33 protein-coding genes are annotated in these 43,106 nt (G+C 46.4%); 25 read left to right on the top strand and 8 right to left on the bottom strand.

Annotated elements, in window-relative coordinates; all coding sequences use genetic code 11:
* The 7 genes from Q0R37_RS06060 to alr all read right to left on the bottom strand — a co-directional run.
* Nucleotides 1–496, bottom strand: a 496-nt coding sequence (locus Q0R37_RS06060; protein ID WP_294752456.1) for a hypothetical protein, incomplete at its 3' end; no start/stop codon positions are given.
* Nucleotides 497–559: 63 nt separating this feature from the next.
* Entirely contained in the window at nt 560–1,489 is a 930-nt protein-coding gene (locus Q0R37_RS06055; RefSeq protein WP_294752455.1) for a hypothetical protein, read from the bottom strand.
* Complete coding sequence (locus Q0R37_RS06050; RefSeq protein WP_294752453.1) at nt 1,486–2,043, bottom strand: sigma-70 family RNA polymerase sigma factor; 558 nt, start codon at nt 2,041–2,043, stop codon at nt 1,486–1,488. The genes Q0R37_RS06055 and Q0R37_RS06050 overlap by 4 nt, the downstream gene beginning before the upstream one ends.
* Before the next feature lie 368 nt (nt 2,044–2,411).
* Entirely contained in the window at nt 2,412–3,479 is a 1,068-nt protein-coding gene (locus Q0R37_RS06045; protein WP_294752451.1) for a branched-chain amino acid aminotransferase, read from the bottom strand.
* A gap of 33 nt (nt 3,480–3,512) precedes the next feature.
* A complete protein-coding gene (locus Q0R37_RS06040; RefSeq protein ID WP_294752449.1) occupies nt 3,513–3,644 on the bottom strand; it encodes a hypothetical protein in 132 nt (43 codons plus the stop codon).
* A gap of 128 nt (nt 3,645–3,772) precedes the next feature.
* Entirely contained in the window at nt 3,773–4,387 is a 615-nt protein-coding gene (locus Q0R37_RS06035) for a TIGR04100 family radical SAM protein (RefSeq protein WP_294752447.1), read from the bottom strand.
* Between the two features lie 98 nt (nt 4,388–4,485).
* Nucleotides 4,486–5,622, bottom strand: coding sequence for an alanine racemase (alr, locus tag Q0R37_RS06030; RefSeq protein ID WP_294752445.1), 1,137 nt, complete (start codon nt 5,620–5,622; stop codon nt 4,486–4,488).
* 139 nt (nt 5,623–5,761) lie between these two features.
* On the opposite strand from alr, the gene Q0R37_RS06025 reads away from it, so the two are divergent.
* The 9 genes from Q0R37_RS06025 (at nt 5,762) to Q0R37_RS05985 (ending at nt 14,786) form a co-directional block, all read left to right on the top strand.
* Entirely contained in the window at nt 5,762–6,457 is a 696-nt protein-coding gene (locus tag Q0R37_RS06025) for an SLOG family protein (RefSeq protein WP_294752443.1), read from the top strand.
* A gap of 505 nt (nt 6,458–6,962) precedes the next feature.
* A complete protein-coding gene (locus Q0R37_RS06020; protein WP_294752442.1) occupies nt 6,963–7,832 on the top strand; it encodes an LCP family protein in 870 nt (289 codons plus the stop codon).
* On the top strand, nt 7,832–8,596 hold the full coding sequence (locus Q0R37_RS06015; RefSeq protein ID WP_294752440.1) for a TatD family hydrolase: 765 nt from the start codon (nt 7,832–7,834) through the stop codon (nt 8,594–8,596). The genes Q0R37_RS06020 and Q0R37_RS06015 overlap by 1 nt, the downstream gene beginning before the upstream one ends.
* 17 nt (nt 8,597–8,613) lie before the next feature.
* Nucleotides 8,614–9,372, top strand: coding sequence for a protein phosphatase 2C domain-containing protein (locus tag Q0R37_RS06010; RefSeq protein ID WP_294752438.1), 759 nt, complete (start codon nt 8,614–8,616; stop codon nt 9,370–9,372).
* A gap of 460 nt (nt 9,373–9,832) precedes the next feature.
* The gene (gene serC, locus Q0R37_RS06005) at nt 9,833–10,918 is read left to right on the top strand and encodes a 3-phosphoserine/phosphohydroxythreonine transaminase (RefSeq protein ID WP_294752436.1); all 1,086 of its coding nucleotides are present in this window, start codon (nt 9,833–9,835) and stop codon (nt 10,916–10,918) included.
* 140 nt (nt 10,919–11,058) lie between these two features.
* Complete coding sequence (locus tag Q0R37_RS06000; RefSeq protein ID WP_294752434.1) at nt 11,059–12,219, top strand: phosphoglycerate dehydrogenase; 1,161 nt, start codon at nt 11,059–11,061, stop codon at nt 12,217–12,219.
* A gap of 283 nt (nt 12,220–12,502) precedes the next feature.
* Complete coding sequence (locus Q0R37_RS05995) at nt 12,503–13,273, top strand: hypothetical protein (RefSeq protein WP_294752432.1); 771 nt, start codon at nt 12,503–12,505, stop codon at nt 13,271–13,273.
* A 145-nt stretch (nt 13,274–13,418) separates the two neighbouring features.
* Nucleotides 13,419–14,072, top strand: coding sequence for a hypothetical protein (locus Q0R37_RS05990; RefSeq protein ID WP_294752430.1), 654 nt, complete (start codon nt 13,419–13,421; stop codon nt 14,070–14,072).
* An 18-nt stretch (nt 14,073–14,090) separates the two neighbouring features.
* On the top strand, nt 14,091–14,786 hold the full coding sequence (locus Q0R37_RS05985; protein WP_294752428.1) for a hypothetical protein: 696 nt from the start codon (nt 14,091–14,093) through the stop codon (nt 14,784–14,786).
* Between the two features lie 63 nt (nt 14,787–14,849).
* Here Q0R37_RS05985 and Q0R37_RS05980 read toward each other — a convergent pair whose 3' ends face one another.
* Nucleotides 14,850–15,080 (bottom strand): HPr family phosphocarrier protein, encoded by a 231-nt coding sequence (locus tag Q0R37_RS05980; RefSeq protein ID WP_294752427.1) that lies wholly within the window; start codon nt 15,078–15,080, stop codon nt 14,850–14,852.
* A gap of 266 nt (nt 15,081–15,346) precedes the next feature.
* Here Q0R37_RS05980 and mtaB point away from each other — a divergent pair, with 266 nt between their 5' ends.
* The 16 genes from mtaB to Q0R37_RS05900 all read left to right on the top strand — a co-directional run.
* Complete coding sequence (gene mtaB / locus Q0R37_RS05975) at nt 15,347–16,660, top strand: tRNA (N(6)-L-threonylcarbamoyladenosine(37)-C(2))-methylthiotransferase MtaB (RefSeq protein ID WP_294752425.1); 1,314 nt, start codon at nt 15,347–15,349, stop codon at nt 16,658–16,660.
* A 165-nt stretch (nt 16,661–16,825) separates the two neighbouring features.
* Nucleotides 16,826–20,530: a phosphoribosylformylglycinamidine synthase gene (locus Q0R37_RS05970; RefSeq protein ID WP_294752424.1), complete on the top strand. Its 3,705-nt coding sequence runs from the start codon at nt 16,826–16,828 to the stop codon at nt 20,528–20,530.
* Between the two features lie 368 nt (nt 20,531–20,898).
* Nucleotides 20,899–24,153: a leucine-rich repeat protein gene (locus Q0R37_RS05965; protein WP_294752422.1), complete on the top strand. Its 3,255-nt coding sequence runs from the start codon at nt 20,899–20,901 to the stop codon at nt 24,151–24,153.
* A gap of 137 nt (nt 24,154–24,290) precedes the next feature.
* The gene (locus Q0R37_RS05960) at nt 24,291–28,418 is read left to right on the top strand and encodes a leucine-rich repeat protein (RefSeq protein ID WP_294752420.1); all 4,128 of its coding nucleotides are present in this window, start codon (nt 24,291–24,293) and stop codon (nt 28,416–28,418) included.
* Between the two features lie 281 nt (nt 28,419–28,699).
* Entirely contained in the window at nt 28,700–30,154 is a 1,455-nt protein-coding gene (gene glgA, locus Q0R37_RS05955; RefSeq protein WP_294752418.1) for a glycogen synthase GlgA, read from the top strand.
* A gap of 192 nt (nt 30,155–30,346) precedes the next feature.
* Nucleotides 30,347–31,012, top strand: a complete 666-nt coding sequence (locus Q0R37_RS05950) for an HAD family phosphatase (RefSeq protein ID WP_294752417.1) — start codon at nt 30,347–30,349, stop codon at nt 31,010–31,012.
* Nucleotides 31,009–31,254, top strand: coding sequence for a hypothetical protein (locus Q0R37_RS05945; protein WP_294752415.1), 246 nt, complete (start codon nt 31,009–31,011; stop codon nt 31,252–31,254). The genes Q0R37_RS05950 and Q0R37_RS05945 overlap by 4 nt, the downstream gene beginning before the upstream one ends.
* 219 nt (nt 31,255–31,473) lie before the next feature.
* Nucleotides 31,474–32,832 (top strand): Trk system potassium transporter TrkA, encoded by a 1,359-nt coding sequence (gene trkA, locus Q0R37_RS05940; protein WP_294752413.1) that lies wholly within the window; start codon nt 31,474–31,476, stop codon nt 32,830–32,832.
* A gap of 19 nt (nt 32,833–32,851) precedes the next feature.
* Entirely contained in the window at nt 32,852–34,288 is a 1,437-nt protein-coding gene (locus Q0R37_RS05935; protein ID WP_294752411.1) for a TrkH family potassium uptake protein, read from the top strand.
* Nucleotides 34,289–34,347: 59 nt separating this feature from the next.
* Nucleotides 34,348–35,370: a leucine-rich repeat protein gene (locus tag Q0R37_RS05930; RefSeq protein WP_294752410.1), complete on the top strand. Its 1,023-nt coding sequence runs from the start codon at nt 34,348–34,350 to the stop codon at nt 35,368–35,370.
* A gap of 48 nt (nt 35,371–35,418) precedes the next feature.
* On the top strand, nt 35,419–38,082 hold the full coding sequence (locus tag Q0R37_RS05925; protein ID WP_294752408.1) for a leucine-rich repeat protein: 2,664 nt from the start codon (nt 35,419–35,421) through the stop codon (nt 38,080–38,082).
* A gap of 172 nt (nt 38,083–38,254) precedes the next feature.
* On the top strand, nt 38,255–38,671 hold the full coding sequence (gene rpsL / locus Q0R37_RS05920; protein WP_294752406.1) for a 30S ribosomal protein S12: 417 nt from the start codon (nt 38,255–38,257) through the stop codon (nt 38,669–38,671).
* 230 nt (nt 38,672–38,901) lie between these two features.
* The gene (rpsG, locus tag Q0R37_RS05915) at nt 38,902–39,372 is read left to right on the top strand and encodes a 30S ribosomal protein S7 (RefSeq protein ID WP_009983569.1); all 471 of its coding nucleotides are present in this window, start codon (nt 38,902–38,904) and stop codon (nt 39,370–39,372) included.
* 24 nt (nt 39,373–39,396) lie between these two features.
* Nucleotides 39,397–41,475, top strand: a complete 2,079-nt coding sequence (fusA, locus tag Q0R37_RS05910; protein ID WP_294752404.1) for an elongation factor G — start codon at nt 39,397–39,399, stop codon at nt 41,473–41,475.
* Between the two features lie 168 nt (nt 41,476–41,643).
* Nucleotides 41,644–42,843, top strand: coding sequence for an elongation factor Tu (gene tuf, locus Q0R37_RS05905; protein WP_294752403.1), 1,200 nt, complete (start codon nt 41,644–41,646; stop codon nt 42,841–42,843).
* A 128-nt stretch (nt 42,844–42,971) separates the two neighbouring features.
* A partial coding sequence (locus Q0R37_RS05900) for an ATP-binding cassette domain-containing protein (RefSeq protein WP_294752458.1) occupies nt 42,972–43,106 on the top strand: 135 nt, incomplete at its 3' end.

The raw sequence follows: 43,106 nt of genomic DNA, 5'->3' as shown, positions 1-43,106 counted from the left end.
TTTCGCCATCTTTCAAGCCCTTGATCATGAAGCCGACTTCTGCACCTACATTAGCGATTTCTATGTTGCCTTCGCCTTCATGCTCATAGGTGAGCTTCTCATCCTTAGAATTTTCTACTGGCACAGGCTCATCATCAATATCAGAGATCTCAAATACAATATCGAAGCTCTGTCCATCGGAAGATTTTGCTGTAAGAGTGGTTGTTCCTGCTTTCAGGCAAGATACCGTAACCTGTGTGTTGTCCTCATAGATGATCTTGGCGATGTCGCTGTCTGAGAGACTATACTCGATGCTTTCGCCATCTTTCAAGCCCTTGATCATGAAGCCGACTTCTGCACCTACATTAGCAATTTCTACATTGCCTTCACCTTCATGCTCATATGATAAATATGATTCAATAGGTTCATAAGCCATTGTTGTTATCGGAATTGTCGCAAATGATGTCATACCCAATGTTAGGGCAGTAATTAATGTTAACATTTTCTTTTTTTTCATAATAAGACCTCCTTTTTTACCATTGCTTATTGTTCGGATGGCAAACTACTTAAAATACATATTTTAATATTGCAATATAGGATCAGGATAAATTATTATTATGACCTCAAAGCTCTGACCATCAGATGACTTTGCGGTTAAGATCGTTTTACCTTCTTTCGAACAAAATATGGTGACCTGTTTGTTATCGGAGTATGCGATTTGTGCGACTTCTTCATCTGAAAGACTGTATGTTACAGATTCACCGTCTTTCAATCCTGTGATTATGAAGCCGATTTCAGCTCCGATATTAGCTTCTTCTGTAAAAGTATCTCCATCACCTTCATGTTCAAAGCTGAATTTACTTTCTTCTTTTGTTTGTGTTGTAGTGCTTGTAGTTTGTACTCCTGTATTAGTAGCTTGTAATGTTGTAGTTGTTTTTGAAGTAGTAGTTGATTCCGTTTTAGAAATAGGCAATGTTGTTTCATTATTTGACTCAGTAATGTTTTCTTCTGTCGTAATGGCCGTTGTTTCCGTTGTTGTCTGATGTTCACTCGTTGTTTCTGTTGAATAAACTGCTGTAGATAAAGATGTAGTGCTTTTATTCGTATATGTTGTTGATGTATTTGTTTCTTTGGCTTCGGTAACAATTGGATTCTCAGATTCTCTCTGACTTCGAGTCGGAACAAATGGATCATCAGGTGATATGCTTGATTTTGGATTAAAATAACTGATTATAAGCGGCAATCCGATCACAATGGCCAAACACGCTGCAACAGTGGCTATATACCCTGAAAAATGAATATGCTTTGTTCCTATCTTGGAAGGTGGAACTGAGTTATTATCATCGTCTGTTTCCTCTGGCTGGTACGGATCTGCAAGCCCAGGCAAGTCAGAGCTATTGGTGTCGGAGGGAGCTTTTGTTTTATTATCTGCAAACTCTTCATCAAAGCAAGTTTTTACAAGTTCTTCAGGAATATCGCCAAGTGCTTTCATAAGATCCATTGCATTCATAACAATCCCTCCTTTTCAAGATAATCCTTTAGCTGTTGCCTTAATCGCATTAATTTCATTTTTACAGCTCCGATACTCATATCATATTTCTGTGCAATAGCTTTAACAGAATCTGACATATAATATCTCTGTAGAAAAATGCGCTTAGACTCAGGCGGAAGAGTTTGAAGCCATGCTGTGAGTGCTGCGGTCATTTCTCTCTGCTCTATTTCACTTTCAACTTGTTCCTTCGCAGGGATAATCTCAGATATTTCGTCCAAAGCAGTAGAAAACTGAGTACCGCCGCGTTTCAGCCTATGAGCTTTTTCATATTTATTGATTGCTGTTCTGCGTACAAGTGCCGCAAGATATGCTGGAAGATGATTAGGACAATTCGGGGGGATTGAATTCCAAACATCTAACAACATATCATTTACGCATTCCTCTGCTTCTTGATGATTCCCAGTCATACGATAAGCAATCTGATAGCAGAGTGCACCATATTGTTCCTTAATTGTTTGCAGAACTTTCTCATCTCGCTGATTTAGCAGCTTAACAATTAATTCATCATGCATCGCTTCACCCCCTCTACTTAATAAGTCCGTGTTTTTTAGGTTTGGTAACGCTAATTTTTTTTTATTTTTTAGTATAACATAAAAAGTTGAAAAATTCAATATAAAAAAACAGCGGCACTTGCTTAAATGCCACTGTTTTGTCCTATTTCGGTTTGGTTATTCATTTGTTCCGCTAACGGAAGCGGGCTAATGCGCGTCCCTACACGCACGTGTAATTTCGGGCGGATAATATCCGCCCCTACTACTTTCTGATTTCTGCTTACTACTTACTCAAATCAAAATTCAGCAAAGCTGAATTTTGATTTATAGACGTTTACCGATAAAAAAGGCGCTTCCGTTTCGTAAGCGCCTTTAATAACTGATATTTATTATTCAACAGGAACGATCCAGTTGAACTTATCCTCGATCTTGCCCCACTGGATACCTGTCATTGTATCGTAGAGCATCTGTGAGATCTTGCCGATCTTGTTGCCGTTGATCTCCATTACCTTGTCGTTCCACTTAAGGTGACCTACAGGTGAGATAACAGCAGCAGTACCTGTACCGAATACCTCGTCAAGCTTGCCTGCGTCGTAAGCGTCAGCGATCTCCTGAATGTCGATACGTCTTTCCTCAACTGTGAGGCCCTTGCTCTTGCATACTTCAATAGCGGACTTTCTTGTGATACCCGGGAGGATAGAGCCCTGAAGCATAGGTGTTACTACCTTTCCGTCGATAACGAAGAAGATGTTCATAGCGCCTACTTCCTCTATGTACTTTTGCTCAACACCGTCGAGCCAGAGTACCTGTGAGTAGTTCTGCTTGTGAGCCTCGTCCTGTCCGATAAGTGAAGCAGCGTAGTTGCCGCCTGTCTTTGCGAAGCCCATACCGCCTCTTACAGCGCGGACATACTTGCTCTCAACGTAGATATTTACAGGGTTGAGACCGCTCTCATAATAAGCGCCCGAAGGTGAAAGAATGATTATGAAGAGGTACTGAGCGCCGGGCTTAACGCCGAGGAACGGATCAACTGCGATAATGAACGGACGGATATAGAGTGACTCGCCTTCCTTTGAAGGTACCCAGTCCTTTTCTACCTTGAGGAGCTCAAGGAGACACTTCATTGCAAGATCCTCGGGAAGCTCGGGGATAACAAGTCTTTCGTTTGACTTGTTGAGTCTCTTGAAGTTTTCCTGCGGACGGAAGAGCTGTACCTTGCCGTCAGCTGTTCTGTAAGCCTTTAAGCCCTCGAATACTTCCTGTCCGTAGTGGAGACACATAGCGGCAGGTGAGAGCTCGATAGGAGCATAGGGCTTGATCTCGGGATCGTGCCAGCCCTGTCCCTCGTCGTAGGGCATAACGAGCATATAGTCTGTGAAGATGTGACCGAAGCCGAGCTTGTCGCCGGGCTGTGGCTTAGCCTTGAGGCTTGCAGCCTTTGTGAATTTGATTTCCATATTATTCAACCTTCTTTTTATAATATTGACCTGTTAATCCGTGACCGAGAAATAATTCTTCTCGTAAATGCGCTTGCAGACGAAAACAGTCACCGCAGCCGCTGTAAGAGCGAGAACTGAGGTAGAGATCGAAGCCGCAAGTATTATCTTACCTTTTTTACTCATAGAAATTACTCCTTATCTCAGATTAGAGAAATCCTTCAATAAATAATTATACCATATTTCAGCATGATTTTCCATAGTATAACTGCATAAATACTGCACAAAATGGACTGTTGGAATATGTGCAGTTTTTAGTCGTCGTAGGTCCTCACGCGGAGATGAGCTCCGAGCTTTTCGGCAAGCTTACGGGAAGCTTCTATCTGCTCCTGAGGGATAACATCGACTACGGACATTATTACCTCTGCTCTGCCGACTTTTACGCAGTCCTTTGTGAACTTCTGGAGAGCCTCGAAAGCGTTGTCGAACTTAGGGCGTGTTACAGCCATATAGTCCTCCTTAGTGGGAGCATTGAGACTTATTGAAACGATGTCCAGCTCGTAGCAGAGCTCCTTTGCTATGCTCCTGCCGTGGATAAGGTCGCCGAGACCGTTGGTATTTATACGCAGTACAGGACATTTCTCCCTGCTGCGGAGATAAGCGGCGGTTTCAAGGACGGCGTCAAGGCGCTCTGTAGGCTCGCCGTAGCCGCAGAACACTATCTCGCGGTACTTTTTGATATCGCGCTTGTTAAGGTCGGCGGTTATTTCCTCCATTGAGGGCTCGTGCTCCAGCCAGAGCGGGTCGGAGCCGTAAGCGCCGTCGGCGTGGTTGCGTATGCAGAAGGTGCAGGCGCAGGGACATTTATTTGTAAGGTTGAGGTAGAGATTATCGCCTACCTCATACGATATAGTCATTGCTTTTGTCATATGTTTATCCTCCTTTGATTTAAGTGAGTAGATAGTAGTGAGTAGTAAGTAGTATTATGCAGTGAAGCTGCTTCTACTCTCTGCTTTCTACTCAATGCTCACTCAATATAGATACGGGGTACGCGCTTTGAGATACCGCATACCACTTCGTATCCGATAGTGCCGTAGACCTGCGCGAGGTCGTCGGCGGTGATGCGGTCATTTCCGTCAGTGCCGATAAGAGTAACAATATCGCCTGACTTTGCCTCAGGAACGTCGGAAACGTCCATCATCAGCTGGTCCATGCAGACTCTGCCTACTATCTTACAGCGCTTTCCGTGGACGAGTATCTCGCCCTTTGAGCTGAGCAGACGGGAATATCCGTCGGCATAGCCGATAGTGACAGTAGCGATACGCATTTCGCGGTCGGCAACGAATGTACGGCCGTAGCTTATGCAGTCGCCCGCTCTGACGGTCTTTACATGGGAGATAACGGCTTTGAGCTCCATAAGAGGTTCGAGACCCTCGGGGATATCAAGGCTCACATCGGGGTGCAGACCGTAGAGTATGATACCTGCGCGGGAAAGAGTGCTCCGAGAACTGTTCCTGTAGCAGGTGGCTGCACTGTTCATGAAGTGCAGGTGTCTGAGCTTTATGCCGTGCTTTACAAGTACGTCATAGGTATCGGTGATGAACTTCTCCTGCCTGTCGGTATATGCGATATTATCCGGGTCATCGCTGTCCGCAACGGCAAAGTGAGTATATATGCCCTCAACGGAGAGCTTTTCTATCTTCATCATGGCTTCTATCTCGGCAGCACACTCCTCGGGAGTATCATGCTTGAGACCAATTCTTCCCATGCCCGTATCTATTTTTATGTGGCAGCGGATAGGCTCGGCGCTGTTCTTTACGAGCTCGAGAGCATATTCCGTGGAGACAACGCCCTGTATTATATTGTACATGGCTATCTCGTGAGCGTACTCTGGGGGAGTATATCCGAGGATAAGTATTTCCGCCTGAGGCGCAAACTTCCTTACTGCTATCGCTTCGTCGAGATTGGATACCGCAAAGTACCTGATACCGCACTGCCCGGCAAGACAGCGGACAACGTGCTCGTCACCGTGACCGTAGGCGTCAGCCTTTACCACAGCCATTATTTCGGTATCGGGGGAGTTGAGCCCCTTTATTATCTCCACATTTTTTCTGAGCTTCGGCAGTGATACCTCTGCCCATGCTCTTTTCAGATACGGCTTCATTCCGTTATCCTTCCTTTCTGATATATATAACTCTATGCAAAATTAAAATTTAATTACAAGTCAAAAAAACGTCTTGAAATAAAATATGATGTATGTTATAATTTTCATGTATGATATTTTCGGGAAAGCGAGGTGTGCCATGCTTTTCTCACTTGATTCGGGAGTACCTGTGCTTCCGTCGGAAGAAGCGGAAATAGACTCTGCAAACGCGGTCTGCTTTACAGGGCACCGTGAAACAGGGATCGTTCCGTACAGGAAGGACCCGATATACAGCAGCATTACCCTGCGTACCGTTCAGCTCATGCTGTGCAGATACATAGATATGGCTGTGGAAAGCGGCTACAGGAGCTTTATAAGCGGACTTGCTGTGGGTACCGACCTCTGGGCTGCAAAGTATGTCCTTGCGAAAAAACGCTCGGACAGCAGTATACGCCTCATAGGCGTCATGCCGTTCCTGCGCCATGCGGAGCGCTTCAGCCAGCGTTACAAGGAGCTGCTTGCCGAGGCGGAGCAGGGCTGCGACCTTCTGCTCACCACCAATACCGATCCTGATGTGGTCTACGGAAAAAGCGGCGAGAATACTTCGCCCGAGGTATACAAGGTCCGCAATTACTTCATGGCGGACAATGCCTCTGCCGTGATCTCATACTTCAACGAGGGCTCGTTCAAATCGGGCACATATCAGACGCTGAACTATGCAGTCCGCAAAGGACTTAAGATACGCCGCTTCGGACTTGATGACGTGTATGCGGTCATTGACGAATGCGGTCCCGATATAGAAAGCATACGCCGCAAGCTGGTGTTTATGGACAACGTCTTTGAAGAGCCTTACTGATAAATGTCAGCTCAACAATAATTATAACACACTATTTTTTATAAATCAACAACAGTGTGAATATATCTTGATTATTTATTTGCGATGTTGAAAAGTCAGAGTCCTTCGGCAGCAAGATATCAACATCAGAAACGTCCCGATACTTCGGGAAATGCCGCCAATCTCAAGGCTAGCACAGCAGGAATTTGCCTGTATATCGTTGTTTTGACGGCGTGGAGCATGGGATCCGACATGAACGGGTGTTCTTTTTCAACAGGCTGTTGAATTGTGTGTTTAAACATCAATCGGCAATTCATTCATGTTGAAAATGTGGAAAACTCTGTGGACAACCGCAACTCAGCCATTTGTTTTTAAACTATAGCCGTGGGAAAAATTTTTTATTCATTTCATGGCGGATATTTTTCAGACTTGTGTTATACGATAAGTTGATATTACTGATATTATAATAAAAAACAAGAGAATGATAATGATCTGACGATCAAAAAACATGAAAGGAGCCGAAAAAATGGCTAAAAAAACAGGACACGTAGCAGTACCTTTTCTCCTTACTATCTTCATAGGTCTCATCTTCGTAGGCGGCGGCGCCCTTGCCGCATGGAAGTACTGGGGACTTGGACAGCGTGAGAAGCCCTCTGAGCCCATACCGCGTACAGACGGTGTTGTAACGAGCAAGGACAACCATACTATGCTGCTCATACTTGAAACCTCAAACGAGCTATGTCCGCCTACATTTATGCTGATGCGCTCAATGCCTGTAAAGGAGCAGGTATACCTCATAGGCATACCGTCAAACTCCATATCCCTCGTTGACAATGATCAGATGGGCATACTCGAGAAGTATACGTCACAGGGCTGCAGCGGTGCGGTGGAATACGTGGAAAAGGTCTTTGACATAAAGATAGATAAATACATGAAGTTCACAGATGACGCATTCAAAAAGGCCTGCGACATCTTCGGCGGTGTTTCTTTCCCTGTGAATGCGGATATTGCAGGCTTCAAGAACGACGGAAGCTCACAGTTCCTCAACAGCGATCAGGCGCTCACCTTCGTTACCTACACTATGTTCAATGACGGCGAGAGCGAAAGAGCTTTCACAGCCGCTTCCGTAGTGGCTTCCATGATGAATCAGACTGACGGTCAGTACATTTCGGATACTCTTGACAACAGCTTCAATTCCATCATAAATCTGACGGAGTCAAATGTGACCGCTTCCGACTATAAGGATATCAAGCCTGCCATAAAGTACCTTTTCGAGCACGGAAATGCATTTGCCATGGCGATATCCCTCAACGGTACGGATTCGAGCGAGGACTTTATACCAAGCACAAACTTTATAAAGAGCCTTAAGGAACAGTATTTCTCGGAGCAGGAATAATGAATATATTCGATACCCATGCACATTATGCGGACAGCGCCTTTGACGGGGACAGGGAACAGGTGCTTGCGGAGCTCCCCGACAAGGGAGTAAAGCTTGTTATGCTGGCAGCCTCGAGTATTGAGGATTCCCGCGAGAACGCGCTGCTCGCAGAAAAATACGACTATATCTACGCAGCTGCGGGAGTTCACCCCGAAAGCGTCGATGAAACTCCTGCGGATTACATTGACACCCTTAAGAAGATAATAGCCTCAGAGCCGAAAATAAAGGCGGTGGGGGAGATAGGTCTCGACTATCACTATGAGGGTTTTGACCGCGAAAAGCAGATACGCTTCTTTCGTGAGCAGCTGGCTCTTGCAAAGGAGCTTGATATGCCTGTGATAGTTCACAGCCGCAATGCCGCCGAGGACACCGTGGAGATACTTAAGGAGTATCGTCCGAAGGGCGTTGTACATTGCTTCAGCGGCTCTGCCGAAACTGCAAAGGAAATAATAAAAACAGGTATGTATATTGGCTTTACAGGCGTACTTACCTTCAAAAATGCAAAAAAAGCACTGAAAGCTCTTGAAGCTGTGCCGCTTGACAGGCTTCTCATGGAGACGGACTGCCCTTATATGGCGCCCGAGCCCTTCAGAGGAAAACGCTGTGACAGCTCCATGATACCCTGTACAGCAGCTAAGGCGGCAGAAGTAAAGGGCGTTGATGTCGAGGAGCTTCTTGACATCACCTGCCGCAACGGTATGGAAATGTACGGTATAATATAAAGAGAGGAGGAGACCTGATGTATTATTGCTGCGGAGTGACAGACAAGGGCATGATGTCCCATAATGAGGACGCACTGCTCATAAACGGCAGCGTTATAGATTCGGGCTCTTCCGAGCAGACGCTGAAAGAGCCTTTTCTGGCGGCGGTCTCCGATGGAGTATCGGGAGAGCGCTCGGGAGAACTGGCTTCCAAAATGTGTCTGGAGCTTCTGAGGGACAAGGGCTTCTCCGACGGTGACGACCTTGAGGAAAAGCTGCTTTCGGTACATCACGGGCTTGCGGAGTACAGCGAATCCGACCCCGAGACTCATAATATGCAGGCTACGGTCTGCGGTATTGCTGTTGACGGAAAGAACAGCATATACACATTCAATGTGGGAGATTCGCGGCTTTACCGCTACAGAGGCGGACGCATCAAGCAGATATCCCGCGACCAGTCACTTGTACAGCTGCTCATAGACGAGGGAGCTATCACTACCGAGGAGCGCAGGACCCACGTTCACAGGAATATCATATTCCCTGTGCTTGGCAATGTAAAGTCAGAGCCAAAGATAGATATAGCGGAGCTTCCCGAGGGAATGGAGTACGGCGACCTGCTTCTGCTCTGTACTGACGGACTTTCGGACTATGTTTCGGTACTCGATATGGAGGAGATACTGGAAATGCCGAAAAGTCTGAAAACAAGGCTGCATCTTCTTGTGGACAAGGCTCTTGCCAGCGGAAGCAAGGATAATATCACTGCGATAGCGGTGGTATGCTGCGAAAAAGACGGTTGAAGAACGGCTGTGAGCCGTTCTTTTTTTATGGTTAGGGAGAATATCTATGGAAGTAAAACGATTTGAACCTGAGAAAGACTTGCCTTTATTGAACCTGTGAGCATGAGAGAAAAAACAGACACAAGAGCATCGGTGCGATACTTAAATGCAGGGAGAAGGGCGCTGAAAAGCGCTGCGTTAATTCCTACGACCGGCATAGGAAATTCTGTAACGCGGCTGGCTTTGTCACGGATTATCAAATAGGCTTCCGGTATAATAAATCGGTTTAAAATGTTGCACAGAGTTAACAACATATTATAAGCTGTAAATTTGTCCTACCTTTTTTCGCAGCTTTTGCCAAAAAAATAACAAACTATAAAAAAATCGTTTTTTTATATTGACTTATTTTAATTAAAGGAGTATAATTTATATTGTATTGCAAATACTACTTATATACATATCAATTTGGAGGTTTTTTAATATGGGCAGAGTTTATAACTTCAGCGCAGGTCCCGCAGTTCTTCCCGAGGAAGTTCTCAAGGAATGTGCAGAGGAAATGATGGATTACAAGGGATGCGGTATGTCCGTAATGGAGATGTCTCACCGTTCAAAGGTTTATGACGAGATAATCAAGGAAGCCGAGAAGGATCTCCGCGACCTTATGAATATCCCCGACAATTACAAGGTGATCTTCGTACAGGGCGGCGCTTCACTGGTATTCGCAGGTGTTCCTATGAACCTTATGAAGAAGGGCAAGGCTGCTTACATCATCACAGGTCAGTGGGCTAAGAAGGCTGCTCAGGAAGCTGAGAAGTACGGCGAAGTAGTTAGAGTGGCTTCATCTGCTGACAAGACATTCTCTTATATCCCCGACTGCTCAGATCTCGATATCCCCGATGATGTCGATTATGTTTACATATGCGAGAACAATACCATTTACGGTACAAAGTTCTGGGAGCTCCCGAACACAAAGGGTCACGAGCTTGTTGCTGACGTAAGCTCATGCTTCCTCTCAGAGCCTGTTGACGTTACAAAGTACGGCGTTATCTACGGCGGCGTTCAGAAGAATGTTGGTCCTTCGGGCGTTCAGATCATCATTGTTCGTGAGGATCTTATCGCTGACGGTCCCGCACTCAAGTGCACTCCTACTATGATGGACTGGAAGATACAGGCTGACAACGAGTCACTTTACAATACTCCTCCCTGCTACGGTATCTACGTATGCGGCAAGGTATTCAAGTGGATCAAGAAGATGGGCGGCCTCGAGGCTATGAAGAAGCATAACGAGAAGAAGGCTCAGATCCTTTACGATTTCCTCGACAGCAGCAAGATGTTCAAGGGCACTGTTGAGAAGAAGGACCGCTCACTCATGAATGTTCCTTTCATCACAGGCAATGAGGAGCTCGACAAGAAGTTCGTTGCAGAGTCAAAGGCAGCAGGCTTCGAGAACCTCAAGGGTCACAGAACTGTCGGCGGCATGAGAGCTTCCATCTACAATGCAATGCCTATCGAGGGCGTTGAGAAGCTCGTTGCTTTCATGAAGAAGTTTGAAGAAGAAAACTCGTAATAATTCATAATGCATAATGCATAATGCATAATTACAGAGAAGCGCTATACTTGATATACCGAGCGCAGCGAGTTCAGCAATTATGAATTATGAATTCTTAATTATGCATTTCAAAAATAAACAGAAAGAGGTTTACTGAAATGTACAAGATCCAGACATTAAACAAGATCTCAGCTATCGGTACAGACGTTTTTGACAAGAGCAAGTACTCAGTATCCGAGGATTGCGCTAATCCTGACGCTATCATGGTACGTTCCGCAAAGATGCACGATATGCAGTTTGGAGACAATCTCCTTGCTATCGCTCGTGCAGGTGCAGGTGTTAACAATATCCCTGTAGAGCGCTGCGCTCAGGAGGGTATCTGCGTATTCAACACTCCCGGCGCTAACTCAAACGCTGTTAAGGAGCTGGCTATCTGCGCTCTCCTCCTTGCTTCAAGAAAGATCGTTGAGGCAGCTTCATGGGCAGCTTCACTCAAGGGCACACCCGATGCTCCCAAGACAGTTGAGGGCGGCAAGTCCAAGTTCGCAGGTCCCGAGATCGCAGGCAAGACTCTCGGTATCATCGGTCTCGGCGCTATCGGCGGCAAGATCGCAAACGCAGCCGAGTCTCTCGGCATGAAGGTCATCGGTTACGATCCGTACCTCTCTGTAGGTGCTGCTCTTCACCTTGAGCCTTCCGTAAAGATCGTTACAGATATCAACGATATCTATACAAACAGTGATTATATCACTATACATATGCCTTACACTCCTCAGACAAAGAACACTATCGACGCTGAGCAGATCGCTATGATGAAGGACGGCGTTCGTCTTATCAACCTCGCAAGAGGCGAGCTCATCAACAGCGAGGCAGTAGTAAAGGCTATCGCTGACGGCAAGGTGGCTAAGTACGTTACAGACTTTGCCGATGATACAGTACTCGGCGTTGACGATGTTATCGTTCTCCCTCACCTCGGTGCTTCAACTCCCGAGAGCGAGGACAACTGTGCAGTTATGGCTGCTGAGGAGCTTATCGAGTACCTCGAGAACGGAAATATCAAGAACAGCGTAAATCTTCCAAATGCTGCAATGAACGCTGTAGGTACAAAGATCTGCATTATCCACAAGAATGTTCCTACAACTATCGCCTCCATCACAACAGTAGTGGGCAACGAGGGCATCAATATCGAGAACATGGTAAATGCTTCAAAGAAGGACTTTGCTTACACAATGCTCGATGTTGTCGGTGACGTTCCTCCTACGGTAGAGGGCAAGATCAACGCAGTTGACGGCGTTATCAGAGTAAGAATAATCAAGTAAATGAAAAGCAGCTGAAAAGCTGTATTGTTAAAACAAGTAAACAGTCATAAGGATGTTAAAAGTTTCCTTATGACTGTTTTTTTATTGCATGATATAACTATAAAATTCAAGTTTACGCATTGTGAGGCGTGTGAGCCATTCAACGCAGCAGAGCCGCTTTCGCTGTGTCAAGCGGTAATACTGCCAAAAAAATAATCGAAAATTTGTAAGAAACGATAATTGATACTTCTTGCCGAATATGATATAATTCACTTGTGAATATTTCTTGAACGGTGGTGAAGCAATGAAAGCAGGAATAATCGACAGTGCGAAAAAAACTAAATACTGGGAGAAAAACCTCGGCTCATGCTTTGAGTGTGTGATCGCTCCCGATGCGAACGGACTTCCCGAGTGTGATATCATAATCGTGTCGGAGTCGTATTGCAGCGGTTCTGTTGCCTCGGTGATCGAGAATGTACGGTCTTCTGCAAAGCATTGCAATACACCCATTGCTGCATTCACTTCCGAGGGCACCTGCGAAAATCAGGAGATACTTATGGCTCTCGGCTTTGATGATGTTATAAGGACTCCAATATGCAGCCAGCTGTTGCTGCGCAGAGCAAAATCCCTTGCAACGGTAGTTCCGCATAACGACCTGCACAGATCCATAACCATAGACAGCCTCCTTAAGATAAAGGACGGCGAATCAGGCGCTTACTGCGTCCGTTCGGTGGATTTTACGAATATATTCAGATTTGTGCTCAGATTTCTCGAGCGCACTCAGAAACAAACACAGATACTCTTATTCCAGCTGAGTACTCACAGAAGGAGCTCCTATGACAAGTGGGAGCAGATGATGAGCATACTTTCGGAAGAGATACGCAAATGTCTCCGCAGAGGTGACCTTGCCACAGTATGCAGCGAGGACAGGATAATGGTGCTGCTCATCGGCGCTGATGAGGACGGCGGCCGCCTCGTGGCTGATCGTATCGTCAGCAGCTTCTGCAATGAATGCGGTGACGATTCGTTCGTGGTTACATACGATTTAAGAGAAGTCCATGCTTTAGGGCATTGAGCATTATTTCCTCAGATAACAGCAGATCCTGAGAGCTTTCCGGTTCTCGGGATTTTTGCTGTTTTGTAACTTGATATTTTGCGGGATATGCAGTATAATGGAGTTACAAAAGATTAAGTTACAAAAGATTTTCAGGAGGCGGAGCATGAAAAATATCAGAAAAATCGCCGCGCTTTCGGCAGCTGCGGTGCTTGCGGCACTGACGTTCGGCGGCTGCAGGGATAATAACAGTCCCGCACAGACCGAGAAAGCAGCGGTAACTACTGCGGCTATAGATATTGCCGAGTGGTCGACACAGAACCCCTTTGCGGCAGAGACGACCGAAAAGAATACTCAGAACAGCAAAACAACTTCTGCAAAAAATAAGACGACGACTACTACAGCAAAAAGCAATAAGGGCAAAAAGACAACCACGTCCAAAGCTAAGAACAATAACAGCAAAAAAACGACCACAACTTCGGCTGCTCCCGAGGAAACGACAGCAGCTTCCGCCTTTGACAGCGAAGACGGTACATATGCCGAGTACCATTTCAGAAGCAAAAAGCTCCTTACCGAGCATTTTGAGAAGCACGGAGCGGAGTTCAAGGACGATTTTGATTATAAAACAGCTCAGGAATACGAAAAGGGTGCAAGCGACGTCGTAAACAATTCCGAGGCTCTGCACAAGACCGAAGCCGAGGACGGCGACGGAGTATACTATATCGAAGCCACCAATGAGTTCGTCATACTGTCAAAGGACGGCTATATCAGGACGTATTTTCGCCCCAACGGCGGCAAGAGCTATTATGACAGGCAATAATATGACGGAGGGAAAATGATGGATAAGAGAGCGGCCGCAGCAGCAGTTATGAGCTGCTGTGTGCTTTTGTCTTGCGGATGCTCCGCAAAAAAGAAAACAAATAAGACCGAAAAAGACGACAGACCTGTAACATGGTCTGTGGAACAGAGATCTCTCGATGAGATAACTCCCCTGAAGGGCGAGGAAAACGTGTTTATCACCCGCGATGAGGACAGCGGTGCTGTCAGACTTATACAGGGGGTTCTCGGGAAAGAAGCGATAAAGGACGAAAAGTCGGCGCTTGACTTCATAGCGTCACTTTCGCGGGAAATGGGCTTCAATGATGTGTACAGCGAGATGAGGTTCGGCGGCACTACCGATTACAGTGACAGGGTCGATTACAGATTTGACCAGTATTTCGAGGATATGGAGATAATCGGCAGCTATATCGAGCTTACCGTTGACAAGTCCGACGGATACAAGCCCATAATCATCAGCAGCACCTATTCCGATACGTGGGAGTTCAGCATAAAGCCAAAGGTTAGCTCTGCGGCGGCTGTTATGTGTGCGGCAGACAATTATAAGGTCTCGAAGGAGACAGCGCCGAAGCTGGCTATATACAGCGGACCGATCCTCACATGGATAGTTCCCGTTGTGGATGACAAGATAGCAGAGGTATATATAAACGCAGAAAACGGAAATACCTTCCACAGAGAGCTTAAGGTCTCACAGTGAGCATGGATAAAAAGAAAAGGGATACATTCCTTTCGGAACATATCCCTTTTGCTTTGCTATTATTTACTTTACAATGAAACGGTCGATCTCTTTAAGAAACTTATCAGCATCATCTGTGTGCGCGTTGAGTTCGATGGGCTTAGAGAGGTCGAGGCTGAAAATACCCATGATAGACTTTGCGTCTACTGCGTATCTGCCGGAAACGAGGTCGATATCGAAGTCGTACTTCATAACGATATTGACGAAATCCTTTACGTCATTGATTGCCTGAAGATTAACAGTTGTTTTAGTCATGCTTTACCTCCTGTTTTCAGATGTCTGTGTTTTTTCTTGTTTATTTCTTTTTTTGCGGCCTTTTCCTTTACCGCAACTATATAATAACACGTATATTACACGGTGTCAAGCAGTTCCTCGTATTTTCGTCAATATGGTGTATTTGATTGACACAGCGAATGAGTTTTTTATTAATTTTACTGTTGAGAATGCATAATATTTATTAGTGAAAATTGTGCATATTTCACATCGGAATATGCAATTTGATAGAATATAAAAGGTGGTTTATGTATAAAATTGCGTTTGTGACCTTCGGATGTAAGGTCAATCAGTACGAGACCGAGTGCATGAGAGCGCTCTTTCTCGAGAATGGTTTTGCTGCTGCCGAAAAGGCTCTTTCAGCCGATGCGGTGGTGATAAATTCATGTACGGTCACAGCTTCGGGAGACAGCCGCACTCTTACAGCGCTGCGGAAGCTGAGAAAAGCGCTGCCCGATGCTGTCATAGCCCTTACGGGCTGCTATCCTCAGGCTAACCGCGAGGAAGCGGAAAAGCTCACGGAGGCGGATATAATCATCGGTACAAAGGACCGCAGCTCTATAGTAGGACTCGTGAAAGCCTGCCTTGAAAAGCGCTCGCGTGTGGTAAATATCTCGGATTATTCGGCGGACGATGTGTTCGAACCTCTGAGATGTACGAAATTCGACAATAATACCCGTGCCTTTGTTAAGATACAGGACGGCTGCAACCAGTTCTGCTCATACTGCATGATACCCTTTGCCCGCGGACGCTGCCGCTCAAAGCCAATGGACCTTCTCTATGATGAGGTCAAGGCTATAGCTGCGGGGGGCGTAAAGGAGATAGTGCTTTCGGGCATAAACCTTGCTTTTTACGGCAGGGAATTTGACCGAGACCTTGCCGATGCTGTGGAGCTGTGCGCCAACACAAAGGGCGTGGAGCGCATAAGGCTCGGCTCCCTTGAGCCCGAGATGATGTCGGGAGCTCTCCTGAGAAGGCTTGCTGCCGTGCCGCAGTTCTGTCCGCAGTTCCACCTTTCGCTGCAAAGCGGCTGCGAAAAAACCCTGAGAAATATGAACAGGAAGTATACCGCTGCGGAGTATCTTGCCCTTACGGAGCATATCCGCGGCATATTCCCCGAATGTTCGTTCACTACGGATGTTATGGTGGGATTTCCGCAGGAAACTGAGGCGGATCACAGGGAATCGGTGGATTTCGTGAAGAAGACAGGCTTTTCAAAGGTCCATGTGTTCAGGTTTTCACGCAGAAGCGGCACAAAAGCGGATAAAATGGACGGACAGATCGCCGACAGCGTAAAGTCTCAGCGCTGGCAGGAAATGACCGCCGCCGCCGAGGAAACAAGAGAGGGCTATCTGCGCTCGCTGGTGGGAAGAACTGTTCCCGTGCTCTTTGAGCGTGAAAATTCTACAGAATTTCATCACGGATATGCACCTGATTATACATTAATAAAGATTTATCGGAAATTTCCCGAAAAAAGTTTGCGTAATCAGATAAGAAGTGTTATAATAGAAGAGTATGGTCACGACTGCTGCTTCGGCAGCCTTGTCACCGACGCTTATTAATGCTTTATCCAATTCGTAATTCGTAATTCGTAATTCGTAATTGTGGTGTCGCCTTGCGGCGACTGATTTGAAGAACTCTTTTTCAGATAATATCTGTGAAGCCGATATCAATAATTACGCATTACGCATTATGCATTACGCATTAAATTGAAGGGAGACTGAATTATGTCCGTATTCAGAATTTACGTTGAAAAGAAGCCTGAATTTGCAGTAGAGGCTCAGTCTGTGCTCAGCGATATCAAGACCGCGCTCAGACTAAATATCTCAGGTGTACGTATCCTCAACAGATACGACGCAGACAAGCTCAGCGAGGAGGATTTCAAGGCTGCTGTGAATACCGTTTTCTCCGAGCCTGCCGTTGACGTTGTGTATGACGAGCTTCCGCAGGTAAGCGAGACAGACAGAGTATTTGCCGTTGAGTACCTTCCGGGACAGTTCGACCAGAGAGCCGACAGCTGCGAGCAGTGTATACAGATACTCCGTCAGGGAGAGCGCTGCCGTGTAAGAAATGCGAGAGTATACATAATCTCGGGCATCATCAGCGATGCAGATTTCGCAAAGCTCAAGGCATATATCATCAACCCTGTTGAGAGCCGAGAGGCTTCACTGGAGACTGTAAAGACCCTCGATACAAATTACGATATCCCCACAACTGTTGAGGAGCTTGAGGGCTTCATAAATCTCAATGCATTCGGACTTCATGCATTTGTTGACAAGTTCGGCCTTGCCATGGACTATGACGATATAAAGTTCTGTCAGGACTATTTCCGCAATGAGGAAAAGCGCAACCCCACTATCACGGAAATACGCATGATAGATACCTACTGGTCTGACCACTGCCGTCATACCACATTCCTTACCAATGTTGAAAACGTAAAGATAAATACTCCTTATATAAAGGATACATACGATATGTATCTCAATGTCCGCAAGGAGCTGGGTAGAACGGACAAGCCCATGACCCTTATGGATCTTGCTACTCTTGCGGCAAAGAAGCTGAAGGCTGACGGAAAGCTCCCCGACCTCGACGAGAGCGAGGAGATAAATGCTTGTTCCGTAAAGATAAAGGTGGATATCGACGGACAGACAGAGGACTGGATCCTCATGTTCAAGAACGAGACCCACAACCACCCCACAGAGATCGAGCCCTTCGGCGGTGCGGCTACCTGTCTCGGCGGCGCTATCAGAGACCCGCTTTCGGGACGTTCATATGTATATCAGGCAATGCGTGTTACAGGTGCGGCAAATCCTCTCGTGCCTGTTGAAGATACTATCGCAGGCAAGCTCCCTCAGAGAAAGATAACTCTCGGAGCTGCCAACGGCTACAGCTCATACGGCAACCAGATCGGTCTTGCAACAGGCCATGTTGCCGAGGTATACCACCCGGGCTATGTGGCAAAGCGTATGGAGATAGGCGCAGTCCTTGGTGCGGCTCCTGCTGAGAATATCCGCAGAGAGCGTCCCGTTGCGGGAGATATAGTTATACTCCTCGGCGGAAAGACAGGACGCGACGGCTGCGGCGGCGCAACAGGCTCGTCAAAGTCTCATACTCTTGAGTCTCTTGAGCACTGCGGCGCAGAGGTACAGAAGGGTAATCCTCCCGAGGAGAGAAAGCTCCAGAGACTGTTCCGCAATCCCGAGGTAACAAGGATGATAAAGCGCTGCAACGACTTCGGTGCAGGCGGTGTATCAGTTGCTATCGGCGAGCTCACGGACGGACTTGTTATCAACCTCAATGCAGTGCCGAAGAAGTACGACGGTCTTGACGGCACGGAGATAGCTATTTCCGAGTCTCAGGAGAGAATGGCTGTTGTTATCGCTCCCGAGGACCTTGACAAATTCATGGAAGAGGCTGCAAAGGAGAACCTTGAAGCTACCCTCGTTGCCGATGTTGTTGACGAGCCCCGCCTTAAGATGATATGGAACGGAAACACTATCGTTGACCTTTCACGCGAGTTCCTCAACTCAAACGGTGCTCCCAAGTATACGGATATAGAAGTTGAAGCTCCCGAGCTCCTTGCAGATACAAATACGGCAGACAGTGCAGAGTCATGGACTCAGCTCATGTCCAACCTCAATGTGTGCTCGCAGAAGGGACTTATCGAGAAGTTTGACTCCACTATCGGTGCAGGAACTGTTCTTATGCCTTTCGGCGGTGTATATCAGATGTCTCCTTCACAGGCTATGGCTGCAAAGATACCCGTACTCACAGGCGAGACGAATACCTGCTCGCTCATGGGCTGGGGCTATAATCCCGATATATCCGAAAAGTCGCCTTATCACGGTGCAATGCTGGCAGTTATCGAGTCTATCGCAAAGGTAGTTGCCGCAGGCGGTACCTATAAGAAGTGCTGGCTCACATTCCAGGAATACTTTGAAAGAACCCAGAACGACCCGAAACGCTGGGGCAAACCTATGGCTGCTCTTCTCGGCGCATTCAAAGCTCAGCTTGAAATGGGCTGCGGAGCTATCGGCGGCAAGGACTCAATGTCGGGTACCTTCGAGAATATAGATGTTCCGCCTACACTTGTTTCCTTTGCTGTATCTACTGCTATGGCAGACAAGGTAGTTTCCACAGAGTTCAAGGGCGCAGGCAATACGGTTATCTCTATCGTTCCGGAGTATGACGCAAACGGACTTCCCAAGTTCGACAGCATAAAGGCCTGCTTTGACAAGGTAGAGAAGATAATCGCCGATGACCGCGCAAATGCAATATGGACAAACGGCTACGGCGGATTTGCTGAGGGCATCGCAAAGATGTGCTTCGGCAACAAGCTGGGATTTGAGTTCACAGCAAGACTCAGCGGCAGGGAGCTCTTCAAGCCCTGCTACGGCGCTTTCATCATCGAGCTCAAGGGCGATGCTAAGGACGGCGAGAACGTAATCGGTAAGACTATCTCCGATTACAAGATACTCTGCCTTGACTATACTGTAAATCTTGACAACCTCCAGAGAATATGGGAGGGCAAGCTCGAACCCGTATTCCCGTGCAGGATAAAGACTACGGATACGACTCCGCAGACTTATTCTTCACCTAACCGCATACAGCTTTCAGCTTCGGCAAAGATCGCAAAGCCGAGAGTACTTATCCCTGTATTCCCCGGAACAAACTGCGAGTACGATACTGCAAGAGCTTTCGAGAAGGCAGGCGCTAAGCCTGAGGTGGTAGTTATCCGCAATCTTTCCGCAGGCGATATCGAGGAGAGCGTAAGGTACTTCGAGAATGCGGTAAGACGCTCAGAGATAATCATGATCCCCGGCGGCTTCAGCGGCGGTGACGAGCCCGAGGGAAGCGGTAAGTTCATTACGGCATTCTTCCGCAATCCGAAGATCAAGGACGCTGTTCATGACCTCCTCAAGAACCGCGACGGACTTATGCTGGGTATCTGCAACGGCTTCCAGGCACTTATCAAGCTGGGACTTGTTCCATACGGCGAGATAATCGACATGGCAGACGATGCTCCCACGCTTACATTCAATACTATCAACCGTCACCAGTCCATGATGGTCAATACACGTATCGCTTCAAACAAGAGCCCGTGGCTCTATGGCTGCGAGGTAGGCGATATACATACAGTTGCTATCTCACACGGTGAGGGACGCTTCGTAGCTCCCGCAAGCCTTATCCAGCAGCTTGCAAACAACGGTCAGATAGCTACTCAGTACGTTGACCTTAACGGCAACCCGACTATGGATATCCGCTACAATCCGAATACTTCCATCGAGGCTATCGAGGGAATTACTTCTCCCGACGGACGTGTATTCGGTAAAATGGGACACTCCGAGCGTAAGGGCAGCTACATCTGCAAGAATGTTGCGGGCGAAAAGGATCAGAAGATATTCGAGAGCGGCGTGAAGTACTTCACATGATGTCCGCGCTGACGGCGGTATGCCTCGCATATATAATATAATTGTCTTAAAAGTCCCTCTGATATAATTCGGAGGGACTTTTTGATAACTATTTGTAGATTATGTCGTATGCATATTTAATACACAAGTGTATATATTACGTTTTGTATTCGATTTGTCATTTTCTCCATTTTGTAGCTGAAGCCATAGTAGATAATATACAATTTGCATATCAAGTAAGTATCTCTTATACGAAAAAATGACGATTTTGGTTATTCTACTTGACATAATATGTAGTAAAGTAATATAATAATCAGTGATATAGGATTTGATTCTTATATTGGGAATTAATATTTTTATACGGAGTTTATCCGGGGAAGGAAAAAATCATGAAAAAAGTAATATCCACATTATTAGCCCTCTCTCTTATCGCAGGAGGCATCAATGCAACAACAGCTGCACCTGAATATGCAGAGAACAGCAAGCTTATCGTAGCAGATGCTGCAACAGCAGATACCTCTGAAGCAGGAGAAGCTCAGACTGTTAAAGCATCAAGCAAGTATAGCCTTGTTAAAAACACATCATGGGTAGATAAGACTAACGGCAATACGTATCAGATTGCTCAGATAAACGGAGAATATACGATTTGTCTTACAAAAGTTAAGAATACAAATATTACAGTTGATATGAGCGAAGAAATTGAGATCGACAGTGAAGTTGCAGCTAAATTGGAGGATAGCCAGAAGCCTGCAAAAAATGTCGCAACAGTTATTGCTGACAAGGCTTTCTATGATTCATATCTGAAGGAAATTGATCTTACAGGAGTTGTATATATTGGTGCAAATGCATTCCAGAAGTGTCAGTATATTACAGAGATCACTATTCCTGCCAGCGTGGAATTTGTTGGAAGCTATGCGTTCGACAGCAGCGGACTCAAGACCCTTACAGTAAATAATAAAATGACTGAGATACCGCAGAATTTCTGTAATTCAACAAAGCTTACAAAAATAACATTCGCACATCCTGAGCTTATTGAGGTCATTGGAAAGAATTCGTTTTCAAATACTCCTCTGGCTGCACCTATCTTTAATTCATGGTCAGATGTATCAGCTTATAAGCCGCTCGTCAGAGTAGAAGATAATGCTTTCTCAGGCTGTACATCTATGAAGAGCGTGGTAGTTGCGGATAATATTTATTATCTCGGAAAAAATGCATTTAAAGGCTGTACAGGCATTGAGAGCGTTGTATTCGGTAAGATTCTGAATGGCTGTGACCAGAACTGCTTTAATGGCTGTACATCACTGAAGTCGATCAAATTCAATGACTGCGTTGAGTCACTGGCAGGCGGATGCTTCCAGGGCTGTACATCTCTTGTAGAGGTATCAGGTATACCTGCAACCGTTCATGATTGGGAAAAAGAGGATGCAGCAACAGGTACAGGTATAGGAAGCGGTGTATTCGCTGACTGTACTTCACTCCAGAGTGTGGTTATCCCAAGATCTCTTGCAAGAATTGCACCTTCAATGTTTGAGAATGACGTAAATCTTGCAAAAATTACTTTCCAGAATCCCGGCGGAGAAGCTGTAACAGAGAGCCCTGAGATCGTAAAAATCAAAGCTAAAGCATTTAAAAATTGCCCGAAGATCACCAAGGTAAGCTATCCTAATGTAGTAGAAGTTGAGGAGAGCGGATTTGAAGGCTGTACAGGCGTTGTTTCTGTTTCAATTCCGAGCAGCCAGCTGATCAGAAAGACTGCTTTTAAGGGATGCACATCCATGACTTCATTCAAGGCAGGCGAGTGCCAGATCGTTGGAGACAACGCTCTTGAAGGCTGTACTGCCATAACAGATATCACTCTTCTTTCCAACCAGTACGGTGGAGATGAGGATCCTAAAAATTCTCCTGACTTAACAAATTCATCACACGGTTATGTATTCAAGGACTGTACAGCTGCAAAGAAGATCACCATAAAGACCGCAGGCAACAACAAGCTCAGTTCAGGCCTTTTCTCGGGATGCAGCGCACTTGAAAGCGTTAATGCAGATGTTACGGGAATTCAGATCATAGGTAAGGACTGCTTCAGCGGATGCACAAAGCTTCCGAAGCTTAATTTCAGCGGATTGAAGATCATAGAGGCAAGCGGTTTTGCAAACTGTTCATCACTCAAGAGCATTTCTGACAGCGGCAACAAGCTCTCTGCAACTGACTACGGCAGCAAGTGCTTCCAGAACTGTTCTGCATTGAATATAGAAGTTAACGGTGTGATATCAACTATCGGTTCTTATGCATTTGATAAGAGTGCGGTTACAAAGGTCGATATCGACGGAATGGAAGGCGGTACAGTTGTAATCGGCGATTACGCTTTCTCAAACTGTGAACTCCTCAGTTCTGCAAAAATAGGCTCGGATGGCGTTGAGAAGTTCTCCGTAGGTTCAAACATATTTGCAAATTGTCCTGTACTTAAAGAAGCAGTATTTGACGGCAATATCATCACAAAGGCTATGTTCCAGAACTGTGCAGAGCTTGCAAGTCTTAAAACATCAGCTGATAAGATATATGATAATGCATTCTCAGGCTGTTCAAAGCTTCCTCAGGTAACTAATCTTGAAGGTACAGCAGCTGTTGTAGCAGCAGAAATAAACGGCGGTGCATTTGCAAACTGTGCTGCTCTTACAAATTCTTCATCTGATAAGAACACAGTATTCAAGGGTTCGGGTCAGTATGCAGGCTGCTCATCTCTTACTTCAGCAGAAGTAAAGGCACTTACTGCTTCCATGTTCCAGAACTGTTCAAATCTTACAAGTGTATCACTGGGTGAGGACGTTGTAAGCGTTCCCAATAACTGCTTCCAGAACTGCTCAAAGTTTGCAAACTTTGATTTCTCCAAGATCACATCTATCGGAACGAGCGCATTCGAGGGCACAGCGGTTAAGAAGATCGCATTCGGCGCTCCCTGCGATATCGGACAGAAGGCATTCAATAACTGTATCAGTCTTGAGAGCGTAACAGGTGAGGTAGTAAATGTTGGTTCCAACGCATTCAATAACTGTTCAGCTCTTAATGAAGCTGTGCTGAAGTCTTCTTCAAGCAACCCGATCCAGAAGATCGGCTCCAATGCATTCACAAACTGCTCAAGCCTTGGTTCTATCACAATCTACGGCAATCCTTCAGTAGCAGGAAAATCTGTCGGATATGTCGGCGGCAAGGAAAAGGAAGGCTTTACACTCCTCGGTGAGGGTGACGGCAATGTCAAGAAGTATGCTGATTCTAACGGATTCAACTACCTCGATGCTAATTCGGGTGAAAAGCCGCCTGTTATCACATCCACAACAACAACTGCTACAACTACAACTTCAAAGTCCACAACTACAACGACCACAACAACAAAGAAACCCGGTACTTTAGTATATGGTGACGCAAACTGCGACGGTGCTGTTGATATGTCAGATGCAGTTATCATCATGCAGGCTCTTGCAGCTCCCAACAAGTACGGCCCGAACGGTTCCGATTCACATCACATTACCGAGCAGGGACGTCTGAACGGTGACGTTGATCTTTCAAGCGCAGGCATCACATCAAACGATGCTCTCCGCATCCAGCAGTATCTGCTCAAGAAGATTACTTCACTTGATCCTACAAAATAATAGAGCATAATTGTCATTTATTGCTCATGTTTTATGCGAATGTCTCCATTTTTTGGGGACATTCGCTATTTTTATTGACACTGTGATCGGACTGTGATATAATTATATAAGATTTTTATATATCGGAGGATGATTATATGAACAAAAAGAAGCTTATTGCTGCTGTTCTTGCATTGACTATGTCATGCAGTTCTGTCCCTCTTATGAACATTACTGCTCAGTGCAGTGTAATAACAGCAAATGCAGCGGATTATGACGAGGTGACCGAGGGCGATTTCACTTTTCAGGTCTACAGCGATCATGCCGAACTTATCAAGTTTGAAGCAACAACTGTAAAAGACGTTACTGTTCCTGATAAAGCAAGCGGTCAGCCTGTTACTGTTATCGGCAATTCTGCCTTCAGATCGAACAGCGTTCTGACAACTGTTACTATCCCTGATTCTGTTAAAACTATCGGCGTCTGCGCTTTTAATGGATGCTCAAATCTTACGGAGGCAGTTATCGGTAATGGTGTTGTCAGGATCGACGAGTATGCTTTCGCTGACTGTAATAATCTCGTTGATGTTACGTTAGGCGAGAATGTTGCTGAAATAGGCGATAGCGCATTCAGCTGCTGTTCATCCCTTACTGAGCTCACTCTGCCTCAGAGTGTGAATGTTTTGGGATCATATGCATTCAACAAGTGCTTGTCTCTTGTTACTGTAAAGCTGAGCGATAATATCACCGTGCTGAACAGTGAAACATTTTGGGGCTGTAAATCACTGCGTAACATTACACTGCCTAATAAACTGGAAAAAATAGCAAACAATGCATTCAGAGACTGTTCAAGTCTTAAAAAGATCGTTATTCCTGACAGTGTTGTCGAAATGGGAACCAGTGCGTTTTTTTACTGCACGAGCCTTGCAAGTGCAGAGATCGGAAAAGGACTGAAATCAATACCCGAATACTCTTTTGCCGACTGTGATAAGCTTGCGGAGGTCTCTATAGGAGAAAATGTAATTGAAATACAGGATCATGCATTTTCAGGCTGCGGTGCTCTTACAGAAGTAAAGCTCCCCGACAAGCTTGAGGTGCTTGGCAGCGGTGTATTCAAAAGCTGTTCTTCGCTTACAAAGGTAACTATGGGCGACGAGATCGCAACATTGAATACAGAGGTGTTCTATAACTGTGATGCACTTACGGAGATAAGGCTGTCAGAAAAGCTGAAAACTATCTCAAGCTACGCTTTCAGAGGCTGTACAGCTCTTGAAGCTGTCACGATACCTGCCGCGGTTTCGGTCATCGGAGACAGCGCGTTCAGCAGTACAGGCATTAAATCATTTGATCTGCCCGCAAGTGTAAAAACACTGGGCACAAACAGTTTATATAACTGTAATTCCCTTACTGAGCTGATCGTAAGAAATCCGAATATGGTCTTCAAGGGAGACCTTTTAATGCCAAAGGAAGTAACTATAAAGAGCTATGCTGATTCTTTGGCTCAGGAATATGCAGAGGATAAAGGTCATCCCTTTGTTCTTCTTGACAGTTCTTCTGATGTAACTACAACCACAACAACGACCACAACTACAACGGCAAAGCCAACTACTACGACCACAACAGCAAAGCCAACTACTACGACCACAACAGCCAAGCCAACTACTACGACTACAATGGCAAAGCCAACTACTACGACCACAACAGCAAAGCCAACTACTACGACTACAACAGCCAAGCCAACTACTACGACTACAACGGCAAAGCCAACTACTACGACCACAACAGCTAAGCCAACTACCACGACTACTACAGCACAGTCAACAACTACTACAGCTAAATCAACTACCACAACGGCTAAGCCGGCTTCAACAACTACTACTGCAGCGTCAGCTTCTGTTTCGACCAATACGACGACCATGACCACTCTTTTTGATCATGCATCGACTACAACAGGACCTGTTTTACCCTATGAAGATATCCTGAAAAATGCAGATGTCAATGAGGACGGTAAGATCGACAATATTGATTCATTGAAGATAATGAACAATATGCTTGCTGATAAGAACGAGTTTACAGGAGGCAAGGGCGATGTCAACGGTGACGAGATCGCTGATTTCAGAGATGCATACGGTATCCTTGAGTATTACGGACGCGTGGTCTCAGGCGGAGGCAGCTATTATGACATGACAGAATGCTTCAAGCGTACCACAAAGACAAACAGGAAGGCTTCAATAAGCCAGACAGCCGTCAGTGTCGGTACAGATACTCCGAACAGCTCGATCAAGCTGGAATTCAGCGCTGATGTGCCTGTAAATGCTGTAAGCGGTCAGATATTATTCAACGGAAAGACTGCTTATGATGCAGGTATATATAGATTGGGGATCTTTTCCTCAAACAATAAGGTCAAATGTTCAATAAATGTTGTAAACGGAAAATTCTGCGCTTATGGCAGCGATAACGGTACAAATAAAAATGGCAGTATCATATTCAGCTTCACACCTTCTCAGCCGGGAGAGTATGTCATTACTTATGATGATCTTAAGTTCTATGGCACAGATTTCGCAGAATTCAGCGGCTATAAAAAGAACGGCTTCGATCCTTACCTGACTGTGGCTGTTCCCGCAACTTCCACCATCACAACACCATCCCCGTATGAAACCACTACAACCACAACTGCTGCTGTCAATGAACAGCTTATGAAAAATGCGGATGTGAATGATGACGGAGAAATTGATGCTGTAGATTCTTCCAAGATACTTTCGGGAATAGTCGGTAAAAGTGAACTTCCTGAAGGTAAGGGTGATGTTAACGGAGACGGAAAAGTTAACGTCATCGATGCTATGGCTGTAACGGAGTATCATGCAAATATTTCAACAGGCGGAGATGTAAGCGATTTCTTTATTAACCTTTCAAAGGCGCCGAGGATCATGGAGAAGAGCGTTACGATAAGTCAGAATGCTGCTTCGGGCAATGAGAATGATGAATACTGTGAATTTGTATTGAACATGAACTCTGAGTTACCTATCTCTGCTATTGAAGGTACACTGCTGTTCAACGGAAAAACACCTGCTGAGGTAGGTATCAATATGATAGATGACGATACTAAAAAGTACTCCATGTGGGGAAATGTTAAGAATGGTCGCTTCCAGATCTATTCAAGTTTAAGAAATTCCCCTGCTAAAGACAGCATCATATTCCAAGTTTATGGTATCAAGGCAGGCGAATATTCTATTTCCTATGGTGATCTTAAGTTCTACGGAAATGACGGTACAGAGTACAGAGGCTTTATCAAGAAGGACTTTGATCCTTATCTGACTGTCAATGCAGCTCCCGCAGCACCTGTTCTTACGAATGAACAGCTTATGAAAAATGCGGATATAAACTGCGACGGAAAGATAACAATGCATGATGTTTCGGCTATGAATGGCTATGTCTGCGGTGAGGAATGGATGATCCTGCCGGGTGACGGAGTTACACAGTACCCCGAAGAAGGCAAGGGCGATGTCAACGGTGACGGAAAAGTAAATGTAGTTGACTGTATTTTCCTGAATGATTACTATGACAAGCTTGAAAAGGGCGAGGATGTCAGCGAGTACTTTATCGGACTTACAAAGCTCCCGAAAACTATTGACAAGAAGGTGACTATAAGTCAGGCTGCTGTTTCATGCAGTGAGGATGATGATTATTGCGAATTTGTATTGAAATACAGCTCGGAAGTGCCTGTAAGTGCCGTTGAGGGTACATTGCTGGTAAACGGCAGACCTGTTTCGGAGGTCGGATTCCTGGGAGCAGAATATACCAAGAAAGACGATGCCAAGTACATTTATGATGTGAACGGAGAGAACGGCAAAATAGCGGTAAGATCTGTCTCTGAAGAAAAGAATACCGTGGATACCATAATTTTCCGTATTCATAAACCCAAGGCAGGCGAATATATTGTCTCATACGATGATCTGAAATTCTACGGCCCCGACTGTGCTGAATTCAGCGGATATGAAAAGAAGGACTTCACTCCTTATATGACTGTAAATGCAGCTTCGTCAGAGAATAAGAAGTCACTGGGCGACGTTGACGGAAACGGTCTTATTGACGCAGTTGATGCTTCAAAGATAAGCGTTGTATACGCAAGGCTCTCAACAGGCGGAACTGCTACGGAAGAGGAAAAGGCTGTTTGCGACGTAAACAAGGACGGTCTTATAGACGCAGTCGATGCTTCAAAGGTACGTGCTTACTACGCTCATGTATCAACAGGCGGCAAGCTTACCCTTGAGGAATTCCTCAAAAAATAATATCATCTTAAAGGACGGCTCCTGCCGTCCTTTTTTTACCTCTCATAAGAGGGCTGTAACAGGGCGTAATTAAACGGAAAAACGTTTAATTGCAAAAAAATAATTTTTAATTTTGACTTAGTAAACAAATTTTTGCTAATACTATTGTTGATATTAACAGAGTTTCTGCCCGCTGTGCAATGTTCATATTTTCGTGTTGACTAATTGTCAAAATTAGTATATAATAATTATGAGGTTACAGGCAGGGGCTGTAACAAATATGATGGATAAGGAGATATGCTATGAATAATATTCTGTTCGCCGCTTCAGAGTGCGTTCCGTTTATAAAGACAGGCGGTCTGGCTGACGTAGTCGGAGCGCTTCCGCAGTACATCGACAAAAAACAGTATGATGTAAGAGTTATTATGCCTTACTATACCTGTATACCCGATAAATACAGGAATGAATTCAAGTACGTTCACCATTTCTATATGGATTACGGCATGAGGAGCGAGGGCGTCCATGTCGGTATAATGGAGTATGAATACAATGGTATCAGGTTCTATTTTGTGGACAATGAGTACTATTTCAAGTGTGATACTCCTTATTCTCCAGACCTGAGATGGGATATCGAGCGCTTTACCTTCTTCTGCAAGGCAGTGCTTGCCATAATGCCCGTTATCGGCTTCCGTCCCGATATAATCCACTGTCACGACTGGCAGGCTTCACTTATACCTGTTTTCCTGCACTCCGCCTTTGCAACAAATCCGTTTTACAGTGCAACGAAAACAATAATGACTGTCCATAACCTGAAATTCCAGGGAATATGGGATATCGAGACGTTCAAGTACAATACGGCTCTGCCCGATTATATGTTCACGTCGGATAAGCTGGAATTCAACAAGGACGCGAATATGCTCAAGGGCGGTCTTGTCTATGCGGACTATATCACTACTGTATCGGAGACCTATTCCGAGGAGATAAAATATCCTTTCTACGGTGAACAGCTCGACGGACTTCTCCGTGCGCGCTCGGCTTCGCTGAGGGGCATACTCAACGGCATAGACTATAAGGTGTTCGACCCTGCAAATGATGAAAAGATATTCGTCAAGTTCGACTCAAAGAGCTTCAAGGCAAAGAAATCCGACAACAAGGTGAAATTGCAGGAACAGCTCGGTCTGCCGAAGGACAAGAGCAAGTACATGACGGCTATAATATCACGTCTTACCGACCAGAAGGGCCTTGACCTCGTAAACTATGCAATGGAGCGTATCTGCGATGAAAATACGCAGTTTGTGATAATAGGCACGGGCGACCCGAAGTATGAGAATATGTTCAGGCATTATCAGTGGAAGTATCCCGAGAGAGTATCGGCTAATATCCTCTATGATGATGAACTGGCTCATAAGGTATATGCTGCGGCGGATACTATCCTTATGCCGTCGCTGTTCGAGCCCTGCGGTCTTACTCAGCTCATCGCCCTCAGATACGGCACTCTGCCTATAGTACGCGAAACAGGCGGCCTCAAGGACACCGTACAGCCTTACAATGAGTTTGACGGTACGGGAAACGGCTTCTCATTCGCAAACTTCAACGGCGACGAGATGCTGAAGGTAATAAACTATTCAAAGAACGTATTCTTCAACCACCGCAAGCAGTGGGACAAGATGGTGCAGAGAGCCATGGAGCAGGACTTCTCATGGAACAGCTCCGCACGTCAGTACGAGGGTATGTACAACTGGATGATAAACTGGTAATTCTCTTATATATTAAAGTGAGGGCGGAATCCTTCCGCCCTTGCTTTCTTAATGAGTTCAGAGCTGAGAATGCAGGGGCGAACAGTGTTCGCCCGTGTCGCGGCTGACGTTGTGTATTTGCGGGCGCACGCTGTGCGCCCCTACACTAAGCACTGACAACAAATCACTAACAAAATTAAAAAGGACGATATAATGAACAATCTCAAAGGCGCTATTTTCGATATGGACGGTCTTATGATAGACACCGAAAAGCTCTATCTCAAATTCTGGGTACTGGCGGCAAAGGACTATGGCTATGACATGAAGCCCGAGCACGTCTATGCTATCCGCAGTATGGCAAGAAAGTACTCAATCCCCAAGATAAAGAGCTTTCTCGGAGAGGACTGCCCCACCGAGGAGATACGTGCTCACCGCACGGAGCTTATGCGGGACTACATAAACGAAAACGGGATAGAGGTCAAAAAGGGACTTTTCACCCTGCTTGACTATCTCCGCGGCAGGGGGATAAAAATGGCTGTGGCGACGGCTACTCCCAGCAGCAGGACAGAGGAATATCTGCATATCATCGGAGCTTATGACTACTTTTCGGCTATGGTCTGCGGAGATATGATAACCAACGGCAAGCCCGATCCCGATATATACCTGACAGCCGCAAGGGAGCTTGACTTGCCGCCGCAGGAGTGTGTGGCATTCGAGGACTCGCCAAACGGCATAACCGCTGCTCATGCGGCAGGCTGCCATGCCATAATGATCCCCGACATGACGCAGCCCGACAAGGAGCTTGAGCCGAAGCTGTCGGCGGTGTATGACAGTCTCGATATGGCTGTTGAATTTTTTGAAAGGAGCTCGGTGAAATGAGTGTTTCCGAGATATTCGAGATACCTAAGTACTATTATTTTGAGAGCGGCAACGACTTTTCGGGCAGCAAGGGCGATTTTTCCTATAAGATCGTCAACGGCGAAAAACTGAAATGCATGACATGGCACGGCAGACTTTGCTCCATGAAAGCAGAGATTGAGCACGAGGAGGAGTTCGATAATACACAGGAGGGCTTTGACGCCATGATAAAATGGCTGGAGGAGAAGTATAAGGCTCAGTGAGCAGATACTGATAAATCGGGATAATTCATTGTTTCTTAACAGTCATGCTATTGACAAAAAACTATGACGGGATTATAATTAAGTTGTATGCAATAACAGCCGCAGGCGGCTGTTGCCGCTAACTGTATTCAAAGCACGAAAATTTTTATGTCAGGCTGATTTTCAGTAATCGCAACAGCTTATTACATATTTATATATACATTCTATTACGGAGGAACTATGGATATTATAATCGTAGGCTGCGGAAAGGTGGGGTCTTCCCTTGCCGATGTCCTCAGCAGTGAACACAATATCACTATCATAGACAAGAAGGAAGCCCTTGTTGAGGCGGCTTCAAATGATTTCGACGTCATGGGCATAGTAGGAAACTGCCTTCAGACGGAGGTACTTGAGGAAGCGAATGTTTCAAAGGCTAATATAATGATCGCGGTCACGGCTTCGGACGAGGTGAATATCCTTACCTGTCTTATCGCAAAGAAGATGGGAGTCCGCCACTGTATAGCCCGTGTACGCAGCCCCGAATTCGACAAGCAGCTGGTATTCATGCGTGAGGAGCTTGGTATCAGCATGATGGTAAACCCCGATTATAACGCCGCAAACGAGATAGCAAAGGTGCTTCGCTATCCCGAGGCTATAAATATAGAGTCCTTCGCAAAGGGCAGAGTCGATCTTGCCGAGATAAGGATAACCAGCGGAAGCATACTCGACGGAGTTGCCCTCAGCCAGTTATCGCGCAGGCTCAGGCTCGATGTCCTTATCTGCGCTGTACAGCGCGGCGAGGAGCTCACTATACCTAACGGCAATTTCGTTCTCCGTGCGGGAGACAAGATACACATGACGGCTTCGCACAGCAATATGGTAAAGTTCTTCAAGAGCATCAGCGCTGCATACCGCGAAAAGCGCGTAAAGAGAGCCGTTCTTATCGGCGGCGGACGTGTGGCTTATCATCTTGCACAGCAGCTCATAGAAATGGGCGTAAAGGTGAAGATCATAGAGATAGACCACGAGCGCTGCCTTGAGCTTTCAGACAGGCTCAACAAGGTGGATATCTCATGCGCCGACGGTACAGACCACGATATCCTCGAGGAGGAGCGCGTTTACGACGCGGACGCTGTAGTTACCCTTACGGGCATCGACGAGGAGAATATACTCCTTTCACTCCTTGCAAAGAACAACGGCGTGGAAAAGGTGGTAACAAAGGTAAACAGGATGTCACTCATGCAGCTTTCGGACACCCTCGACCTTGACAGTATCATATCACCGAAGACCATCACGGTAAACCAGATACTCCAGTATGTGCGTGCAAAGCAGAATTCCCTCGGAAACAATGTTACTACGCTGTACAGACTGGTAAATGACAGACTTGAGGCTATAGAGTTCGTAGTCCGCGACAAAAAGGACTATTTGGAGGTTCCGCTGAAAAAGCTGAAGCTGAGGAGCGGTATCCTTATCGCAAGTATCGTAAGAGGCAACGACCTCATCATACCGAAGGGCGACGACTGTCTCATGCTCAATGACAGCGTTGTTGTCGTGACTACCACAAAGGGAATGCACGACCTTAGCAATATTTTTGATTGAGGAGTGCGCTTGATATCTTATGAATTACAGAATGGTATCTTATATTATGGGTCAGATACTGAAGGTCGTGGGACTTTTTATGCTTCTGCCCGTAATCGTGGGATTTATTTACGGGGAACAGCACGTTATCGCTTCATTCGGCATACCCTTTGCGATAACAATGGCCATAGGCATAGGCTTTACGATATCAAAGCCGAAAAATAACGCTATATACTCAATGGAGGGCTTCGTGAGCGTTGCGGCGTCGTGGGTGACCATGTCCTGCATAGGCGCTCTGCCTTTCGTTATATCGGGTGAGATAAAGGACTACCCCAGCGCTCTTTTTGAGACAGTCTCGGGATTTACCACAACGGGCGCGACTATACTTTCGGACGTAGAAGCCATGACGCGCTCATGCCTTTTCTGGCGGGCATTTACCCACTGGCTGGGCGGTATGGGAGTCCTCATGTTCGTGCTTGCAATTATGTCGAGCAACGATTCACGTACCATGCATATGATGCGCGCAGAGTGTGCAGGACCGAAAGTCGGCAGACTTGTGTCGAAATCACGGTTTTCGGCGCGTATCCTTTACGGTATTTACATAACCCTTACTGTTTCGGAAGCTCTGCTGCTCATGCTCGGCGGTATGCCGCTCTATGACGCGGTGATACACGCCTGTTCATCGGCAGGTACGGGCGGCTTCTCCATATGGGGAGACAGCATCGGACACTACAACAGCGTTTACATCGAAATGGTCGTAGCGACCTTTATCATACTTTTCGGTGTAAACTTCAACCTTTACTATTATCTGCTGATAAAGAAGTTCTCGCTTGCTTACAAGAATGAGGAGGTAAGGACTTATTTCGGCGTTATAATCGCGGCTACGGCCATAATCGCCCTGAACGTACACAGGCTGTACGACGGCGTGGGCGATACACTGAGACATACCTTCTTTATGGTAGCTTCAACCATAACATCGGCAGGCTTTTCCACCACAGATACGGCGAAATGGCCTGTTTTCTCACAGACTCTTCTGCTCATGCTCATGTTCGTGGGCTCCTGTGCGGGCTCGACAGGCGGCGGAATGAAGGTCTCGAGAATAATGATACTCATAAAGACGGGTATCAAGGAACTCAAATACATCACAAATCCGCGTGCGGTTTCCACAGTAAAAATGGACGGAAAGCCCGTAGAAAAGGACGTTGTGCGCGGTGTAAGCAATTATCTCATACTGTTCATCATGCTTATGTGCATATCGGTGCTGCTGGTAACTCTCAACGGCTTTTCCATTGAGGAATCAACATCGGCTGTAATAACCTGTATGAACAATATAGGCTTCGGTGTGGGAAGATTCGGCCCTGCGGGAAATCTCGGCGGACTGAACGCCTTTTCAAAGGTAGTGCTCTGCTTTGATATGCTTCTCGGCCGTTTGGAGATATATCCTCTCATTATGCTTTTCGTACCGAGAAAAAGGTGAGTATATAACGGCGATGCGGCTCGGGGAGGCTGTGATCGCCCGAAAAGGAGGAATAAATCATGAAAAAGATCGTATCGGCAATATTATCTGTGACTGTTGGAATGGCAGCAATGACTGCTCTGCCCGCAGGGGCGCTGGGCACAGGCGGCTTCGATGCGGTTATCCCGCATAATGTGGAAGCACAAGCGGCTACCTCGGGAAAATGCGGAGACAATGTGAGATGGGAGCTTCAGGGAAGCAAGCTTGTCATCACAGGCAGCGGAGAGATGTATGAATTCGATACTATTGCCGCTGCTCCGTGGAATGCACACAGGTCTTTTGTGACCGAGGTCGAGATAGGAGAGGGCGTTGCTTCTGTAGCACCCTGCGCCTTTGCGAATATGAGCCAGCTCACAAAGGTCAGCATCCCTTCCACGGCAAAGTATATCGGAAGGATAGCCTTTTCCAACTGCAGTTCTCTTGCTTCTGTGGATATACCTGAGGGCGTTCAGTATCTTGGAAAGGGCGCTTTCAAGAACTGCTCATCATTGCAGTCAATCACGATACGCGGTAAGGATACCGAGATAAGAGGCGGAACAGAGACCATAACCAGCACGGGTACACAGTATAACGGGGCATACTCGTTCAGCGGAACGATATACGGCGTAAGCGGCTCAAAGGCTGAGAGCTATGCAAACAATTATGGCAGGAATTTCCGCACTATAGGCTCGGCACAGCAGGATACCACAACTTCGACAACAAGTACGACCACAACTACAACTACAACGACTACCACAACAAGTACAACTTCGACAACAACAACTACTACGACAACCGTACCGCCTGTTAAGGATCAGAAGCTCGGCGACGTGAACAGCGACGGCCTTATAGATGCCGTTGACGCGAGCATGGTCCTTTCGGAATATGCAAAAGTATCATCGAATATAAAGGGAAGCTTCAGTGATAATCAGAAAAAAGCCGCAGATGTTGACGTAAACAGCCTCATAGATGCTGTAGATGCGTCAAAGATACTCTCGTACTATGCGTATGTATCTTCGGGAAGCGGACAGAAGGTAGCGTTATCGGAGTTTATTAAAAAGTAAGCGTCCGAGGTTTCGGAAAAACAGATAATTTGGATTGGAGAATAGGACATGAAAAAGATAGTCGCCGCTTTAATGTCGGCAGTTATAGGTTTTTCATCGGTAACTGCTCCCGTTGTCTCGGCTGAGAAAATGAAGCTCACAGATATCAGTATTTCGCAAAGAACAGGGGCGGTAGCGCCTTCCTCGGGAAAATGCGGAGCTAATGTGAACTGGGAGATACAGGGAAGCAGGCTTATCATTACGGGCAGCGGAGAGATGTATGAGTTCGATACCATAGCCGCTGTCCCGTGGAATGCAGACCGCAGCAATATTACCGAGGTGAGCATAGGAGAGGGTGTCGCGTCGGTAGGTCCCTGCGCTTTTGCGAATATGAGCAGGCTGACGGGAGTGTCCATACCGTCTACGGCGAAATATATAGGCAGACTGGCATTTGCAAACTGCGGCTCGATCAGGTCTGTGGATATACCTGAAAAAGTTGAGTTTTTGGGACAGGGCGCGTTCAAGAACTGCTCCTCATTGCAGTCGATAAATTTCTATGGCATCAATACCGAGATAAGAGGCGGCAAAGAGACCATAAGCAGCAGCGGTTCACAGTACAATGCAGTCTATACCTATAACGGAGCCATCTGCGGCTATAACGGCTCAAAGGCTCAGTCCTTCGCCAATAACTACGGATACAGGTTCCAGAGCCTCGGCTCTGCACCTGCACATACCACGTCGATCCAGACCACGACAACAACTACGACTACAACGACCTCGACCGCGACGACCACGCCTTTTTTGGTAAGCGTGAATGCAGGTATCGAGGTTGCGTTCAGACCCTTCAAGACACGGTATAATATGGGGGAACAGCTCAATCTTGAAGGCGGTATGCTCAAACGCTATTATACCGAGAGATACAGCGACAAAACGACAAAGACCACCGAGTTTGACGAGATAGGCATGGCAAATACGGATTTCAGCCGCTACGGCATAACTCTTGATATGAACGGTTTCGACAGCATGAAGCCGGGAAAGTACAAGCTGATATTCAGGTATACCTACATGGGCTATACAGCGCAGACAGAGCTTGAGGTAGAGGTCGTTGAACCGACTGCGACAACTACAACAACGACTATGACAACTACAACTACTACGACTACCACTACCACAACAACGACAGCGCCTTATATAGTAAGTGTCAGCGCAGGTCTTGACATGGTTTTCAGACCCTTCAAGACCACATATACCATGGGCGAACAGCTCAATCTTGAAGGCGGTATGCTTAAACGCTCCTATACCGAAAAGTACAGCGACGGTACGTCAAGGACTGTGGAGCTGGACGAGATAGGCATGGCAAATACGGATTTCGGACGCTATGGGATCAGTCTGGATATGAACGGCTTTGACAGTATGCGCCCCGGAAAATACAATCTGAGGTTTACCTATAACTTCATGGGCTCAACGGCGCATACAGAGCTGGAAGTTGAGGTAAAAGCTCCCGTCACTACAGCTACCGTGTCCACCTCGTCAAGGACGACCACCACGACCACTCAGACAACGGTATATGTACCGCTGACAACTACCCGTGCGCCAAAGCCGTTTATTGAAATAATTAAATATCCCGATAAGCTGGAGTATGCTTTCGGTGAGAATATCGACCTTAACGGCGGATCTGTAAGGATAGGCCACACCAATCACGACGGCAAGGAAGTGTCCGAGGCTGTGCCCATGACCGATAAGAGGTTAAAGCTCGAGACTAACTTTGAGCCTCAGACTGCGGGATTTTTCTACATAAAGCTCACATACCGCGAGGGTGAGCAGTCGGATTCCGTAAGCTTCGATATCAGGGTGCTGAGACCTGTTACGACTACGACAACTGCCGCAACTACGACAACAACTACGTCGCCGCCGAAAACCACTCAGACAAAGCCGAACACCGCGACTACAACGACGACAAAGGTGACGACTACTGCCGATCCGCATTATACTGCGGAGATAAAGGTGGTGGGAATGCCGAACAAGACTATGTATAAGGTTGGGGAGGAGCTTTCCCTCGAAGGACTGCTGGTTGACGTATATCATACGGACAGCAGCGGCACTGTAAGAAAGTACAGCGGCGACGAGGTATCTTCTCACCCTGAAAGATACGGTATCAGCGGCTATGACAATAAGACCCCCGGCATAAAGGTGCTTCTCATAACGTACAAGTCCTACAACAAGGAGCTGAGAGAGTGGGTATACGCTTACGCTAACGTATCCGTGACCGTAAATGCTCCTGTGACAACAACAACCACTACTACTACCACTACAACAACTACTACGACCACAACTACAACCAAGAAAACGACCACTAAAACGACTACAAGGAAAACAACTACGACAACTACCACCACAACAACGACCACCAAGAAAACGACCACATCAAGGACGACAACGTCAACTACGACCACAACTGCCGCCAAGGCAAATGATCTGCCCGACGGCTGGAAGCTGGGCGATGTAAACCACAACGGACTTGTGGACGCTGTGGACGCGAGCACCATACTTTCGGAGTATGCGGCTCTCTCCTCGGGCAAGATAAGAAGCTTCAGCAGGGAACAGGTGCTTGCGGCGGATATCGACCATAACGGAGTGATAGACGCTGTTGACGCTTCAAGGGTGCTTTCCTACTATGCTTATCTGTCAAGCGGCGGAAAAGTATCGGATATGCAGGAGTGGCTGAAAAAATAGCTAAGTATCCATGGCTAAAATAACGATATTAATGGAAAAAATGACAAAAAAGACGGCTTTTTGAGGTATCCCCTTGACAAGCCGCCTTTTTTTGGGTATAATATATCAGTGCGCTGATTTTATACCCTTTTGAGGGTAACGGTGCATTATCATAATGAAAAGGAGGAAAAATATGCCTACATTTAACCAGCTCGTTCGTAAGGGTAGAAAGGATCTTGAGACCAAGTCAACAGCTCCTGCTCTCCAGAAGGGTTACAATGCAAAGAAGAAGGTACAGATCGACCTGAGCTCACCTCAGAAGAGAGGCGTTTGCACAGCTGTAAGAACTGCTACACCTAAAAAGCCTAACTCAGCTATGAGAAAGATCGCCAGAGTTAAGCTCACAAATGGTTACGAAGTTACATCTTACATCCCGGGTATCGGCCACAACCTTCAGGAGCACAGCGTTGTTCTCATCAGAGGCGGACGTGTAAAGGATCTCCCCGGTGTGCGTTACCACATCATCAGAGGTACTCTCGACGCTCAGGGCGTTGCTAACCGTAATCAGGCTCGTTCCAAGTACGGTGCCAAGAAGCCCAAGCAGAAGTAAGAGAATGCTTCACAGCAGTTTGCGGCTGACTGCATGAAAAGCCGTTCATTCATTAATATAGGCTAACTACTACCGCAGGGTAATGCGGAGATCATATAGATTTGTTTCGATAGATCCTCTGCATTGGCTCCTGACACACCTGTCGGCGAAGGTATGCCGTCAAAGGGCAGTAACCGACATGGTTTGAGTACCTATGAATTCATCAATCTATATGAAGGAGGGAAGCGAAAATGCCAAGAAGAGGTAAAATCGCAAAGCGTGATGTATTACAGGATCCTGTATACAATTCAAAGCTCGTTACACGTCTGATAAACAATATCATGTTGGACGGTAAGAAGGGCGTAGCGCAGAAAATAGTTTACGGTGCATTTGAGATCGTAGCTGAAAAGACAGGCAAGGACGCTCTTGAGGTGTTCGAGCAGGCTATGGAAAATATCATGCCTGAGCTCGAGGTAAAGGCTCGCCGTCTCGGCGGTGCAACTTACCAGGTTCCTATGGAGGTCCGCCCCGAAAGACGTCAGACTCTCGGACTCCGCTGGATAACAAAGTATTCCAGAGAGAGAAACGAGAAGACAATGAAGGAAAGACTCGCAGGTGAGATCCTCGACGCTCTCAACGGCACAGGCGGTGCCTGCAAGAAGCGTGACGATACTCACAAGATGGCAGAGGCAAACAAGGCGTTTGCTCACTACCGCTGGTAAGCGTCTTTGTAAAAGGAGTAAATTATGTCAAGAGATTGTTCACTTGAAAATACAAGAAATATCGGCATAATGGCCCACATCGACGCAGGTAAGACCACTACCACAGAGCGTATCCTTTTCTACACAGGTGTTAACCACAAGATCGGTGAAACACACGAAGGTTCCGCTACTATGGACTGGATGGAGCAGGAGCAGGAGAGAGGTATCACAATTACTTCAGCTGCTACTACTTGCTACTGGGCAGGCCACAGACTTAACATCATCGATACCCCAGGCCACGTTGACTTTACAGTTGAGGTTGAGCGTTCACTCCGTGTACTCGACGGCTCTGTAACAGTTCTCTGTGCAAAGGGCGGTGTTGAGCCTCAGTCTGAAACCGTTTGGAGACAGGCTGATAACTACAAGGTACCCCGTATGGCTTATGTAAATAAGATGGATATCATGGGTGCCGATTTCTATCATGTTATCGACATGATGAAGGACAGACTCAAATGTAATGCCGTTCCGATCCAGCTGCCTATCGGCTCTGAGGACTCATTCAGAGGTATCATCGACCTCGTTGAGATGAAGGCTTACATCTATACAAACGATCTCGGTACAGATATCAAGGTGGAGGATATCCCCGATGATATGAAGGAGATCGCACAGAAGTACCACGATGAAATGGTAGAGCACGTTGCCGAGCAGGACGAAGCACTCATGGAGAAATACTTCGAAGAGGGCGAGCTCTCTCAGGAAGAGATCAAGACCTGCATCAGAAAGGCTACTATCGCTAACCACATGGTTCCTGTAACCTGCGGTACTTCATATAAGAACAAGGGCGTTCAGAAGCTCCTCGATGCTATCATCGACTATATGCCTTCACCGCTCGATGTTCCCGCTATCAAGGGCATAAATCCCGACACTGAGCAGGAAGAGGAGAGACCTTCTTCCGATACTGAGCCATTCTCGGCTCTCGCATTCAAGATCGCTACAGACCCGTTTGTTGGTAAGCTTGCGTTCTTCCGTGTATACTCAGGTGTCGTAAATCAGGGCGACTCTGTTCTCAACGCTACCAAGGACAGCAAGGAGCGTTTCGGACGTATCGTTCAGATGCACGCTAACCACAGAAAAGACCTCACAACTGTTTACTCAGGCGATATCGCCGCAGCAGTTGGTCTTAAGAATACAACCACAGGTGACACACTCTGTGATGAAAAGCATCCTATCATTCTCGAATCCATGGAATTCCCTGAGCCTGTTATCCAGCTCGCTATCGAGCCAAAGACAAAGGCAGGCCAGGAAAAGATGGGTATCGCTCTGGCAAAGCTTGCTGAAGAGGATCCTACCTTCAAGACATGGACTGACGAGGAAACAGGTCAGACTATCATCGCAGGTATGGGTGAGCTTCACCTCGACATTATCGTTGACCGTCTCCTCCGTGAGTTCAAGGTCGAGGCTAATGTAGGTGCTCCTCAGGTTGCATATAAGGAAACTATCAAGGGCAATGCAGATATCGACTACAAGTACAAGAAGCAGTCAGGTGGTTCGGGTCAGTACGGTCACGTTAAGATCAGAGTATCTCCAAACGAGTCAGGTAAGGGCTATGAATTCACAAATGCTGTTGTCGGCGGTTCTATCCCGAAGGAGTACATCCCTGCTGTTGACGCAGGTATCCAGGGCGCTATGAAGGCTGGTATCCTTGCAGGCTACGAGGTAGTTGACGTTAAGGTAGAGCTTTACGACGGATCATACCACGAAGTTGACTCTTCGGAAATGGCATTCAAGATCGCAGGTTCTATCGCGTTCAAGGAAGCTCTCAAGCAGGCTAACGCAGTTCTCATGGAGCCTGTTATGAAGGTCGCAGTTATCGTTCCTGATGATTACCTCGGAACAGTTATCGGTGACCTCAGCTCACGCCGCGGACAGATCCAGGGACAGGAGTCAAGATCAGGCTCTATCCAGGTAGACGCTCTCGTTCCGCTTTCAGAAATGTTCGGTTACACAAGCGACCTCCGTTCAAATACTCAGGGCCGTGGACAGTACACAATGGAGCCTCACAGCTATGAGGAAGTTCCGAAGAGCATCGCTGAGAAGATCATGGCTAACAGAGCTAAGAACTAATTGATATTTCCGCCCGTTTTATGCGGGATAATGTGTAAAACGGGCATAATTAATAAAATCACGTGGTTCAGCTATAATTTTTTTACTGAAACACTTGAATTTACCAAAATAATCTGATATAATAATATATACAGATTTCTGAAATCTATTCTAAGGAGGAATTTCCCAATGGCTAAGGCTAAATTTGAAAGAACCAAACCCCATGTAAACATTGGTACAATCGGACACGTTGACCACGGTAAGACTACTCTTACTGCTGCTATCACAAAGACTCTCGCTCTGAAGGGTCAGGCTCAGTATGAGGCTTACGATATGATCGATAAGGCTCCAGAAGAGAGAGAGCGTGGTATCACAATCAATACAGCTCACGTTGAGTACGAGACAGACAAGCGTCACTACGCTCACGTTGACTGCCCAGGTCACGCTGACTACGTTAAGAACATGATCACAGGTGCTGCTCAGATGGACGGCGCTATCCTCGTTGTTGCTGCTTCTGATGGCCCTATGGCTCAGACAAGAGAGCACATCCTTCTCGCTCGTCAGGTTGGCGTTCCTGCAATCGTTGTATTCATGAACAAGGCTGATCAGGTTGACGACGAAGAGCTCCTCGAGCTCGTTGAGATGGACATCCGTGACCTTCTCTCAAGCTATGACTTCCCTGGCGATGATACTCCTATCATCAAGGGTTCTGCTCTTAAGGCTCTCGAAGCTCCAGATGATCTTAGCGATCCTGCTTACAAGCCAATCCTCGACCTCATGGACGCTGTTGATGAGTTCATCCCAAGCCCTGAGAGAGACGATGCTAAGCCATTCCTTATGCCTATCGAGGATACTATGACAATTTCCGGCCGTGGTACTGTTGTTACAGGTAGAGTAGAGCGTGGAAAGCTCAACGTAAACGAGCCTGTTGAGATCGTTGGTCTTTCTGACGAGAAGCTCAACACAGTTGTTACAGGTCTTGAAATGTTCAGAAAGACTCTTGACTTCTGTGAGGCTGGTGATAACGTTGGTGCTCTTCTCCGTGGTATCACAAGAGACCAGGTTGAGCGTGGACAGGTTCTTTGTAAGCCCGGCTCAATTCACCCACACACAAAGTTCAGCGGTCAGGTTTATGTACTGAAGAAGGAAGAGGGCGGACGTCATACTCCTTTCTTCAACAACTACAGACCTCAGTTCTACTTCAGAACAACTGACGTTACTGGTGTTGTAACTCTCCCTGCTGATAAGGAAATGTGCATGCCTGGCGATAACGTTGCTATGGACGTTGAGCTCATCACTCCTATCGCTATCGAAGAGGGACTCCGTTTCGCTATCCGTGAGGGTGGTAGAACAGTTGGTTCAGGCGTTGTTACAAAGATCAACGAATAATTTCGTAGTGAATCAATAATAACGACTATAGGCGGTCGTGCTTTATGCAGGACCGCCTTTTTGTATACAGTGAGTTTGTTAAAAAAAATGCAAACTTTCTGAAATAAGTACAGCAGGAAGGTGACAATATGGATCACATTCTACAGACAGAAAATCTTTGCAAGTCATACGGTAAATTCAAAGCCCTTGACAACCTGACCATAAATGTTCCGAAAGGCGCTATTTACGGTATGGTAGGCAGGAACGGTGCAGGAAAGACTACT

Source organism: uncultured Ruminococcus sp., assembly GCF_946415235.1.
Taxonomy (GTDB): domain Bacteria; phylum Bacillota; class Clostridia; order Oscillospirales; family Ruminococcaceae; genus Ruminococcus.
This window is presented reverse-complemented; position numbering and strand designations above follow the sequence as displayed.

What these genes read in the sequence shown, in the direction of transcription:
- Q0R37_RS06055 (WP_294752455.1), bottom strand. Translation starts at nt 1,489, where the DNA reads ATGAATGCAATGGATCTTATGAAAGCACTTGGCGATATTCCTGAAGAA.
- Q0R37_RS06050 (WP_294752453.1), bottom strand. Translation starts at nt 2,043, where the DNA reads ATGCATGATGAATTAATTGTTAAGCTGCTAAATCAGCGAGATGAGAAA.
- Q0R37_RS06045 (WP_294752451.1), bottom strand. Translation starts at nt 3,479, where the DNA reads ATGGAAATCAAATTCACAAAGGCTGCAAGCCTCAAGGCTAAGCCACAG.
- Q0R37_RS06040 (WP_294752449.1), bottom strand. Translation starts at nt 3,644, where the DNA reads ATGAGTAAAAAAGGTAAGATAATACTTGCGGCTTCGATCTCTACCTCA.
- Q0R37_RS06035 (WP_294752447.1), bottom strand. Translation starts at nt 4,387, where the DNA reads ATGACAAAAGCAATGACTATATCGTATGAGGTAGGCGATAATCTCTAC.
- alr (WP_294752445.1), bottom strand. Translation starts at nt 5,622, where the DNA reads ATGAAGCCGTATCTGAAAAGAGCATGGGCAGAGGTATCACTGCCGAAG.
- Q0R37_RS06025 (WP_294752443.1), top strand. Translation starts at nt 5,762, where the DNA reads ATGCTTTTCTCACTTGATTCGGGAGTACCTGTGCTTCCGTCGGAAGAA.
- Q0R37_RS06020 (WP_294752442.1), top strand. Translation starts at nt 6,963, where the DNA reads ATGGCTAAAAAAACAGGACACGTAGCAGTACCTTTTCTCCTTACTATC.
- Q0R37_RS06015 (WP_294752440.1), top strand. Translation starts at nt 7,832, where the DNA reads ATGAATATATTCGATACCCATGCACATTATGCGGACAGCGCCTTTGAC.
- Q0R37_RS06010 (WP_294752438.1), top strand. Translation starts at nt 8,614, where the DNA reads ATGTATTATTGCTGCGGAGTGACAGACAAGGGCATGATGTCCCATAAT.
- serC (WP_294752436.1), top strand. Translation starts at nt 9,833, where the DNA reads ATGGGCAGAGTTTATAACTTCAGCGCAGGTCCCGCAGTTCTTCCCGAG.
- Q0R37_RS06000 (WP_294752434.1), top strand. Translation starts at nt 11,059, where the DNA reads ATGTACAAGATCCAGACATTAAACAAGATCTCAGCTATCGGTACAGAC.
- Q0R37_RS05995 (WP_294752432.1), top strand. Translation starts at nt 12,503, where the DNA reads ATGAAAGCAGGAATAATCGACAGTGCGAAAAAAACTAAATACTGGGAG.
- Q0R37_RS05990 (WP_294752430.1), top strand. Translation starts at nt 13,419, where the DNA reads ATGAAAAATATCAGAAAAATCGCCGCGCTTTCGGCAGCTGCGGTGCTT.
- Q0R37_RS05985 (WP_294752428.1), top strand. Translation starts at nt 14,091, where the DNA reads ATGGATAAGAGAGCGGCCGCAGCAGCAGTTATGAGCTGCTGTGTGCTT.
- Q0R37_RS05980 (WP_294752427.1), bottom strand. Translation starts at nt 15,080, where the DNA reads ATGACTAAAACAACTGTTAATCTTCAGGCAATCAATGACGTAAAGGAT.
- mtaB (WP_294752425.1), top strand. Translation starts at nt 15,347, where the DNA reads ATGTATAAAATTGCGTTTGTGACCTTCGGATGTAAGGTCAATCAGTAC.
- Q0R37_RS05970 (WP_294752424.1), top strand. Translation starts at nt 16,826, where the DNA reads ATGTCCGTATTCAGAATTTACGTTGAAAAGAAGCCTGAATTTGCAGTA.
- Q0R37_RS05965 (WP_294752422.1), top strand. Translation starts at nt 20,899, where the DNA reads ATGAAAAAAGTAATATCCACATTATTAGCCCTCTCTCTTATCGCAGGA.
- Q0R37_RS05960 (WP_294752420.1), top strand. Translation starts at nt 24,291, where the DNA reads ATGAACAAAAAGAAGCTTATTGCTGCTGTTCTTGCATTGACTATGTCA.
- glgA (WP_294752418.1), top strand. Translation starts at nt 28,700, where the DNA reads ATGAATAATATTCTGTTCGCCGCTTCAGAGTGCGTTCCGTTTATAAAG.
- Q0R37_RS05950 (WP_294752417.1), top strand. Translation starts at nt 30,347, where the DNA reads ATGAACAATCTCAAAGGCGCTATTTTCGATATGGACGGTCTTATGATA.
- Q0R37_RS05945 (WP_294752415.1), top strand. Translation starts at nt 31,009, where the DNA reads ATGAGTGTTTCCGAGATATTCGAGATACCTAAGTACTATTATTTTGAG.
- trkA (WP_294752413.1), top strand. Translation starts at nt 31,474, where the DNA reads ATGGATATTATAATCGTAGGCTGCGGAAAGGTGGGGTCTTCCCTTGCC.
- Q0R37_RS05935 (WP_294752411.1), top strand. Translation starts at nt 32,852, where the DNA reads ATGAATTACAGAATGGTATCTTATATTATGGGTCAGATACTGAAGGTC.
- Q0R37_RS05930 (WP_294752410.1), top strand. Translation starts at nt 34,348, where the DNA reads ATGAAAAAGATCGTATCGGCAATATTATCTGTGACTGTTGGAATGGCA.
- Q0R37_RS05925 (WP_294752408.1), top strand. Translation starts at nt 35,419, where the DNA reads ATGAAAAAGATAGTCGCCGCTTTAATGTCGGCAGTTATAGGTTTTTCA.
- rpsL (WP_294752406.1), top strand. Translation starts at nt 38,255, where the DNA reads ATGCCTACATTTAACCAGCTCGTTCGTAAGGGTAGAAAGGATCTTGAG.
- rpsG (WP_009983569.1), top strand. Translation starts at nt 38,902, where the DNA reads ATGCCAAGAAGAGGTAAAATCGCAAAGCGTGATGTATTACAGGATCCT.
- fusA (WP_294752404.1), top strand. Translation starts at nt 39,397, where the DNA reads ATGTCAAGAGATTGTTCACTTGAAAATACAAGAAATATCGGCATAATG.
- tuf (WP_294752403.1), top strand. Translation starts at nt 41,644, where the DNA reads ATGGCTAAGGCTAAATTTGAAAGAACCAAACCCCATGTAAACATTGGT.